Raw genomic sequence first — 56,588 nt, 5'->3', positions numbered from 1 at the left:
CGGCCGCGTGCCGGGCCGGCTCATCGACCAGCAAGCAAGTGATTCTTAGGCCAGTCGCCGTGGTGCGTTGACGCAATCGGCCGCCAAACAACTCTGCATGATTGTGCAGCCCATTCAGATCGAGGCCGTGGGCGCCAAGTTTGGAGGCCAGAAACTGGCGTTCGCCAATGTCGTAGACGGCGTCATTGATGGTGGCCGGTTCGATTGCGCCATCCACGCACAGCGCGATCCAGCGCGACTGCCCGGTCAGCCCGCCGCGCAAGCGCAACCTGACGCTTGAGCAGATCATGTGCGCGTTGATGTACGCGACCGCTTCGCACGCCAGCCGGTATATCGCGGTGTGGGTGTCGGGGCTTAGTCCGGATGCCGCAAAGTTTTCGATCTTGCAGCGATAGGGGATGCCTACTTCGTTCAAGGCTCCGGCAATGGTTTCGCGCAGTGCCGCCGGCAGGCCGCGTTCGCGCCACGCCAAGGGATGCATGCTTTCGGCCAGCCGGCTGACTTGATTTTGCGTGGCGCTGGCCTGGCGGAAATAGCGTTGTATTTCCCCGGGCGCAAGCAGGTGGCGAAATCGCGAGAGTATCTGGTGGTGCGCGAGCGTCATCGCGGCGCCGGCCAATTCCATCGCCTCGGCGGTCTTTTTCAGGCGCGATTCGCTGAGGTGGATATTCTGGCGGGCCAGTGCGATGGCCCGCTCCGCGGCGAGACGATCGAGCTCCTCCTGCTCGCGCCGTGCAGTGACGCGCGCACCCAGGATGAACAGGCACGTCATCACCAGTGCGATGAATGTCTCGCTGCCCAGCATATAGGCCGTGCCGACGCCTTGCCATTGCATCAACGAAAGGGTGCACAGGATGGCCGGTGTGCCACCTAGCGCGGTTGCGCGCCATCCCGGCTTGAGCGTGGCCCACGCGATGGGCAGGTACATGGCCAGATAGGAAAACTGCCTGGCGTCGTTGTCGTTGCGAAGATGAAACCACAGCAGGAACAGTGCGGCCGACAGCAAAAGCACCAGGGTGTCGGTGGCGAGGAGATCTTTGACGAGCGCCTGCACGCGCAGTTTCAGCGGTGTCGAGGAGATGATTTCGGCTCTCACCATCAACAGCCACGGCAGCACGCAGATGACGGCGATGTATTTCCCCATGAACAAAAGCGGAAAGATGATCCAGGTGATGGGGTACGGGTGGCCGGGGGAATAAAACGCGTGCGCTATGGCCGCCATGATCTTTGCGGCCGAAGTCAGGGCACTGAGCGCGGCGCACAGCAGCAGGACATGGAAATTGATCTGCTGCCGATTGGGAAAAAGACCCAGTTTCTCCCTGCACCACCAGATGACGGGCATCACCGTGGCACTGCTGGGAATCATCGAGATGATCATCCAGCTAAGGCCAAATTGCGAGTGGTGCAGCACGTTGCTGGCCATTCCCGCAATGTCGATGCATGGAAAGGTCAACCAGTAGCGATAAGGCAAAAACAGCAGGTAGGCGAACTGAAAGGCAAACAGAATCCCCCAGTTGGGCATCTGCAGTCGCCGTAGCGCCAGGTAAAACAGCAGATAGCCCGCGGTAACGGCCAGGTGCCGCACCCATTCGCGTTTCAACCAGGTTTTGCGCATGCCCGCCCCTTCGCAGTTGCACCGCTTGCGTGGCAGGCGTGCAAGGTGGATCGCCTCATCATCAGCGATCTATCAACGAGGTACCAGTAGCCGGCGCGGCACAAAAAAGCCGACGGCGGGGGAGCGCCGTCGGCAGGTTCACACGCACACTTTGGAATCGGTAATTACCAGGCGCGGGCTTCGACCACGCTCAGCGAATAGCTCTGCATGTCGCTCTGGTAATGCAGCATGCGGCCCATGTCGAAATCGACCGACTGGCCGGGGCTGATGTTGGTGGTGCCGGCGGGCCAGCCTTCCCTGGAGGCGAGCACGTTGCCCGAGCCGTCCTTCGCATCGACGCGCACCTGCGCGGCGGCGGCGGACGAGCAGTTGTTGACCAGCTTGCCCTTGACGCTCAGGCGCGTGGCGATACCGGTGCCGACGGCGCTTACTTTCACGTCCTGGATGGCGAAGTCGGAGGGCCCGCAGGCGTGGGCGGCGATGGGGGCGACCATCAGCACGGTCGCGGCGATCAGCGTTTTCATGGGGGTCAGTCCTCAGGTCAGATAGCTACGCCAAAGATCGGCTCGAAAGGGCTATCGGCAGGGACCCGGCCAAACTTTAGGCCTTGCCGGGCATCTGGCCCGGAAAAAAACAAACCCCCGGTCGCCCGGGGGTTTGCAAGGCACCTGGGGCGCCCGTGGGCGCCGCCGGGGCCGGGGCTTAGAAGCGGTATTCCACCGAGGCGGAGTACGCGGCGATGTTGGTGCGGGTGTGGCCCACGCCGACGTAGTCCGGGCTGGTGTCGTTGCCCGCCTGGATGCGGTAGTTGTCGTAGTTCAGGCCCACGCTCACGTTCTTGGTGACGTCGTAGCCAACGCCCAGGCCCGCATACAGGCCGTTGTTCCAGGTCTTGTAGCGGTTCTCGAAATCGCCGGAGGTCAGCGCCAGTTCGGTGCGCGAGCGCAGGTAGCCGGCATGGGCGGTGACGAACCAGCCCTGGTAGAAGTTGTACTTGGCATTCAGGCCAAGGGTGGCGGCCTGCGGCTTGGCCGAGAACGAACCCACGCCGTTACCGATGTCGGCCTTGGGGCGGCCCAGGTACACGTAGCCGATTTCCGGACCCACGATGCCGTTCCAGCGCCAGCCGAAGCGCACGTTCTGGAACACGCTGTTGTTGTGCGACAGGTCGGCCGTGCGCGCCTGGGTCTGGCCCAGGTTGCCGGCGGCGAAGAAGTTATCCTGCCAGTTCGGGTTGACGTTGGAACCGTAAGTGGCGGTGTTGGCGGCGGTGCTGTTGTCGTCCGCATGAGCGGCCGGGGTCAGCACGGGGGACAGGGCGAGGGCGGCCACAGCGGCCGAGAGGGCTAGCTTATTCATGGAGGACTCCATCTCTTTGTTATCGACCTGGGCGACGATGGGGAAGTCGTGGCGCAGGACCGCGCGGGGTTACGCGGTGTAACGAGATTGTAACATCCGGCCTGAACCGGACTTTTCTGGCTTGTTTGCCAGGCTTTTGCCGTTCAGTTTGGCAGGGATATCCGACAGCGTCTCATCTTTCCCTGACGCACAGGCGCGGCAAGGGCTGGCGCGTGACCTCTGGCAGGGGAGTGGGGCCATGCACGTGGCTAGGATCGTGCTCTTACGCCGCCTCCCCATTCATGTTGGCGGCCTTGTCGCACCCAGGAGACCTCCCTTGAACCGCCAACCGCTTGCCGCCGCCATCCTTGCCGCCGTGCTGGGATGCACCGCACTTGCAGTCAACGCCGACGACGTACCCGCTCCGCAGAACGTGCCCTACAGCGCAGGGGCGCTGAAGATCGACGTGGACGCCACGGACATCGCCCATCGCGTGTTCCGCGTGCACGAAGTCGTGCCGGTGGCCTCGGCAGGTGCCATGACCCTGCTGTATCCGCAGTGGATTCCGGGCAATCACTCGCCCACCGGCCCGATCGACAAATTCGCCGGCCTGGTGATAAAGGCCAACGGCCAGACGATTCCGTGGACGCGCGATCCGTACAACGTCTACGCCTTCCACATTGACGTGCCGCAGGGCGCAAGCGCGCTGGACGTGGACTTCCAATTTCTCTCCCCGCAGAGCACTTCCCAGGGCCGCGTGGTGATGACGCCGGAAATGCTCAACCTGCAGTGGAACACCGTCACGCTGTACCCCGCCGGCTACTACGCGCGCCAGATCCAGACCGACCCCAGCGTAAAGCTGCCCGCCGGCTGGCAATTTGGCACGGCGCTGGAAGTGGCCTCGCAGGACGGCGGCACCGTGCACTTCAAGCCGATCAACTACGACGACCTGGTCGATTCGCCGATCTACGCCGGCAAGTACTTCAAGCGCGTGGACCTCGATCCCGGCGCCAGCACGCCGGTGCACATGGACATCGTCGCGGACGATCCGAAATACCTGGCGATCACGCCCGAAGAGCTGAAGATCCACCAGGCGCTGGTCACGCAGATGTACAAGCTCTACGGCGCGCACCACTACAACCACTACGACTTCCTGCTCTCGCTCAGCGACAAGATGAGCGGCAACGGCCTGGAGCACCACCGCTCCAGCGAAGACGGCACCTCGCCCGAATACTTCACCGAGTGGGACAAGAGCTGGGGCATGCGCGACCTGCTCTCGCATGAATTCAACCATTCCTGGGACGGCAAATACCGCCGCGGCGCCGACCTTGCCACACCCAACTACAACGTGCCCATGGGCGACACGCTGCTGTGGGTCTACGAAGGCCAGACGCAGTTCTGGGGCCAGGTGATGGCTGCGCGCTCGGGCCTGTGGAGCGAGGACCAGTTCAAGGACGTCATTGCCCTGGTCTCGGCCATCTACGACAAGGGCCGTCCGGGCCTGGCCTCCTGGCGCAACGTGCAGGACACCACCAACGATCCGACCATCGCCATGCGCCGCCCGTTGCCCTATCGCAACTACCAGGGCAGCGAGGATTACTACTCGGCCGGCGAGCTGATCTGGCTCGATGTCGACGGCAAGCTGCGCCAGCTGACCGGCAACAAGAAGACCATCGACGATTTCGGCAAGGCATTCTTCGGCGTCAACCCCGGCGCGTGGGACGTGGACACCTACACCTTCGACGACGTGGTCAAGACACTCAACGACCTGGCCCCCTACGACTGGAAGAGCTATCTGCGTACACGCCTTGACGGCCATGGCCCACTCATCGGCGGGCTGGAATCGCACGGCTGGAAGCTGGTGTACAACGACAAGCCGTCCGCCGCGGTGAAAGCATTCGAAGCGCGCCGCCACACCGCCGACCTGACCTATTCGCTGGGTGTATCGATCGGCAAGGAAGGCGCCATCAGCGACGTGCTGTGGGACGGCCCGGCCTTCAACGCCGGCCTGTCGCCGGGCATGACCATCGTGGCGGTCAACGGCCAGAGCTACGATCCCGATACCCTCAAGGACGCCGTCACCGCGGCGAAGGGCGGCAGCCAGCCGATCGAGTTGCTGGTGAAGAACTTCGACGAATACAAAACCATCCGCATCGACTACCACGGCGGCCTGAAATACCCGCACCTGGAACGCGACAACAGCAAGCCCGATACGCTGACACAGCTGATCAAGGCCCGCTGACCCGGCGCCTCGCCCGCTCCGCCCCATCTTCGGACGAGGATGGGACGGAGGGCCGCCCGCACCAAAGCGCCGCCCATGCGAAAACCCTGCGCATGGGCGCGCCCCTCCAACTCCGCTATACTTCCCCTTCGCGCTGGCGCGCACTCGCTTGAGCCGCCCCTGCCAGCGCAGACATCCATGCGCCCGTAGCTCAGCCGGATAGAGTAGTGGCTTCCGAAGCCATTGGTCGGGGGTTCGAATCCCTCCGGGCGCGCCATCTTTGCGGCATGCTGCTGCGTGTGTGCGTTCAACCATAAATTGGCCAAAACGGTCACTTTATGGTTAAGCATCAACCATAAGTTGTCCGCCTCGCGTGTAAGTACGTGTTCTGGCGCGGATTCTTCCGGCCTTGCGCTAAAACATAAATTGTCCGCACTTTCCGAGCGGATGTTTCCCGCGCTGATCTATGCACAGCCACACATCTTCCGAATGCGATTATTCATGTTGCAGACGATCGCTTTGCCGCTCGGTGGGCCTTGACGCAGCAAAACCATAAAATAGTAGGACGCCTACGCCTTCAACCATGGGTTGGATGACAAGCTGTTTCGTCCGTTCATCGGCGTCGATTCTGAAACGGATCGGTTTCCTGTTGGTCAGGTTCGCGAGCGTTGGAGTGTTGAAGCACTCGCGGAGGTAGATGCCGAGAGGTTTGCCGCCGAGGAGCACTTTAGGGGGTGGATCATGGAGAGTGGAAATACGTTACTGGATGCTGTCGTTGCCGCATTAGTCACGTCCACGTTCACCGATCCGAATTCTAAATGATGTCCGTTTTCGATCCGGAGTAGGCAAGCTCATTGCATACCCGATCAATCGTTGATCGCTAGCGATCTGCTCGTTAGAGAGCATAAGGCGGACGCAGTCATTGTCGCGACGTGTTAAGTGCAGTAACGAAATACGCCGCAGAATGCCACGGTCACATTCGAGTTGACGCTCATTAGCCTTGAGAGCTAGCTGGCAGTTGCCCGATTGGGCGGCCAAAAGTTCTAGGCCCGCTTGCAAGGTAGGAAGCGCAGGTTGTGACTCCGCGGCTTCCTCCATTAGCGGGAGTGCCTCTTTGTGCAAGCCTATGCGCATAGCCCCCGCAAGTGATAACCAACGGCTTTTTCTCATCGCCGTCACATTTGGCATGCGAAAAGGATCGGACACAACGAACAGGGGAAATATCTATGATGCAGACAAGGCTAAGTCGTGTCCCGACTTTGGCGGTACTGACGTGCGCAATGCTTGGTTTGTGGTCGGCGAAATCCTTTGCGTCCGTCGCTATCGGCGGTACGACCCTGGAGGTCACCAACGCAAGCTCGCAACCAGTGCCGGTCATGGTGACACTCGGAATCGGCCACTTCGGCGTCACCAACATCGATCAATTGCACTGGCACATCATTCCGCAACCGAAGGGCTCGGCCACTCAGGGCATTTTCATGCTGCCGGCGCACAAGTCGGTTATCTTCGATTCCGGCTCGAAAAGCTTCAGCGGCAATATTGCTTTCGGCCCTACGTTTACTGCGCGAGGCCAGGGGAATAAGGACAGCAAAGCTTGTTACCCGGATGCCACCAACCTGGCTGAGTTCACCCTCAACCAGCAAGGTGAGACTGTAGACATCAGCCGGGTCAACGGCGCGAACGCAAAAATTGCCATCGACTTCAAGGGAGGATCGCCCTGGAATGACGGTGTGGACGAGCATAAGAACATCCTCCATATCGCGGACGAGCAGCCCATTTCGACATGGACGTCGCCTGTCGGCGTATATGGCTGGCAGGCCACCGATTGCGTCGACGTGAAGCTACCCGTGCCCAATGGTCCACCGAGCAATCTGGCGCCCGCACCGGTGAACGCGCCGAATGGCCCGCAGTTGCAAGCGACGAGGCAGTGCAATATTCAGCGTGCAGGCAACGCCCGAACGGGGGGGATTGTGCACGTTGTCTTCAACGGGTGGGACACCGGAGCGGCACCCATGTGCGACGAGCGGCGTGCCGTCGCAGACGCGAAGCCAGACTGACAAAGGCTTCTTGCTAATCGAATGGTGGCGCCTTGGCACTAGCGGCGCCACCGCTTTCGAAACGATGTATTCCGCGAAATTCGACGTCAACGTTGTAGTGGCATATCTTGCCCCTCGTTACGCGGGCAAGCAGGGGCATCAAATGCAACCATCCCTTGCCGGGATAGCGATTATGTCGAATCTGAAAGTGTAGTTTAGCGAACGGCGCGATAGGTGCGCTTGGTCGATTCGTGGTTTGATCGAGGCGGCCATTGAGGTCTGCTTTAGGCCCCAAACGGGAGTCACCGGTATTTCTGAAATAGTAAGGAGCACGGATGATCGAGACGTCGGTGAGTCTTGGTGTCGAGGAGTTGCATACTTACTGGGCTTGCCAATGCGCGCCAGGATCTGCTTCGCCGCTACCGCAGGATGTCGTGAAGACGTTGCTGGCTGGCTTGCGACTCAACGTGCTGGAAACCCTGCGTTACTTGCACCAACAGCAGCCCAGTTATGCGCAATTCGAAGGCTGGGTCTGGGAGCGCAATGATGGCCAACTGGAAGAAGCCTCGCTCAATCGCTTGCGCCGCGCACTCGCGGGTGAGACCGTTGGTGCCGAAGTCGGCAATCTCGACCGCGTCGAAGGCTTGAGTGCGAACGACCTCGCGCACTGGCACGAGCACGGCTACGTCATCCTGCGCAACGCGATCAGCCCGGAAGCGGCGGAAATTGCAGAGATGGCCATCTACGATTTCCTTGGGATGGACCGCGACGACCCGAAGTCCTGGTATCGCCAATCGCTGGGTCATTCCATCTGGGTGCCGCTGCTGCGACATCCGGCGCTGGTAGCCAGTCGCCGTGCGCCACGTATTCATAAAGCACACGCCCAACTGTGGGGGCGCGAAGATCTTTGGGTAACCATCGACCAAGGCGGATTTAATCCGCCAGAGCGCGACAACTGGCGGTTTCCCGGGCCGCATTTGCACTGGGACTCCACGCTCGCTGAGCCGCACTGCTTGGATTTGCAGGCCATCCTGTATCTTGCCGACGTTACTGAGGACCAGGGGGCATTCAGCTGCGTGCCGGGCTTTCATCGCACGCTGAAGCAGTGGTTGAAAAGCGTCCCCGAGGGCGTGAGTGCGAGTGATCATGCGCGACGCACTTTGACGATGAAGCCAGTTGCCGCAAAGCGCGGAGACATGATCATCTGGCATCATCTTCTGCCGCATGGCAGCAGTCCCAACCGCGCACAACGACCGCGTGTCGTGCAATATATGTCGCTGCGGCCCACGCGCTTTGCCTACACCGAGGAATGGACGTCTTGATGGCGACGGCTTGGCTTATTGCGCCATCTTTTGCCAAACTGCTGGAGTCGCTGGCTACATGTAATTAGATCAGTTATCGAACCGAGGCAGACCTCGGCCTGAATTTGTTGAGCTCGTGTATCGACGCGTCGCCTAGGCCATTTATGATGGTCGACGGTTAGGCTCCAATAATCAAGGTTGGGAAGGGGGAGGGGAACATGGACGCATTGGAAGGGAACGAACAGCTCAACGAGCTGCCGGCGCTGGCGATTGCTAATTTCTGGTCGCGCTTAGGCGCCATATTTATCGATCTGCTAATCGTTGGTGCGGTCGGTTACGTGTTGGGCATCTTTTTGTTCGATACGCTTGCCGGGCTTGGCGCGTACGCGCGTATTGTTGGTTTTGCTATCGCCGTCTCGTATTTCGGCATATTCAATAGCCGGATATGCAGCGGCCAGACCTTGGCCAAGCGTTGGCTGGGTTTGCGGGTTGTCGATGGCCATGGTTTGTGTATCTCGCTACCGCGCTCGATGCTTCGCTACACAATACTAGGCTTTCCATTCTTTTTAAATTTCCTGCCCGTGGATTTCGGGGTAACTGCATTATTTGTCGAGACGCTAATCTCGATAATTCTGTTCGGGGGCATGTTTAGCGTTTTCTATTTGTATCTGTTCAACCGGCGAACACGACAGTCTTTGCATGATCTGGTTGTGGGAACGTATGTTGTTAAAGTCAATCCGCCCGGTCTGCGCTTGCCGCCGGGTGCCTTGTGGAAAGGGCATCTGGTGGTTGTCGCACTGATCGCAATCTTCGCACTCGTCACCCCATCAGTGGCTAGTATTTTCGCGCGGCACGCAAACTTTCAGCCGATACTGGAGGTGCAGCGCCAACTCCAGCAACAACCGCACGTGCGAAACGCCGGCTTCGTGGAAGGTGAAACGTTCGTCTATTCAAGCACTGGAAATCGAACAGTCGGCTATCTTCAAGCTGAGCTGACGCTAGATGCCCCCATGACCTCGGATGAGGATATAGCTCAGGCTGCAGCCCGCGTCATTCAAGCTGAATATCCGGAAAAATCTAACCGAGTTCCCATCGTCGTGCGCTTGGTTTACGGCTACAACATGATCATTGCATCGCGATGGAATTACCACGCGTATAGGTATGAGCCGGGCGAATTGCCGTAGGTCTGAGTGGTTGGCTTCCAACTAACTTTGGCGCATATATTGCGGATGCATTCGTTGGTGGAGGAGCTGTCAACGGAATCTGAGCTGGTCCGGAAAATTGAACATCCGATAGGTGGATTTTCTGTTCAATGAGGCGGCGATAATCGCTATAGAAGAAGCGAATCGACGGCAAGACGCCCCCTTCGTAGTCGCTCACCGTCCTTCAAGGCCAAGGTGGCGTTTGGAGGTGGACAGTCCGCGAGCAAATAGTTGTGAGGCGCGCCGTCACGGTTTGACGCAATCTTACAAGGCATGCATGAATATGTTTGACCCCATAATTATGGAGACCAGGCGTCTTCGACTTCGCCCTCTCCGGGAAGAGGATGCGCCCGGGTTTTTTGAGATGTGGTCTGACGTCGAAACCGTTCGTTACTTTTCTTTTCCACCTATGAAGAGCATCGAGCAAGCCAGGTGGCGCATTGCCGACAAATTGCAGTCTTCGCGCAATGGCGAAAGCGTGAATTTTGTTGTCGAGTCGAAGGATGGCGGGAAGGTGCTTGGCGACTGTGGCATGCACAATGGCGAGTCGCGCTGCCGGCGGGCGGAGATCGGCTACTGCTTAGCACGCTCGCATTGGGGCAAGGGATACATGACAGAAGCGCTAGGTGCCTTGATCGAATACGGGTTCAACAAGGTAGGACTTCGCCGCATTGAGGCAGGTATTGATCCGCGCAACGTGCCGTCCATTCACCTCGCCGAACGCCTTGGGTTCATCAGGGAAGGATACCTTCGCCAGCATTGGGTGACTGGCGAAGGAGAGGTCGCGGACACGGTTCTCTATGGACTGATCCAAAGCGATCGCCGTAAATTGTAGCCGTGCTTGTTAAATCTTCTGCTTATTGCGATGAATAAGGTCTGCCTTCGAGCTGGAGCAGACGTGGAAAAGTTCATCGATGCTGATTTCATAGTTCTCAGGGGGACAACATGTATCGACGAGACTTGGTTTTTTGCGCCGTTTTTCCGCTGCTGACATCCTGCGCACAGACACCTCAAAAAGCTAACGGCAGCGCGACACAGGCGGCCGATGCTGCAAATAGTCAGCAACTTGTAATCAAGTACATGGCCCATCAGTCGCCGACGCATCCGGCGGCGCAAGACATCACCTACAACTCTCATTATCCGCCGCATTTTCCTGTCGAAGCGTTTAGGGCTGGCCACTACGGAATGGTCACACTATTGATCTACGTCAGTGCCAAAGGTGAAGTTGGCGATATCCGCGTAGAGACCAGTAGCGGTTATCCGGAGCTTGACGCAAGCGCGGTCGACGCTGCAAAGCATTGGGTCTTTATGCCTGCTGCGAAGGACGGAGTGCCCCAGCCCGGTTGGGTACGAACTCCGGTGAGTTTTAACCGCCCTGTTCCGCCGCCGAGATCCCCTGACGGTTTGCAAGTCGGTGTTGTCACGGAGTCGGATGCTCGGGCGCTCATGGGCGAGCCTAGTGGAACCATGCGGTATACCAATGGAATGACTCAGATGATTTGGGGTAGCAGAAATGTTGGCATGGTTGTTCTTATCTTCGATGCGACCGGTATGCTAACGAAGGTATACAAATCCATGCCCCCTTCCAAGTCGTGACCGGCTACTGATGTACTGTGCCGAAAAATCGCTATTTAGCTGAGTTAGAGGTTTGCGTCCGACCCGAACCGGATGCCGCAAGTCAGCTCACCTGCCCCGAGGTTGCCGCAAGTGCGTGGAGAGGTGCGCATTTGATCTGACGAGGCAGATAAGGGACTCTTTGCAGGCGTGAGGAGCCCCTTCGACTCCGTGCGGGGGCGTCCGGATAAATCGACAGCGGTGATAGCAGGGATGTATCGACCATGGTTTTAACAACTTCCGCAGGTCTATTGTTCTTCGTTGGTTCAATGCAATCCGCAATGCCGCAAGTGCTGCCGACTGTCTACGAAGCGGGGCATTTCTATGCCGTGCCGGAGACCCGCGATGGCCGGCGGCTGAAATTGCTGGTCGATAGCGGCGGCGGCGGTAGTGGCGGCATGTACTGGATAAGTAAGGCCGCCGCGCAACACCTGCATTTGAAACCCATCGCCTGCACAGCGGATGGTCAGCACCTACCGGTCGCTCACTTGCCAGAGTACCGGGTGGGGCTCGGCCTGCCTCCACCGGTCAAGACCCCTTGCGGGCAAGCGCTGCTAGTTTTCCCACAAGCCGGCAGCAACTATGACGGCCAGCTCGGAGCCGGCTATTTGCCCGGTCGCACTTGGACATTCGATTACCCCGCGCATCGGCTGACGCTCGAAGGTGACGCTTGGCGGCCGAGTCCTGCTGCACACCGGACTGCGTTGGGCTTTCCTCATGAAGCAAACGGTGCCTTAGCTTCGGGTTTTGCGCGCATCACTATTCGTGTCGATGGCCAACCATTGGATATGTTGCTCGACACCGGCGCGTCATCATATCCCACGCCGGCGGCGGCCCGCGCTAGTGGTACGCCGACCGTGCAAGGTGAAGGCGTCACAAGCTATATCACTACAAGTACGCTTGAACGCTGGCATAAGGTGCACCCAAATTGGCGCGTGTTGGAAAATGCCGATGAAAAAGTTGCCGCCAGGCCGTTGAGGCGCATCATCGAAGTGCCTGAGGTGGAAATCGCCAACTGGTCGGTGGGGCCGGTATGGTTCACGGAGCAGCCCGACCAGGCCTTTCACCAATACATGGCCCAGATGATGGATAAACCTACGGAAGGCGCGGTGGGCGGCAACGTGTTTGGTCACTTTGTGATGACCATCGATTATCCGCGCGAGGCGGCATACTTCTACTGCGTGAGTGGCTGCAAGCCGGTGGCTCCCGCCACATCAGCGCATTGAAAGGCTGAATCCTCGGCCCAAAGCGGGCATGGGCATATCAGAGGGGTGATGTTTCAAAAAGGGAAGTTTGACATGCGCAAATTTGCCGGCTCGTCATTGCGGCCTATTTTGAGCGCCATCGTCATGGCTTCGCTGCTTGGGTGTGCGGCGTACTCACCGCTGGCGTCGCAGGTGTCGGTGACTTGCGAGGCCAACTTTGAGGCGGGCGGTCAACCTTATGGCGTTGCCTCAACCAACCAATGTTTTCCGTCGTGGGATTTCGAACAAGGCGACATCGAACACCCCGGACGCCTAGACGGTGACGCGCGCGGTCATCTGCGGGATGGCTGGCCGTTTATTGCGAAGGCGCTAAGCATCGATCCAAGCACGGGGCGGGACACAAAGGAAGGTTCCTCCGAGATTTTCGTGCGGGTTTCCGTCAATGGTTTGATGGCTCTAAAAAGCTTCGACGCCAAACACGACCATTCGGCGCACCATCGCACACGGATCATCCGGTCGCTTCTCGCGTTCAAGGACAAAGCCAAGGGGTTGTCCATGGAGGTAAAGATTCCGCCGCCGCCTGCATTACAGGGCAGATATGCTCACCTATGGCCGGCCGACGGCCAGCCTCGCCGAGCGCTCGACGTGGGCGTGTCGATCGGGCAGCGACCCGTTCGTCGTCTTGCCAAACAGGGCAAGCCGTGCCACGCATGGTGAAATCGACCATCGGGGTCGTGGCTTGCGGATATGCGCTGCGCAATCACCATTCGCAGGAGGACAAAGATGACTATCACCATTACCGCGTTTGAACGCTCGCCGGACGGCGGCAAGGGGTTGGCGCGCGATACGCGCGTTCGCTGGGTACTTGAAGAGGCGGGCTTGCCCTACAACGTTCGCCCTGTTTCGTTTACCGCGATGAAGGAGCCTGCGCATCTGGCCATTCATCCCTTCGGCCAGATTCCAACGTATGAGGAAGGCGATCTTGTACTGTTCGAATCGGGCGCGATCATTTTCCATGTCGCCTCGCGTCATGCGGGCCTGTTGCCGGACGATGCCGATGCAAGGGCGCGCGCGATCATGTGGATGTTCGCCGGACTCAACACCGTGGAGCCGCCGATTCTGGAATTGGTAACCGTGAAGTTCACCGAAGGCGATAAACCGTGGGCCAAGGACCGCCTGCCCCTGGTCAGGGACCGCATCCGCCACCGGCTGGGCCAGCTCTCCGCGCGCCTGGGGGATGCCACATGGCTGGATGGTGCGTTCAGCGCGGGCGATCTGGTCATGGTCTCGGTGCTGCTGAGAACCCGGCCCTCGGGCATTCTGGATGAATTTCCCAGCCTGGCCGCCTACGTTGCGCGCGGCGAAGCGCGCCCCGCCTACCAGCGGGCTTTCGCCGCCCAATTGGCGTTCAACACGGGCGCGCCGGCGAACGGCTAGGCACCGTTTGCCGCATTGGCGAATGACGTGCCGGTGCGCGGTCGCCCGCCGCGGGCCCAGTGGTTACCCATGCCGCATGCTGTGCGCGCACGTGGTCCATGTCGCGTAATTGCCGCACTACTGCAACGCGGGCAACCTCGAGGAAACGGTCAAGATAGCGCGGTTACCTCTTGCGCTTGCCCGCTTTCGCCGGGGCGGCAGCCGGCGCCTTCGGTTTGGCCTTTGCATGGGACTTGCTTTGGTTGTGGTCGATGGCGGCGCGAATGAGATTTTTCAGCGCGCGCTTGTCCAGCTTGTCGCCTTCGAACCAGTCGATGGCGCGCCGTGCGTTGCCCGCGAGCCCGGCGTTGAAGAGCCGGTCGGGATCGGGCAGGCTGGCGCCGTAGGCGAAGGTGAGCTTTACCTTATCCTTGTGCGCGTTGGCGACCGCGATCAATCCGTCGCAATACCAGGTGGGGCTGCCCATCCACTTCCATTCCTCCACGATCTGCGCGTGGGCATCGAGGATGGCCTTGCGCACGCTTGCCAGCATGGGGCCGCGCCAGTCGGTGAGTCCGGCGATCAGTTGGTCGATGCGTTCGGAGGGCTCCATGGGATTCACGCTTCCAGTTCGGGTTCGTTTTCGGGTGACCGCGAAGGCATTGCCTGCGGCGGATGCTTGGCAAGCAGGCCATGCAGGCGCCGCAGTGCGGCGGTGGTGGATAGCTCGTTGGCACCGAGCGTCTTGCGCGACAGACGAATCGCCCGCACCAGCTCATCGCGCGGACCGGCGATGCCATCGGCATGGCCAACGCAATGCTGCAAGAGTTCCACCCAAATGGCCGGATGGTCGCGGTCGGCGCCTGGACGCGTCAGGCGCCGATGCCACTGGATCGGCACGGCGATGAGCGCGATGCGCGCCATGCGATCGTCGAGCACGCGCCGTTTGTGTGCGCGTTCGCCGGGCTGCACGTCGGCGGGGCAGGCGGCCAGTTCGTCGAAAGCGAGCAGCGCATCGGAAAGCCGCCGCCTGACGACCGCCTCGGTGCGAATCGGCAGCACCAGCCAGGCGGTTATCACCGCACAGGCCGCGCCAATCAGGATTTCTTCCAGGCGCAGGTCGAGCGTACCGGAAGCCGGTCGCGCGCCGCTTGCCTGCAACAGCGAGATGACCAGTGTGGCGCTGGCCGCCCACCAGGCGTAGTTGATGCTGCGCAGGCAGGTGCCTGCGAACAGCACGGCGAAGATCAGCACAGCGGCGGCTGCGCCATGCGGCACGAACACGTGCTGCACCAGCGCTGCCGCAATGGTGCCGCCCAGCGCGCCGCCAAGGCGCAGCAGGCCCTTGTAGAGCACGTCGCCCCGGCTGGAGGCACCGATGCAGACGATGTAGACAGTCAGCACGATCCAGCTCCAGTGCTGCGCGAAGGCGAAGCGGCCGATCACGAAGGCGGCAGCGAGCGCGATGGCCATCTGGATGGCCATGCGCGTGCTGGCGGGCATGCCTTGCGCTGTGCGTTGCGGTTCGGCTATCGGCGGATGAGCGGTGGGCTTGACGTTTGCGCGCAGGCCGATATGCGCGGCCCATTGCGTGAGCACGAACAGCCATCCAAACGCGGCCGCACCGGCGATGCACACCAGCAGCATGTCGATCGGCATGCCGCCGGGTGCGTCCGGCCGCGCGGGCACTACCAGCACAGCGATCAGCGGCAGCGCCAGCAGGCTGCCGATGCGACGGATCTTGCCACCGAACTTGCGTGTCCATACCGATAGCGATACGACCGCAACGAATACCGCCGCGCCCGCGGCAAAGGCATGATGCAGCAACCATCCCACCGCCGCCGCACCAAGCGCCACAAACAAAAAGACGGCCAATTCGGCCGCCAGCGATCGATCGTGCCCGGCCGCGCCGCGACGGCTCTGCGTCATCACTAGCACTGCCGACAGGATGCCCGCGTTGGCGCCCGCGTGAAAAAGTGCGGCGATGCGCCAGACCGTGCAGAACGCGGCTACCATCGCCACGATGGTGACGGCGGCGGCGGAGATATCCTCCGCGCGCAGTACGGTCAGTCGTCGTTGCGATCCGGCCATGGTCGGCTCATGTCGATCAGTGCCGCCAGGGTTCGGCGCATGGCAGCGACGTCGTGGTCGCCTACGCAGGCCACGAGTGCGGCGTCGATGTCTTCGCGCGCGGCGGTCTGCACGGCGGCGGCCGCGCGGCCGCGTTCGGTCAGGGTCACGGTCAGCTTGCGGCGGTCGTCGGGATCGACCGTGCGTTGCAGGTAGCCGCGCGTCACCAGGGTATCGACCAGCTGCCCGGCGGCCTGCTTGGAGATACGCAGCTCCCTGATCAGCTGGCCCAGCGGGACATCTCCCGCGCCCAGCGCCAGGCCGCCGATCACGTACAGGCCGTTCTTGGGCAGATCGTCGTAATCGGCGCGTTCCAGCGCTTGGCGCATGGCCATGCCGTAGGTATTGCGCGCATGCCGCAGCAGGGCGGGGATGGGGATCAGGTCAAACCATGGCTGGGGCGTGCTCATGGGGCGGAAGATATAGTCCCATACTTTTATTGTCAATAAAATTGACTATTTCGGCTAGCCGCCCCGCCACCCCGAGCTTCCGGCGCAGCCCGCATGCGGTGGCGCGCGTCGTGCTTCATCTTTCACGGCGACACGCGTGCACGGCGCCGGCGCATGGCAAGCGTCATGCGCGAACGGCGACACACAGCCGCGCGACAAAACGTCAAGCGCGCGTGAATGCCTTACACCACGTCTGTGCGGCGAAGCTTGTACGCGCGCAGCGCACCGGCCAATGCTGTGATGCAGGGATCATCGCAATCACCTCGTGCACCTTTCGTCGCACGAATGCAATCTTGCAAACCTATGGTTGCGCACACTCCGCGCAACGATGGATGACACGGCCATGACTTCGATGGAACGTCGCAGGTTTCTGCAATTGATGGCCAGCACGGCGGCCGCCGGCATGTTGCCGATGAGCATCGCGCGCGCGCTGGAAATTCCCGCCGACCGGCGCAGTGGCACGATCGAAGATATCGAGCACATCGTTATCCTGATGCAGGAAAACCGCTCCTTCGATCACTATTTTGGAACGCTGCGGGGCGTGCGCGGTTTCGGCGATCCGCGTCCGGTGAACCTGCCCTCGGGCAATGCGGTGTGGTACCAGCCGGACGGATCGAACTATGTGCTGCCTTTCCACCCCACCGCGCCGGATCTGGGGCTGCAGTTCCTGGAGGATCTCGCGCACGACTGGAGCACCACGCACGCGGCCTGGAACCAGGGCAACTACGACCAGTGGGTGCCGAGCAAGGGCACCACCACGATGGCGTATCTCACGCGCGAAGACATCCCGTTCCACTACGCGCTCGCCGACGCCTTCACCGTTTGCGATGCGTACCATTGCTCGCTGATGGGGCCGACCGATCCCAACCGTTACTACATGTGGACGGGCTGGGTCGGCAACGACGGTTCCGGCGGCGGCCCGGTCATCGACAACGCCGAAGCGGGCTACTCCTGGTCCACCTATCCGGAAGTGCTGCAGAAAGCGGGGATCACCTGGAAGATCTACCAGGACATCGGCACCGGCCTTGATGCCGCCGGTTACTGGGGCTGGACCGACGATGCCTACATCGGCAACTACGGCGACAACTCGCTGCTGTATTTTTTCCAGTACCGCAACGCGCAGCCGGGCAGTCCGCTGTACCAGGGCGCACGCACCGGCACCAACATTTCCGCGGGCGGCACGTTGTTCGACCAACTGCGCAGCGACGTGCTCGGCAACACCTTGCCGCAGGTATCGTGGATCGCCGCGCCCGAGGCGTACAGCGAACATCCCAACTGGCCGGCCAACTATGGCGCGTGGTACGTATCGCAGGTGCTCGATGCGCTGACCAGCAACCCGCAGGTGTTCAGCAAGACCGCGCTGTTCATCACCTTCGACGAGAACGACGGCTTCTTCGACCACATGGTGCCGCCGTGCGTGCCGCCGTCGAGTGCGCAAGGCCAGTCCACGGTATCAACCGCCAACGAGCTGTTTGCGGGCAATGCCGATTACGAAGCAGGGCCGTACGGCATGGGGCCGCGCGTGCCGATGATCGTGGTGTCGCCGTGGAGCAAGGGGGGCTGGGTGTGCTCGGAGGTGTTCGATCACACCTCGATCATCCGCTTCATCGAGCGGCGTTTCGAGCGCAGCCATCCGGATCTGCGCGAATCCAACATCACCGCATGGCGCCGCACGGTGGCGGGCGACCTGACCCGTGCCTTCGACTTTGCCAAACCCAATGGCGCGCAGCCGCCGCTGCCTGGCACACAGGCGTACGTACCGCCGGACAACCAGCGCCATCCCGATTATTCACCCACGCCGCCGGCCGAGCAGTCCTTGCCGCAGCAGGAACCGGGTGTGCGGCCTGCGCGCGCGCTGCCCTACGCGTTGCAGGCGCATGGCCACGCCGATGGCAGTGGCACGTTCGCGATCGACTTCATCAACGAAGGCAGCGCCGGTGCATGTCTGCAGGTGCGTTCGGCGAATCTGCCCCATGGTCCGTGGTACTACACCGTGGAAGCGGGCAAATCGCTTAGCGGCAGCTGGGCGGTGCAGGGCGCATACGACCTGGACGTGCACGGGCCGAACGGTTTCGTGCGCCATTTCAAAGGCGATTTGGCGTCGGCCAAGACCGCGCTACGGGTGGTCAGCCGCTACGATCGCAGCCAGGCGAGCGTGATACTGAGCCTCGCGAACGAGGGGCGCGAATTCTGCGACGCATCCGTGCAGAACCTGTACGACGGCCAATCCATCACCTACATGCTGCAACCTGGCCAGCGCATCGAACGCGCGTGGCGTCTGGGCGACAGCTACGGCTGGTACGACCTGGTGGTCCGCTCGGAGGCGGAAAGCGGCTACCTGCGGCGCCTGGCGGGGCATGTGGAAACCGGCGAGCCGGGCCTCAGCGACCCCGCCATCGGCGATCTGCGCTGGCGCAACGTCGGCCCGTTCTGAGCCGATCGCCGGCCTTCTAGACATCCGTTGTTTCGCGTCACCGGCACCGGCATCGGCGCCGGTGTCCCGGGCCGGCTTCCCGCTGCGCGACGGGAAAGGTAAGGTACGCGCGGGGCCTCGGGAGCAGAGGGATGAAACCACAACAGCCGGCGCATGCCACGGCGGGGGATTCAACCGCCGCCGATACGGCCGCATCGCTGACCATGCCGGACGGGCAGGCGTTGTTCCTGCGCGATTGGCCGAATCGTTCGGCGCACGCGGCCGTGTTGGTCGTGCATGGCCTGGGCGAGCACAGCGGACGCTACGAGCATCTGGCGCAGTGGTTTCTTGCGCGCGGCTATGCGGTGCGCAGCTATGACCAGCGCGGCCATGGCCGCACGCGCGGCCGGCGCGCGGCCCTGCGTCACCGCGACGACCTGCTGCGCGATCTCGCGCACGTCTACCGGGACTACGCGCAAGCGTTTGGACGTCCACCCTTGCTGCTTGGGCATAGCATGGGCGGCGCGGTGGCCTTGCGCGCGGTGCTCGATGGCCGCGTGGAGCCGCCGGCACTGATTCTTTCATCGCCGGCCTTGCGCACCTATGAAGCACCCTGGCTACGCAAGCTGGCCAGCGTGCTCAGCCGCGTCGTGCCGAACCTGCCTTTGCGCAACGGCTTGCCGCTGCAAGGGCTGTCGCACGACACGCAAGTGATCGAGGCGTACCGCAACGACCCGCTATGCAGCGGCTGGGTTACGCCGCGCATGGCCGATTTCATTTTCCGCGCCGGCGCCAGCAGCATCACCGACGCCTGGCGGCTGCGCGTACCCACGCTGTTGCTGGTTGCCGGCAGCGACCGGCTGGTCGATCCCTCCGGCAGCCGCGATTTTGCCGCCGGTGCATGGGCGACGAAGCAACTCACCAGCCGGTTTTTCGACACGCTGTACCACGAGCTTTTCAACGAAACCGAAACCGGCCGGCACCAGGTATTGGCCCAGCTGGGAGAATGGCTGCGGCGCCAGCCCTAGGGCCGGGTCTGCTTGCCCGCCATCCGGCGTCATCGCGCAGTCGTGTACGGACGTACACGATTGCGCTCTTCCTTGGCTGGCGAGCAAACAGCTCCCGGCGCGGACCACGCCCATAGGATGAACAGGCCCTGGTACAGCGGCGCTATTACAGCGGCGGACGTTACAAGGCTTTGCGGTACACCACGAAGCCCGATTTCTGCGCCAGCTGGTCGTACAGCTGCATCGCCGTCGCATTTGTTTCATGCGTATGCCAGTACACGCGCGCGCAGCCCGCCTGCGCGGCCTGTCGGTAAACCGCTTCGATCAGCGCCCGCCCGATGCCCATGCCGCGCGCGGTTTCGTCGGTAAACAGATCCTGCAGGTAGCAGCTCGGCTCGATCTGGATGGTGCTGCGATGAAACAGATAATGCGCCAGTCCCAGCAACCGGCCTTCGTGCTCGGCGACCAGCGCATGTACCGGTTCGTAGGCATCGAAGAAGCGCGACCACGTCATCCGCGTGATGTCCGCCGGCAACGCGGTGGCGCCGCTGCGCCCGTAAAACGCGTTGTAGCCATCCCAGAGCGGGAGCCACGCGCGAAAATCATCATGCGTTACGGATCGGATGGTGGCCCAATGATGCATGCGGGTTCCTGTGGCCGGTTGCCGGCGGCGTGCGCGCGGCGCATGCTGCGCGGATCGATGCGGCGGTTGGCAGGTAATGGCAACGGGGTTGGAAAAAATACTCGGCGAGCTTGAGCAGGATCGTCTGTTATGTGTGCCAGATCAACTGCGCCGTCGTGCCGAGGCGCTCGACCGGCTGGAAACCGGCCTCATCCACGCGCCGGATCCGGCCGGCAACGACGCCGTTGCGTTGCACGCCCGGGCCGAGGCGTTCGCCGATGCGCTTGAAGCGGTGAATAGTGCGTTTTATCAATCGCTGCGCGAAGACATCCGGCAAGGCCGTGGCGCCGAGGCGCTGTCGGCATGCTTGCGCGAGCTGCCCAGCGACCATGTGCGGGGCGAGGGTTACGATTATCTCGACGAGATGGTCAGTGGTGTACTCCAATTCGATGAGCCCCGTGCGCACGGGGGCGCGCCAGGCGCGGAAATGGTGCGCTACCAGCCCACGCCGGCGCGGCATATTTTCGACTTCATTCAGCGGGCGCAATTGGGTGAACGCGACGTGCTGATCGACATGGGCGCCGGTCTGGGGCATGTGTCCTTGCTGAGTGCCATCTGCACATCGGCACGCTGCGTGGGTGTCGAAGTGGAGCGGGCTTATATCGACTGCGCGAGGCACGCCGCGCGTGCGCTCAATCTGCGCCGTGTGCGTTTCGTGCATGCGGATGCGCGGTCGATCGATCTATCGTCCGGTACGGTGTTTTACCTGTTTACGCCGTTCACCGGATCGATTTTGCGCCAGGTGCTGGGCATGCTTGAACGCGAGGCGGTCACGCGCGCCATTCGCGTGTGCACGCTCGGGCCTTGCACGGCGGTGGTGGCTGCGCTGCCTTGGCTACGGGCCGATAATGCGGTGCGCATGGATGGTGTGGCGGTGTTTCGTTCGTATTAGGAACGGTTCGCTCGGCTTGCATGGAGCGACATGTCCTCTTCCTCTCCCCGCGTGCTTGAAAGGAGAGGGAGCCCATGCGTCGGCAGATACAAAAGCGCCGCGACTGTCCACGGCAATCGCGACGCAAGCTGCTACCTACGGTTTGTCATTATAAGCGTGGCCCGCCGCGTCGGAACGCACCGGAAATCAACGACAACAGGAACAGCACGATAAAAACGAAAAACAGGATCTTGGCGATACTGGCCGCGCCGGCGGCGATGCCGCCGAAACCGAACACCGCGGCGATGATGGCAATGACAAAGAATACGGCGGCCCAATAAAGCATGATGGTCTCCTTCGAGGGGACGGATCGGAAAATGGCGTCCAAGCAATGCCGATGTCAGGGGGCGGTGCGTTCCTTCGGCACGTCCGCGCCGCCCCGCTCAGTGCTTGAGATGAGAGGGCGAGCGCCGGCTCATCTGCAGGCTTTCTTCAAAGGCCCGTATTTCGCGCTCGGCTTCATCGCGGGCGATGCCGTAGCGTTCCTGCAGACGGCCGGCAAGCATTTGGACGTTGCCTTGGACGATTTTCATATCGTCGTCGGTCAACTTGCCCCATTGCTGCTTGATCTTGCCGCTCACTTGGTTCCACTGGCCCTTGATGGTGTGCGGGTTCATGGCAAACCTCCTGCTGATCTAGGCGACTTTGGCCGGACGCGAATGATTCGATCAATTGGCCTGTGAACGATTTGTCCAGGCGCCGTGGAACCGTTCAGCGAGTTGAACGATCAAGGAATTTCGAAGGCGCCCGTGCGATGGATTCACAGCAGGCTAAGGTTTGCCGAGGTCAGGGAAGCCTGGGTGCGGCGAAGAGGCCTGGGCGGCTCAGGCAGGCCTGTTGCCTCGCGCCATGCGCGCATGCACATGGAACGCGCTGCGAGCGAAGCGGCGGGGCGCGCATCGGTCACATTCGCGATGCACGGATGACGCCGTGGTGTCGCCGGATGCACGGACATGCCCGGCGCTCGCCCCAACCCCGCACCAGCCCGAATGCGCCTTGCGTGCGACGCATGCTGGTGCGGGGCGGCTCATGATGGTATGGCGACCGGTTAGTGCTTGGTGCCGCCGAGTTGGCTTATCTGGTGCTCGAATTCGCGCACCTGTTGCTGCGCTTGGCCGTGGGCCATGCCGTAGCGCTGCTCAAGTTTGCCGGTGAGATATTCGGCGCTTCCGTCAGCGACATTCAGGTCCTCGTCGGTGAGCTTTCCCCAATGCTGCTTGATGTTTCCGGAAAGCTGCTTCCACTGGTTGTGGATAACATCCTCATTTCGATTCATGACAGTACCTCATTTGAACGATCGCACGCGCCACGCACATGCGAGTGGGCGGATTCGCATCGACAGCATGTGCCCGATGCGGCGATGGATTTGATCACGTTCGATGTAAATCCTTCGTGCCAGTTTTGTGCACGCAAGGGCTATGCCCGCGTGCGCGGGCACGGAGCGCGCATACGCGCTGCGCCGCGGCTTGGCGGCCACGGTGTGATGTGCGTGTCGATTTGGTATTAGCGCGCCGTCTGCGTTGCGTTATGGCGTGGCGGGCGCCTGCGGTGGTGCATCCGAAGGCAGGTCGCCGATCATGCGCGTGGCCAGCCCGTCGTAGTTGTAGTCGAAGTGGTGATCGCCGGGCATTTCGTAAACCTTGACCCAGACGGGCAGCTTCGGATCGTCGCAGACGGTATCGTCGCTGTCGTCCTTGCCGTAATAGCACACCACCGGCGGCTTGTTCTGCAGCGCGTCCAGACGTGGCAGTGCGGGGTAGTGCTGCACGGGGTTCAGCCACTGCATGATGGCCTTGGTGTGCGTCTTGAGCCAGTTCTCGGTCATGTACCCTTCCAGCTCGACTTCGAAGTTCACGTCGTTGCTGGGAGAGAGCAGCACCAGTTGCGATATGCGCGCGCGGTTGGCGGGGCTGAGCTTCTGCACGATGGTCGGCAACACGTCCGCGCCGAACGAGAAGCCGATCAGCCACACTTTCTGCTTGTGCCAGGCGGTGGTGTAGCGATCGATCAGCGCATCAAGATCACGCGCGGATTCGTCCGGCGAACGATTGCGCCAGTAATACGCCAGGCAGCTCACGCCCAGCACCGGAATGCCGCGCGCGGCCAGGCGGCTGCCGACTTGCTTGTCCAGGTCGCGCCAGCCGCCGTCACCGGAGTAGAACACCGCCAGCACGTTGTCATGGCCGGCGGGTGCCGGCGCGGTGGCGGGCAGTTTGGTGGTGGCGTCTTCCAGGCTCGGGCGGGGCAACGGCTTTAACACGATCAGGGCGGCGGCGACCGCCACGCACAGGAGCACCACAACGATGGCACGCACTTTCATCGACGCACGACTCCGGTAAGTCCGCCGGCGATCAGGCTGGCGACATTGGTGAGCACCACCGGCAGCGCGATACCGCCGGGTACCGCCATGTAGCGCGGCTCCCATTCCGGATCGAACTTGTCTTTGTAGCGGTGCAGGCCCTGGAAATTATAGAAGCGTTCGCCACGGCCGAAGATCAGCGCACCGAAGCGGTTCCACAGCGGCGCCTGGCGCCGGCTCTGCAGGCCCGAGAGCGGCGCCATGCCGAGGTTGAACCAGCGGTAGCCGTGGTCTTTGGCCCACAGCATCAATTCCACGAACAGGTAATCCATCAGGCCCACGGGGCTGTCGGGCACGTGCCGCATCAGGTCCACCGACGCTTCGTCCATGCTTTCGGTCAGCAGCAGGTTGGCGAAGGCCACCGGCTTGTCCTCCTGCCACACCACCGCCATCGGCGTGCGGGCCAGATAGCGCTCGTCGAAGCCGCCGAGGGAGAACCCTTTCTCGCGCACGCGCTTGTCGCGCAGCCACGCATCGGAGATGGGCTTCAAGCGCGGCAGCAGCGCCGGCACGTGTTCGGTCGGCACGATTTCCAGGCGCAGGCCGTCGCGGTGCAATTTGTTGACGGTGTTGCGCAGGCTCTTCTTCGATTTGCCGTCGAGGTTGAAGTGTTCGAGCTTCACGCGCGCTTCCTCGCCGACCTTCAGCAGGCTCATGCCCACTTCCAGGTACAGGTCCAGGTCCGCGGGATTGACCTGGTAGAACACCGGCCAGCCGCCGGCGCGTTCGCAGTGCTCGCGGAAGGTCCACACCAGCTCCTGCCGGGCGCGATCGTCGCGCCCGATCGGATCGCCCATCGCCACCCAGCTGCGTCCTTCGATGCCATACATGATGAAGGCCTTGCCGGCGGGATCGAACAGCAGGCTCTTGTCGCCCATCAGCGCCAGATGCGCCTGCGCGGAGGAATAGTGCTTGATCAGCGGCAGCGCGCGCGCCAGCTCCGCCTCGTCGGGCAGCGTGGGACGCGGGCGCGCCGAGCGGATCAGCGTGGTCAGCGCAAACAGCAGCGCCACGCCCGTGGCGCCGACCAGCGCGCGCAGCGCACGCGGCGCATTGCCGTGATAGAAACTGAATTGCCACCACAAGTCGCGGCTGTATTCCACGTGCTGGTAGCTGAAGAACACCAGCCACAGCGTGCAGCCGAGCACGGTGGCGCAGGCCAGCAGCCAGCCGAAGGAGAACGTCACCTCAAATAGCGACGCGCGCCGGTAGAACAGGCGATGCGCGGGCGCCAGGGCCACGGCGAGCAACACCAGCAAGGTGGCTTCTTCGTAATCGATGCCCTTGAGCAGCTGCGCCACGGCGCCGGCGATCAGCAGCACCAGCGTCAGCCAGTACGCGGCATCCAGCCGGCGCTGCAGGCCGCGCGCCAGGATCAGCAGGGACATGCCGATCACGCTGCTGAGAAAATGCGACACCTCCAGCACCGGCAACGGCAGCAGGTCGCTGAGCAGTTCCATGCGTCCGGGCAGCGCGGCGGTGGCGCCGGAAAAAAGCAGCACGGCGCCGGAGACCAGCGTGAGCCCGGCAAAGAACGGCGGCAGCAAACCATTGAACCAGGGCGAAAGCAGCGTCGCCTGCCGCAGCCCGCGCGCCTCGCGGATCACCACGGCCACAGCGGCCGCGCACAGCGGCAGCAGATAGTAGACGCCGCGATACGCGGCCAGCGCGCCAAGAATCGGCGCCGACAGCGCCTGGTTGCCGGTGGCGCCGAAGCCGGCCAGCATCACCGCTTCGAACACGCCCAGGCCGCCGGGCACGTGGCTGATCAAGCCGGCGATCTGGCCCAGCGCGAAAATCGCCAGGAACGAACCGAAGTGCAGCACCAGCGCGTCGGGCATCAGCGCGTACAGCACCGCGGCGGCCAACCCCCAGTCCAGCGCGCCGACGAAAATCTGGCGCAGGCCCACGCTTACCGGCGGCAGGCGCACGTCCCAGCGCCACACGCGGATCGGCCGGCGCACCAGCGCGCCGCCCAGCAACCACAGCAGCGGTATCGCGCACAGCACGATACCCAGTGCCAGGCGCGCATGCGTCAGCGTCAGCCCGGGCGGCAACGGCACCAGCAGCAGGGTGACACCGGTGATGGTAAACAGGCCCAGCCAGAAACTGATCGTGCAGAACAGCACCACCTTGGCCACTTCCATCGTGGTCAGGCCGGCCTGGATATAGAAGCGGTAGCGGATCGAGCCCGACACCAGCATCGCCATGCCCAGCGTGTTGCTGAAGGCGTAGCTGATGAAGGAAATCAGCGCCACGCGCGGCTTGGGCAGCTTGCGCCCGATCGTGTCGAGCGCGAACAAATCGTAGAGCGGCATCACCGCGTAGCCGAGCGCGGTCAGCACGATCGCCTGGCCGATGCGTCCGCGCCGCAGCCGGTGCATGTACTGGCCCACCTGGTGATAGCTCACCTCGCCCGCCAGGCGGTACAGCGCCCACAGTGCCAGGCCCAGCATCAACACCGACAGCGCCGGGCCAACGAATCGACGCAACCAGTCCGGGCCGGGCCGGCTCAGTGCGTCTTCCTGGCTAAGGACTTCGGCCCCGCCTTGCTGCTCCACGCTAAAACTGCCTCTCGATTCCCCGGATCGCGATGGTGCCATACCGGACATTGCACGTAACGACTTGCGATGCCATGGGAGGCGTATTCATGCACGTCCTATCCCACAACAAAAGGGCGCCCAGCGGGGCGCCCCGGTGTACATCCATGTCGAGGAGGCTTAGCTCTTCTTGACCTGGAAGGTCTTGCTGGCGACCTGCTTGCCATCGAGCAGGATATCCACTTCGTACTTGCCTTCCGGCCACAGATCGGGATTGACCACGCGGAAGGTGGTGGTGGCCGGGCCGTCGGCGACGATCGACTGGCTGACGCTGTTGACCATCTTGCCGCCGCCTTCCAGGTAGCTCCACTTGGCATTGAGGGTGGCGCCGGCGGTGCTGCCGGTGGTGTCCACGCTGACGTAGAAGGTTTTCTGGCCGGGGGAGAAGGTGGTCACTTCCTTGCGCACCTTGTGGTCGGCGTTGACCGCATCGCCCAGCATCACCGTGCTCACCTGGAAGCTATCGGCATTGGCGGGCGCCGGGGCGGTCGCCGCGGCCGTGGTGCCGGCCGGTGCCGGGCTCGCCGGGGCGGCGGCGGTATGCGCCGGTGCCGGGGCCGTGCTGGCCGGTGCCGGCTTGGCCGGGGCGGTGCTGGCGGGGGCCGGCGCCGTGCTCGGGGCAGCCGGCGCGCTGGCCGGCTGCTGCTCGTTCTTGCCGCAGGCGCTGAGCGCCAGCAGGCCGGCAAACGTGACGCTGTAGAGGGCGGCGGAACGTGCGGAGAGTTTCATGGGCGGGATTCCGAAAATAAGGGTGCGAAAAAACCGTAGGCCATCGGCTGCGGGCAGCAGAGAAGGCTAGCGCCGCCGATATGAAGTGCCGATGACCGGGGGCGCAAGAGTGTACATTTTTGTGACGCTATTGCCTTGCCCCGCGGGTGTTGGCGGGCAATGCCTGGCCGGTACTGCGGAATGGATTGATGTCCAGGCCGCCACGGCGCGTGTAGCGTGCGTACACGCTCAGTTGCTGGGGCGCGCAGCGCGCCATCACGTCGACGAAGATGCGCTCCACGCACTGTTCGTGGAATTCGTTGTGGGTGCGGAAGGAGACCAGGTAACGCAGCAGGCCTTCGCGGTCGATCGGCGTGCCGCGGTAGGCGATCTGCACGCTACCCCAGTCCGGCTGGCCGGTGACCGGGCAGTTGGAGCGCAAGAGGTCCGAAACCAGGCTTTCTTCCACCACGCCGGCCTGCGCATCGGTGCGCAGGTAGTGGGCCTTGGGCGGGCCGTAGTCGTCGATGGCAAGCGGCAGGCCGTCGATCAATTGGCCGTCCAGATCGGCAAAAACGTGCTGCGCGGCGCGCGGCGCCTGGATATGCACCATCACCGGCGCGCCCGCCGCGCGCGACAGATCCTGCTGCAGCAGCGCGCTCAGCGCGGCGGCGCTGGCAAGCGGCTCCTGCGCGAAACCGTTGAGATACAGCTTGAACGATTTGGATTCGATGATGTTGGGCGAGTGCGCCGGCACCTGAAATTGGGCCACCGCCGCGACCGGCTTGCCGCGCATGTCCAGCCAGGACAGTTCATAGGCGTTCCAGATGTCCACGCCGTGGAACGGCAGCGGTTCGCTCACGCCTATGTCATCGCGTTTGGCCTGGCGCGGGATGGGAAACAACAGGCTGGGATCGTAGCGATCGGCGTAGACGGTGTGCTTGCCGAGCGGGGAGTGTTCGGGGGTGCTCATCCACCCATTTTATAAGCAAGCGCCGTCCCTGGCGCGGCGCGCGGCGCCTTTATGTCTCGATGTGCGCCATGGCGACCGGGGCGTAGCGCTCGCCGACCGCCGCATCGGGCGGGAAGATTTCGGCCAGCGAGGCCAGTTCCGCCTTGTTCAGTTCCACCTCGAGCGCGCCGAGGTTTTCATCCAGGCGCGAACGGCGCTTGGTGCCGGGAATCGGCACGATGTCCTGGCCCTGTGCCAGCACCCAGGCCAGCGCGAGCTGCGCGGGCGAGCAGCCTTTTTCCTCGGCCAGCCCCTGCACCTGCTTCACCAGCCGCAGGTTATGAGTGAAATTCTCGCCCTGGAAGCGCGGGTTGCTGCGGCGGTAATCGTCGGCCTCGAAATCCTCCGGGCGGGTGATCGCCCCGGTGAGAAACCCGCGCCCCAGCGGCGAATAGGCCACCAGCGCAATGCCCAGCTTGCGGCACAGCGCCAGCGTGCCGTGCTCTTCCGGATCGCGTGTCCACAGTGAGTATTCGCTTTGCAGCGCGGTGATCGGATGCACCTTGCTCGCGCGCTCGATCGTCCCGGCCGAAGCCTCGGACATGCCCAGGTAACGCACCTTGCCCGCCGTCACCAGGTCGGCCATCGCGCCGATGGTTTCCTCGATCGGCACGCTCCGGTCCACCCGATGCTGGTAATACACATCGATATGGTCCACGCCCAGGCGCATCAGGCTCGCGTCGCAGCTGGCGCGCACGTATTCGGGGCGGCCGCTGACGCCGCGCAGCTGCGGCTGGGCCGGATCGCGCAGCAGGCCAAACTTGGTCGCCAGCACCACCTGCTCGCGGCGTCCCTTGATGGCCTTGCCGACCAGCACCTCATTGGTGAACGGACCGTACATGTCGGCGGTATCGAGCAGCGTCACGCCGCGATCCAGCGCGTGATGGATGGTGGCGATCGATTCGGCATCGTCGCCGCTGCCGTAAAACTCGCTCATGCCCATGCAGCCCAGCCCGAGCGCGGAAACGGTAGGTCCATTCTTGCCGAGGGTGCGGGTTTGCATGATCGGTCTGCCCATGAGGGTGGAGAGCGGGGTGGGGTGCACGCATCATCGGCGCCCGCGGGGCTGGGATAAATGCTCAATAATGAGCATCACTATTCCATTGGGATCAACAATCCATGGACCGTCTCGATGCCATGCGGCTGTTCGCGCGAATCGTCGAATTGGGTAGCTTCACCGCCGCGGCGGATGACCTCAGCCTGCCGCGCGCCACCGTCACCCACGCCATCAAGGCACTGGAAGAACGCCTGCGGACACAGCTGCTGCGGCGAACCACGCGACGCGTGCAGGCCACCCGCGACGGCGAGGCGTACTACGAACATTGCCAGCGCCTGCTTGCCGACGTGGACGCGGTGGAAACCGATTTTCGCGAGGCCAACGTGCAGCCGCGCGGACGTCTGCGCATCGACCTGCCGGCGCACATGGCCAGGCTGTGGCTGATTCCCGCGCTGCCGGCTTTTTTCGCGCGCTATCCGCAGATGGAGCTGGACATCGGCACCGGGGACCGCTTCGTCGACCTGCGGCGCGAAGGCGTCGATTGCGTACTGCGCGTGGGCCAATTGCCCGATTCGGGGTTGGTCGGGCGGCGCGTGGGCATGCTTGAACAAGTGACCGTGGCCAGCGCGGCGTATCTGCGCAGGGAAGGCGTGCCGCGCATCCTGGCCGATCTGCACAGCGGCCACTATGCGGTGAACTGGGCCTCGCCGACCACGCATCGCTGCGAGCCGCTGGAGTTCATGGTCAAGCGCAAGCGGCGCGAGGTGACGCTGCCGGGACGGGTCACGGTGAGCGGCGTGGAGGCGTATCTGGGCTGTTGCGAGGCGGGTCTGGGGCTGGCGCAGTTTCCGCGTTATCGGGTGGCGGAGGGGGTGGCCGGCGGGCGGCTGAAGGTGATCTTGCCGCAGACGCCGCCGCCGTCGTTGCCGGTGACAGTGCTTTATTCGGGGCATCGGCAAATGCCGGCGAGGTTGCGGGTGTTTGTGGATTGGTTGGTGGAAGTGATGGCCAGGCAGCTCTGATGCGGCTTGCGCTTTGTCGCGCCACTCGAGCGCATGAGCGCCATTTCCTTCACGCTTGCGTGTTCGTCATCCCGCAGGTGTGACCCTGTCTCAGGCGCTAGGCAGCGCCGGAACGGGCGTGGGCGAGCCATTGGAGTCGAGCGCGATCATCACGAAGCGGCCGGTGGTGCAGACGCGGCGGTCGCCGGTGAGCGGATCTTCGGCGGTCATCTCCACTTCCACCTGCATCGAACTGCGCCCAGTGCCGACGATGCGCGCCACCAGTTCCACCAACTGGCCCTTGCGCACGGGTACGCGAAAGCTCACCTCTTCCGAGCGCGCGGTGACCACCGTGCGCCGGGCATGGCGCGAGGCGACGATAAAGGCGGCCTTGTCCATCCAGGCCAGCGCCTGGCCGCCGAACAGCGTGCCCAGGTGGTTGGTGTGATCGGGGAATACCATTTCCAGCAGGCGCGCTTCGGGCAGGCTGGGGTGGGTCGCGGTGGGGCTCATGGGGTCGATCGCACGGGGAAGGGAGCGCACACGATACGTTGCCGCGCGCCCACGCGCCATGGCGCCAGGTACCTTTGGCAGGGGTCGGGGTGGGCCGGGGGCATTACGATGAAGGGTGGTGACTGTCTCAGGTGGCCGCGTCCGTGGCCGTTGGTTTTTCAAGGGGAGTAAGCATGCATTCGAAAACAGGCATGTCGCGCCTTTATGGCGCCATGGTGTGCGCCATCGTGGCCGCTACCGCGTATGCGGGCAGCGCCGCGGCCCAGGGCCGCACGTTGACGGCACAGGATTATGCGCAGGCCGAGCGCTACATGGGTTACAACACCCAGCCTTTGGTGGATCACGCCGTAGGCATCGTGCATTGGCTGGACGGCACGCATTTCTGGTATCTGGACCACGACGCCAGCGGCGATCATTACAAGCAGATGGATGCCGCCAACGGCAACGTCTCGCCGTTGCTGGACCAGGCCAAGCTCGCCGCCGCGCTGAGCAAGCTCAGCGGCAAGCCGGTGAAGGCCGACAAGCTGGGCATCATGGAATTCCGCGTCGCTGCCGACGGGCGCGACGACATCGACGTGCACGGCACGCACTACCTGTGCGATCTGAAGGGTGCCGGTCAGTGCGTGGACAAGAGCACGCTGGTCAAAACCGGTCCGGAGCCGGGCGTGTTGTCGCCGGACCGCAAGCAGGAAGCCTTCATCCGCAACTGGAACCTGTGGGTGCGCGATGTCGCCACCGGCAAGGAAACCCAGCTCACCACCGATGGCGTGGAGAACTTCGGCTACGCCACCGACAACGCCGGCTGGAAGCACACCGACAACGCCATTCTGGAGTGGTCGCCCGATTCCAAGCAGATCGCCACCTTCCAGCAGGACCAGCGCAAGGACGGCGACATGTACCTGGTGACGACCAAGCTCGGCCACCCGGAGCTGCAGTCGTGGAAGTATCCGCTGGCCGGCGACAAGAACGTGACGATGATCGAACGCGTGATCATCGATGTGCCGGAGCACAAAGTGGTGCGCCTGAAGATGGAGCCCGATCAGCATCGCTCCTCGCTGTGCGACGACATCAGTTGCGGCGAGGATGGCGGCTGGGATGACGTGAAGTGGGCACCCGACAGCAAGACGCTGGCGTTCGTGTCGACCTCGCGCGACCACAAGCATGAAACCTTCCGCATCGCCGATGCGGCAACCGGCGACGTGCGCACGGTGTTCCATGAAGACGTGCCCACCTACTACGAAAGCGGCAACGGCGCGGTCAACTGGCGCTATCTGCCGGCCACCCATGAGGCGATCTGGTTCAGCGAGCGCAACAATTGGGGCAACCTGTATCTGTACGACCTCACCGACGGCAAGCTCAAGCGCGCCATCACCACCGGCGAAGGCAATGTCACCGAAGTGCTGAAGGTGGACGCGAAAACGCGCACCGTGTGGTTCCGCGGCGTGGGCCGCAGCGCGGGCGTGCAGCCGTACTACCAGCAGTTCTGGAAGGTGAGCCTGGACGGCGGCCAGCCGGTGCAGCTGTCGCCGGAGCCGGCCAATCACATCATTACGATGTCCGACGACGGCAAGTATTTCGTCGATAGCTACTCCACCACCGACAAGCCGCCGGTCACGGTGCTGCGCGATGCGAACGATGGCCACACCGTGGCGACCGTCGCCAAGGCCGACATCTCGCGCCTGCTCGCCACCGGCTGGCGGCCGCCGCAGCAGATCATCGTGAAAGCGCGCGACGGCAAGACCGATCTGTACGGGCTGATGTACAAGCCCACGCATTTCGATCCAAGCAAGAAATACCCGATCATCGACTACATCTACCCGGGTCCGCAGACCGGCTCGGTCTACACCTACGGCTTTGCGACGGCGCAGGCCGACCATCAGTCGCTGGCGGAGCTGGGCTTCATCGTCGTGGCCATCGACGGCATGGGTACGCCGTGGCGTTCGAAGTCCTTCCACGATACGTGGTACGGCAACATGGGCGACAACACGCTGCCCGACCAGGTCACCGCGATCAAACAGCTCGCGCAGCGTTATCCGTGGATCGACATCAACCGCGTGGGTATCTGGGGCCATTCCGGCGGCGGCAACGCTACGGCGGACGCGATGTTCAGCTATCCGGACTTCTTCAAGGTAGGCTGGTCCGAAAGCGGCAACCACGACAACCGCGAGTACGAGGACGACTGGGCCGAGAAATGGCAGGGCCTGTTGGTGACCCACAAGGATGGCACGACCAATTACGACAACCAGGCCAATGAGGACATGGTCAAGCACCTCAAGGGCAAGCTGATGCTGGTGCACGGTTCGATCGACGACAACGTGCCGCCTTACAACACCTTGCTGGTGGTCGATGCGCTGATCAAGGCCAACAAGGATTTCGACATGCTGTTCATCCCCAACGTGCATCACGGCTACGGCGCCGCGACGCCGTACGCGACGCGCCGCCGCTGGGATTACTTCGTGACGTACTTGGCCGGCAACACGCCGCCGCTGGAATACCAGCTCAAGCCGTGGCCGTGGCGTTGAGGTAAGGAGAGCGCGCAGCGGCATGCGTTGCCTGCCGCTGCGCGCCTGTTCCATCGCGGGTCCGCCGGACCCGCCGCACCCTCGCCGATCAACCCGAACGCACCGCCGCCACCGGCGGCACCGCGGCCGCGCGCAAGGCCGGCCCGAACACGGCGAGCTGCCCGAGCAGCCACAGCGCGATCGCGCCGATCACCGGATACAACACAGGCAGCCGCGGCTGTTCGTAATGCGCCATCAGCGCCATGTTCAGGGCATAGGCGAGGATCGATCCGAGCACGACACCGGTGCTGACGATCAGGAAATTTTCCGTCTGGAAGTAGCGCAAGATGTCGCGACGCGTGGCGCCCACCGCGCGGCGGATGCCGATGGAACGCTTGCGTTGCTGCACCCAGAAACTGGCCAGGCCCGCGATGCCCAGTGCCGTGACAAATAAAAGGCCCAGCGCCGCGGCGATCAGCAGCCCGATCATGGTGCGGTTGCGCCGGAAATAGTCGGCGCGCAGTTGCGTGAAGGTTTGCGCGTGGCGAACAATGCGCTCGCCGTCGAGGCGTAGAAGTGCGTCGGTGGCTTCTTTCAGCACGCGGTCGCGGTCTTGGGGCGAGGTGCGCAGCACATAGGTCACTTCGTTCGCATCGGGCAGCATCGGAAACAGCGTGACGTATTCGCTGTCGCTCTCATCGTGCAGGCGCGGGCGCAGCAAATGATCCACCACGCCCACGATACGTACCGGCTTTTCGTCGGGATAGATCGACTTGCCCAGCGCGTCCTGGCCGGGAAACAGCCGCTGGGCCAAGGCCCGCGTGACGATGACGGCCGGCACGCGGTCGATGCCTGCCCAGTCGTGGGCGGTGTCGATCGGCACGTATTCGTCGGGCCGGAAATCGCGCCCTTCGACCAGTTTCAAGCCCAGCGTGGCAAGCTCGCCGGGCGTGCCGTTGAACGCGGCGGCCACGGCGCGCGTGGGGCCATCCTGCACCAGCGTGATGCCGTTGGCCCACTCGCGCAGGTACAGCGGCAGGGTGTCGACCGCTGCCGCCGAGCTGACGCCGCCGATCGCGCGCAAGGCAGCCAGATCGGTGTCGTGACGCACCAGTGGCGGCGTGCGGCTGTCCAGGTCGGTGCTGTCGATCATCACCAGCTCGTTCTCGGCCACGCCACTGGCAAGGCCAAGCTGCGTCACGCGGTGAACGATCATGAAGGCGACGTTGCAGACGATGGCGCAGGTCAGGCTCACTTGCGCGATCAACAGCAGCGCGGTGAGCCGGTGGCGGGTGAGCGCGGCGGCGATGGGTGGGAGCGACATGATGGGCCTCATTGGGTTTTCAATTGCATCGCCGGCGCGATGCGGCAGGCTCGCCATGCGGGCAGCAACCCGGCGAGCAAGCTGGCGAGCACGGCCAACGCGAAGGTGGCGGACAACATGGCCAGATCCATTTGCGCGAGCTGCGCGTAACCGTCGGGGCGTTGCCGCACGCTCCACAGGCCAAGCTGCGCAATCGCCAGACCGAGCATGCCGCCGGCCAGCCCGATCACCGACGATTCGATACCCAGTTGCAGGAAAATGTCGCGCCGCCGCGCACCTAGCGCGCGGCGCACGCTGATTTCGCCGCTGCGCCGCAGAAACTTCGCCAGCAGCAGCCCGACGATGTTGACCATGCAAACGCCCAGGAAACCCAGCGCCAGCCATAGCTGCAGGCGCAGGTCGTCGGGAATCACGCGTTGCAGGGTCAGCCAGTCCATCAAGTCGTACAGCCGTGCGTCGACCGGGCGCTGGAAGCGGCCGTGCGCCTGCTGGTCGCGCCAGTAGTTGGCGAGAAAAACGCGATACGCGCGCGCCTTGGCCGCACTGTCCAACTGCACCCAAAACTGCAGCCAGGTGCAGTGATCGCTGTTGCGCGCATCGCCGCCATTACTCCAACAGCTCATGCGGCCGTCGAACGGCAACTTAAGTTCCTGCGCGGTAGCCAGCGGCAGGAAAAACTGATCGTCGTGGCCGAAAGAGCGATCGTCGATCTGCGCGTAGAACAGCGGCTGCGGGTGCCAGGGGCCGAGCACGCCGACGACGCGGAAATCGGTGTCTTTCAATCGCACCGTCCGGCCAATGCCCAATGCGTTGCCAAACAGCTTGCGGTCCAGTTCCGCACTGAGTACGGCCACGCGCGCATGCGCTTCATCGTCCTGCGCGGTCCAGCCACTGCCGGCGCGGAAGGGCGTGCCGAACATGGCGAAGAAATCGGCGCTGACGTAGTGGCCCGATTCGAAGAACGGTCGTTGCGTGTCCTGCATCGGCTGCACCGGTACGCTGCCGCCGGCCATCGCGGCTTGCCGGTCGGCCCGCGCGGCGTGCAGCAGGTACATGGCGTCGGGCCAGGTCATCGCGCCGTCGGGCGTGGTGTCCTTGGACGCGACCTTCGGTGCGTCCTTGCTTATCGGATATGGATCGATCGCCGGCACATACAACTGCGCGCTGCGGCCGGGCAGCGGATCGCCCGACATCACGTGCAGCACGGTGATCATGGTCATGCTGGCACCGATGCCGATCGCGATGGCCACGATCATCAGCGCCGTCATCACCCGGTTGCGTTTGAGGCTGTAGAGCGCAAGCACAAAGTAGTAGCCGAGCATGGATGACTCCGGAAAAAAGGGCGCGACTGACCTTCCGCCCACAGCGTGGGCGGTGCGGTACGTTGGTTTTGCCTACCTGCTGGTGGCGCGCGTCAGCGCGCCACGGGTTGTGCCAGGCCTTGGGACACTGCCTCGTCGATCAGCTTGTCCAGCTGCTGGTCCACTCGCGCGGATGCGGCCTTTTGCCTGGCCGACATGGCCGCTTCGCGCGCGGACATGTCGGCTTGCTGCGCGCTGAGCGCCTGCGCCTGCCTGGCGATGTCCTTGTGTTCGCGATCGATCTCGGCCTGCTCATCGCGGATGCCGCGCAGCTCGCCTTGCATTTCGCTTTCTTCTGATTGCGACGCCGCGGCCTGCACCGCAGCCTGCCGTTGGGCGGTTCTCGCTTCGATGAGTGCGCGACGGTTTGCCAGCGAGGCCAGGCGTTCGGCCAGCGCTGCCTCGCGGGCGGCGAGTCCTGCCTGCTGGCCGGCCAGCGAGCCTGCTTTGCCGGCGAGTTCGCCCTGTGCCTGCGCGAGTTGTTCGACCGGCTGCATCAGCTGCCGCGCCTGGCGAATCGCGTTCGCATCGTGGATCACGTAGGCCTTGTCGTCGCGGCGGAACCACATCATCGGCTGATCGGCTTTGTTCAACTGGCGGGCGTCCGCAAGATCCTTGTCGCTGCCTTTGAGCAAAAAGTTATCGCCATCGAAGATCGCTATGCCACGCGCTGCACTAGGCTGGGTGTCGATGTCGACGTGGTAGGCGAGGACGCCGAAATGCGCAGCCGGTGGCGTGGGTGGAGCGGGCGGCGCGGGCGCCGCAGGTGGGATCGGCGGTGGCGGCGGGAGCGGATGTTTGGCCCGCGTTGCAGGTGTCGGCAGGGTTGCTCGTGTTGCGGGCATTGGCGGTGTCGGCGGCGTGATAGGCGTCGCCGGCAGGGCGGCTAGCGCCGGTGCCGACGCCGACGCCTGCGGTGCGGCTTTCGCTGCGGGTGCGGGCTTGGACGCTTTCATCGCCGTGCGATGCATCGCGGACGCCGCGGGAGCAGGCGATGCTTGCGCTGCCGCCGTTTCTTGCGGCGAGGACAGTGCGATGTCTTCGTCCATCGCGGTGGCCGGCGTTTGCGCCGTTTCCTCGATGTGCTCGGAGCTGTTCGCCGTCACGCGGTAAGGCAGCACGCCAGCCAGCGCGATCACGGCGACCAGCACCCAGCCGCGCGTGCGCGGGGCCGTGTCGCCCATGCCCTGCTGCAACATCAGCAGCCTGCGCTTGAGGCTCTGGAAGGTCGAGGAAGCGCCGGCAAGGCTCGAATGCACCGGCGCGGCCACGCCAAGGCGCAGCAGCAGATGGCCATAGTCATGCGGCGCGGCGCGATGGCGCTGCAACACTTGCGCGTCGCAGGCGGCTTCGCGATAGATCGAGTATTCGCGCATCGCCCAGCGCACCAGCGGATGGAAAAAGAACAGGCGTTGCGCAATGGCGGGTACCCAGCCCAGCCACAGGTCGCCACGACGCAGGTGCGCCAGTTCGTGCGCCAGCGCCATCGCCAGTTCTTCGCAAGACAGGGTCTTTTCCGACGGAAGCAGCACCACAGGACGCAGCAGGCCGGTCACCTGCGGCGACACGATCGCATCGGAAGTGCGCAACCGCGGCACGCGGCGCAGGCCGAGCTTGCGCGCCTGTTCGGCGAACATCGCCTGCAAGGCCGCATCGTGCGCGGGCTCGGCGCTTTGCAGCAGAATGCGGCTCTCGCGCCAATGACGGGCGACCCACAGACTTTGCAGCAAGACGCCGAGCAGCCATGCCGCAACGATCGCCTCGGGCCACGACCACGTCGAGGGCGCAGGTTCGGCGACCGCGGATGCGCTCGGTTTGCGCAACAGGACAGGTGCGGTGGAAGGCGAATCCTGCGTGATGGCCGGCGCGCGCACTATCGCCATGGGCGCAACGGCTTCGAAGACGGGCGCCGGCGCTTTCAGCCAATGCAATTGCACCGGCGTGCTGATGGCGACACCCAGCACCAGCTGCAGGCCGACCAGCCACCACAGCATGCAGCGCATGGCGGGCGACAGTCGCGGCAGGTAGCGCGTCAACAGCCACAGCGCGCCGATCAACAGGGTACCCTGCGCGGCGGTCCAGGCCAGCCGCACGAACAGGACATCGACCAGGTGCGTGAGCATATCCATCTCAAGTCTCCTTGCGCCGCGACTGCAGTTGCGCCACCAGTGCTTGGAGTTCGGCCAGTTCGTTGTCGCTGACCTCGGCTTTCTCCGACATCCATGCGACGAAGGGCGAGAGCGATCCGGACAGCGTTTTTTCCACGAACTGGCCGATCGCGTTGTTCATCACTTCGCCCGGTCCGGTAGCGGTGCTGTAGCGATACACGCCATCCACGTGGCGCCGCCGCAGGTACGACTTGGCGCGCAGGCGCTCCATCATGGTCAGGACGGTGGAGCGCGCCAGGCCGCGCGCCTCGCCGAAATCGGCGGCCACCTCGCCCACCGAGGCGTGTTCGTGGCCGGCCAGGTAATGCAGGAGCGCCAGCTCCTGATCGCCGATGGATGGCTTGCTCATGGGACGGCTCGCTTGACTACAGATGTAGTCAAGCTACGCCATGCCTACACCTGTAGTCAATAGGCCGCAGGGCATCCAAAGATGAACGCCCGCACCGGGGCAAAGCGATGGGACTAGCACGAAGGTCACCCCTTGAGGTCATACAAGCCGTGCATACTTTTTCCGGTGCCCGCATGGTGCCGGCACCCTTAAGCAGTCCAACGGATACTTCCATGACTCCCCAGGAACAACTTCTTCTCGACGATTTCCTCCAGCGCCTGGCCGCCGTCAACGGCGTGGCCAAGGACGCGCAGGCCGATGCGCTGATCCATCAGCGTCTGGCGGGTCAGCCCGACGCGCTTTACCTCCTGGTGCAGCGCAGCCTCCTGCAGCAGCACGCACTGGATGCCGCCAAGGCGCAGATCGCGCAGTTGCAGGCGCAACAGGGCCAGCAGCAGGGCGGCGGCAGTTTCCTTGGCGGCCAATCGCAGCCGGCGTGGAACAACACGCCCCCGCCGGTGCCGCAGCAGGCGGCTCCGACCTGGCGCGAGCGCCTGTTCGGTGGCGCCACCGCCGCACCGCAGAGTGCCGCGCCCAGCTTCCTGCAGAGCGCTGCGACCACCGCCGCGGGCGTTGCGGGCGGCATGTTCCTGTTCGATGGCATTGAAAGCCTGCTCGGCGGCCATCACGGCGGCGGTTTCTTCGGCGGCTTCGGCGGACAGCCCGAAGTGATCGAAAACGTTACCGAGAACAATTTCTTCGACGACGGCAACCGTGGCGGCTTCGATGGCGGCAACCAGGATTTCTCGTCGTCGGATTTCAACGACGACAACTTCAGCGGCACCGACGACGACAGCAGCTGGACTTGATGCCGGTGCGGCGCCGTCACGCGCGTGTTTGCGCGTGACGGCGAGCCGCGGACATCACCGTTTGTGCGCCACGATCACCTGGCTCTTGGGTATGAAACGGTCCAGTGCACGCTTGATCGTCAGGCCGTTGGGCGTGTCCAGCAGGCTGTTCCAGGCGCGCGCCAGGTGATCAAGTGCGGGGTGTCGCGCAGCCAGGCTGTCCTGCTGCTCGCACCACCATAGCCACCAATACATCGACCAATACGCGCCGTAGCTGGAGGTGGCATCGACCACCAGTCCCGCGTCGGTCACCATGCGGCGAAACTCCTCCGGCTCGATGATGCGGATGTGATTGGGTGGCTCGAAATAGGAAGGATGCGCGATGTGTTCCAGCACGCGTTCGCTGAAGGGCGCCGGCACGCAGATCAGGTAGCGCGCGCCGGGTGCGCCCACGCGCACCAGTTCGGCCAGGAAAGTAGCGGTATCCTCCACGTGTTCGAGCACTTCGTTGCAGACGATGCGCGTGCAGCGGCCATCCGTGATGGGCAGCGGGTTGGACTGGGTGAGATGGGCTTCCACGCGCGGATCGTCCGGCGCCCAGCGCGCACGCGCCACGTTCAGCTTGGCCTGGTTCGCCTCCACCATGATCACGTGCGCGCCGCGATCGCCGCAGAAGCGCGCGTGGATGCCCGTGCCGCAGCCGATATCGGCCACCACGTCGTCCGGTCCGATGGCAAAGCCGGTGTAAAGCTCGCCCTGTTCCTCGTTGAACCAGCCGGAAAGCTTGTTATCGCGCATCGGCACCGACATGGGCTCGAAACCGTCGTCGGCAACCACCGCTTGAGCGGGCGCCGTTTGCGTTACGACCGAAGGAGCGGGATCGAACAGCGAATGGTCGATCATGTAGGCGATGCGGCGGAAAACCTTGGCGAGAAATCGGCGCGGTGTCATCAAAGGCGGGCTTCCGGCGATGGATGCCCGAAGCATACCCAATGGCGCGCTGCTCGTGCGGGCGATGCGCCGGTGCGTCGCCGGGGGCCTCAGTGGTCCGGTCCCAGTTCCTTGGTGAAGATGACTCGGCAGTTGCCGGCCGGCCCCGAAGGGATCGAGGCGATTTCGCGCCAGCCGTTGCGGCGATAGAACTCCGGCGCCTGGAACGTGTTGGTATGCAGCAGCGCGGCCTGGCAGCCACGGCGCCAGCCTTCCTGCTCGGCCATTTTCAGCGCCTGGCTGCCGATGCCGTTGCCGCGCAGGCTTTCGGGCAGAAAAAACACTTCAAGGAAAAACATGCCGCGCGAGGTGCGGCCGGTGATGCCACCCAGCACCTGCTGCGTATCGGGATCTTTCACCAGCACGGCCAGCGGACGTTGATCATCCACGCCGCTGGCCGCGGCGTTGTATTGGCTCAGCCCCGCGCGAATGGCGGCGATATCCGCGGGGTCCGGTGCGTCGGTGAGTTCGATCAGCGGTGTGCGCATGACCGGATGGTAGTCAGAACGACATGTCGAAGGCCACCTCGCCGCCCACGCCAACCTGGTAGGCCGACACGCGGCGTTCGAAGAAGTTGGTCACTTCCTGCACGTCCTGCAGATCCATGAAGTCGAACGGATTTTTCGCGCCGTATTTCTTGGGCAGGTCCAGCTGGGTCAGGCGCTGGTCGGCGCAGTACTCCAGGTACTGGCGCATGTCCTTCACCGAGAGGCCGGCAACGCCGCCGGAAAGCACATCTTGGGCAAATTGTGTTTCGCAGGCGATGGCTTCCTCAAGCATCGCTTCCACTTGTACGCGCATGTCCTCGTCGAACAGGTCCGGCTCCTGCGCGCGCACCGTGCGCACCACTTCGAAAGCGAAACCCATGTGGCCCGATTCGTCGCGGAACACCCAGTTGGTGCCCGAAGCCAGCCCGTGCAGCAGGCCGCGCGAGCGCAGGAAATACACGTAGGCGAATGCGGCGAAGAAAAACAGGCCTTCGATGCACGCCGCAAAGCAGATCAGGTTGAGCAGAAATTGCCGGCGATGCTCGCGCGTTTCCAGCTTTTGCAGGTTCTGGATCGAGTCGATCCACTTGAAACAGAACGCGCCTTTCTGCTTGATCGAGGGAATGTTCTCGATTGCCGCGAACGCTTTGTTGCGCTCGTTCGGGTCGGGAATATAGGTGTCCAGCAGCGTAAGGTAGAACTGCACATGCAGCGCTTCTTCGTACAGCTGCCGCGAGAGGTACATGCGCGCTTCGGGCGCGTTGATGTGCTGGTACAGGTTGAGCACCAGGTTGTTCGCCACGATGGTGTCGCCGGTGGCGAAGAACGCGACAAGGCGATGGATCAGGTGACGGTCCGCATCGGTCATCTTCGACTTGAGGTCGGTGACGTCCAGCGAAAAGTCCACTTCCTCCACCGTCCAGGTGTTCTTGATCGCGTTGCGGTACATCTCGTAGAACTCCGGATAGCGCATCGGACGCAGCGTGAGTTCGAAGCCCGGGTCGAGGATGTGCGACATGGTGATGATCCTTAGGTTGTGCGTCTTTCTTTAACTCCCTCTCCTGCGTGCAGCAGGGAAGGGCCGAGCTGGGGTGGAGCGCTGCACTCAGAGCAAGAGCGCCACCCCCTCCCAACCTCCCCCGCAAAGCTAGGGGAGGCGCGTTTGTTATTGGCAGGCTTCGCAGTACTCGGGGTTTTCCAGCGAGCAGAACACGGCGGCGGTGGCTTCTTGCTGCGCGTCGGTCACCGGTTTGGCGACAGCGGTTGCCGTCACCGTGGTCTTGGCGATCTTGGTCGCCGGACGCGAGCGCAGGTAGTAGGTGGTCTTGATGCCCGACTTCCATGCGTACATGTACATGGAGCTGAGCTGGCCGATGTTCGGGTTTTCCATAAACAGGTTCAGCGACTGGCTCTGGTCGATGTATGCACCGCGCGCGGCGCCCAGGTCGATCAGCGCCTTCTGCGGCAGCTCCCACACGGTGCGGTAGATTTCGCGCAGGCGCTCGGGAATCGCCGCGATGCCCTGAATCGAGCCTTCCGCCAGTTTGATCGCGTCGCGGATCTCCGAGGTCCACAAGCCCAGCGACTTCAGCTCTTCGACCAGGTAGCGGTTCACCACCAGGAAATCGCCCGACAGCGTTTCGCGCTTGAACAGGTTGCTGACCTGCGGCTCGATGCACTCGTAGCAGCCGGCGATGGAGGCGATGGTGGCGGTGGGCGCGATCGCGATCAGCAGCGAGTTGCGCAGGCCCTTGGCCTTGATCGCTTCGCGCAGCGCATCCCAGCGGGCCTGGTCGTGCGGCTTGGCGTTGGGCCAGTAGTCGAACTGCAGCTCGCCGCTGGCGGCGCGGCTTTCGGCAAAACCCGGATGCGCGCCGTACTGTTCGGCCAGTGCGTTGGATTGCGACAGCGCGTTGAAGTAGATCTCCTCGGCGATGCGCGTGGACAGCTCCAGCGCCTGGGCCGAATCGAACGGCAGGCGCAGCTTGAAGAACACGTCTTGCAGGCCCATCACGCCCAAGCCCACCGGGCGCCACTTGCGGTTGGCGGTAGCGGCGGTGTCGATCGGGTAGAAGTTCAGGTCGATCACGCGATCGAGCTGGCGCACCGCCGTGCGCACCGTGGCGGCGAGCTTGGCGAAATCGAACGCGCCGTCCACCACATGGCGGGCGAGGTTGACCGAGCCCAGGTTGCACACCGCCGTCTCTCCGGCGTTGGTAACTTCCAGGATCTCCGTGCACAGGTTGGACAGATGGATGACGTTCTCAGGTTTGGCCGTCTGGTTGCTGGTGGCGTTACTGCGGTCCTTGAAGGTCATCCAGCCGTTGCCGGTCTGTGCCAGCGTGCGCAGCATGCGCGCGTAAAGCTCGCGCGCCTTCACCGTCTTCACCGCCAGGCCTTCCGCTTCGGCCTTGTGGTACGCCTGGTCGAACGCCTCGCCCCAGCTGTCCACGAAATGCGGCACGATCTTCGGATCGAACAGCGACCAGTTGCCGTCGTGCTCCACCCGGCGCATGAATTCGTCGGGAATCCAGTTGGCGAGGTTCAAGTTGTGCGTGCGGCGCGCTTCGTCGCCGGTGTTGTCGCGCAGTTCGAGGAATTCCTCGATGTCCGCGTGCCACGGCTCCAGGTAGACGCAGGCCGCGCCCTTGCGCTTGCCGCCCTGGTTCACCGCCGCGACCGAGGCGTCCAGCGTTTTCAGCCAGGGCACCAGGCCGTTGGAATGGCCATTGGTGCCCTTGATCAGCGAGCCGCGCGAACGCACGCGCGAGTACGCAAGGCCAATGCCCCCGGCGAATTTGCTCAGCTTGGCGACGTCGCCGTATTTTTCGTAGATCGATTCCAGCGAATCGAGCGGCGAATCGAGCAGAAAACACGAGCTCAGCTGCTCGTGCGCGGTGCCCGCGTTGAACAGCGTCGGCGAGCTGGCGATGTATTCCAGCGAAGAAAGCAGGCGGTACAACTCCAGCGTCTCGCCGATGTCATTGCCGCCGAGCGAGCAGGCAATGCGCATGAAGAAATGCTGCGGCGTCTCGATCACCTTGCGCAGCTGGGGGTGGCGCAGCAGGTAGCGGTCGTACACCGTGCGAAGGCCGAAGTATTCGAAGCGGCGCGCGCCGTGCGGATCGATCGCGTCGTTGAGCTTGCGTGCGTTGGCCGACACAAAATCGCGCAGGCGCGCATTGAGGACGCCCAGCTCCGCGCCGCGTGCGACGGATTGCGAGAAGCTCTGGATTTCCTGCCCGCTCACTTCCTTGTCGATGAACGCGCCGAGCAGGCGCGCGGCAAGCTGGCCGTATTCGGGCTCTTCGGCGGTGAGCGCGGCGGCGGTGCGGATGGACAGCTGGTCCAGTTCCTGCGTGGTGGCGCCGTCGTACAGGCCGCCGATGGTCTTCAACGCCACGCGCAGCGGATCGACCGCGTGCAGGCCTTCGGCGCTGCGGGTAACCGCGCGCACGATCTTGTTGACGTCCACCACTTCCTGGCCGCCGTTGCGCTTGGTTACGCGCATCTGGCCGGGGTTGTGCGGAGGAATGAGGGCGAAAGGTGCTTCAGCGGTAACGGACATGGTGGCGTGCTGGGTGGCGGCCGAGATGGACTCGGCAGGGAAAGCGGACGTGTCCGCGCGAACGTCGGAGCGTTCGCGCGATTCGGTATCGATAGGTTGCATGTCGGACGCTCCGGGCAGCGGAACCTTCCCTTGACCGGGCCCCAGCCCGGGTAAGCGGGGAAAGCTCCAGAACTCAACCACCTGCTCCCGCGCGCAGGGCTGACGTGGCGGATGCCGCGGAGGTCGTGCGACACGGCGACTTCCGCGTCACACGACGCACCTCCCCGCGGAGGCCGTCACGTTCGGCGCAACGCTCCGGTCGCACCGTGTCGGCAGGTCTTCGGACTCGCGGACGTGGACCTTGCGGCCCTCCCTACTGGCCCAGCTTCCCGGCCGAGGGGGCCAGTGCTGGATGGGCGTTCGTTTCCGCTTACCGCTGCGGGGCAGTTCCGGATTTCCACCGGATTCCCTATTAAGCCAGCCCGGCAATCCCGGGCGTGGCACCGACGAGGCACAACATATCGGGGTCTGGGTGTGCGGTCAACCCAATAGTTTGTGGATAAGGCCGTGGATAAAACGTGGATAAGCCGCCCGGGGGCAGGTGGGGCGCGGGCTGGCGGGCTTTCCTGCGTTTGGCACACATTCGCCGTGACTGCGCGGTCGCTGGCGAAGAAATCACCAGGGAACGATGGCGACAATGACCGCCGACCACATCATCAGCAATCCGGCGGCGAAGGCGCGCCGCGCCGGCCCGATCCGCTCGCTTCCGTCCGCGGTTGGCGAGGTGATGATCAGGATGGTGGCACCCAGTGCCAGGAAGCCCAGAAACACCAGGCACACCACCACGATGTCGCCCGCGCGCCAGGGCACCGGCTCGTGCACGCCCCAATAGCCCAGGAACGCCATGCCCATCGCGGACATGGTGGCCGATGCCGAGCAAAGTCCTACCACCGAACCTGTGGGTGCGCGCATGCCGGCGATTCCGCTCGCGATGGACGATGGGGGTAAGCGTACTGCACGTTACGCAGGCAGATCCGTGCGAAGCAGTTGCCCGACCGCTTGGCGCAGCAACGCAGGGCCTACGTGCCGGTGATGAACCTGGTCGACCAGCGCCATGTAGAGGTGCCCGAATCGGTTCCTGCAGCGCACGCGTGTGCCCAGCGTGATATCGATGCGGTCCCCGGCGATGGCGACGCCGACGCAGGAGCGAAACAACAAGTGCTTGTCGTTTGCGCCCAGTACCACCTGGCAACGTTGGTCGATGCCATCGCGTTGCTGATCACGGACCGGAAAGCGGCCCGCAAACAGGTTCTCCTGTTGTGGAGAAAGCAATGACGACACCGGACAGCCCAGCGGCGACGTGCGCAAGCCGAGGGGTTTCACGGCGAGATTGCGCAACGCCATCAGGCAAGTGACGCTTTCGGGCGGATGGTGCAGGAAGGCTTCAAGCAATCCGGTCAACAGCGCCCGTGAACCCATCTGCGCTAACCTGCAATCGACGACACTGACCTGGAACGTATCCTGGTAATGCACGGCACCATCATTCAAATGCCGCCAAAGCAGGGAGTCGGCAGGTGGCTTTTGCAGCGCAGTGGCAATCAGCCCGGTATCCCATCGATAACCGATGCTGTGACGCCAGCGCATTGCGTAACTGCGCATGTAACCAGCCACGTAGCGTGCCGCGCCACATAGCGCACTTTGCAAACTGCCAACTGGCGCGTCCAAAGCCAGGGCGACAGTGGGTACGCGGTTGCGGTCGAGCGGCGTGCGGCCGATCAGGTCGGTGACTTCCGGGGGTAGCAACTCCGTCAGCGCCGGGATCGAGGCGTCATCGGCCAGTACTTGCCGCCTCAATGCTTCGGGCAGCGGTCCGCCAAGTTCGTTGGTGTGGCAGGAAATCGCAAACAACGCCGGATGATTGGCGCGTTCGCGCAGCGGCGTGAACTGGTGCCAGGTATTGCCGCCAAAGCGCACTGTGAACAGGCAATCCGGGGGTATTTCCACGCACTGCATGGCGGCGATGAAGCTGCTCGCATCGCGTGCCATCTCGCTGTCGGCAACGGTGGAAAATCGCAGCCGTGTGCCACCGCTGCCGGAAATGGCCGTGAAAACGCGATGGCCTGCGTGCCGATGAAACGGATGGCCGTTCGAGCCCACGGTAAACAGATAAAGCGACGTCGCATCACCCTTGGAAAAGTCCGTGTCGCCGATGCGCGCGGAGGGTTCGTCCAACTCGTCATGGAAATGATCGTGCGCACTTAATCGCGCCAGCACACCCGCAAATAACCGATTGCCGGCGCCATGACCCAACTGCGCAATCAGCGACACTTCCACCGGCAGGCCACCGTGCGATGAACGCAATCGCGCGGAAGGAAAGCTCCGCACCGCGTGCCTGGCAGATGAAAAGGTCAGTCCCATGGTGGCTTGTGCGCTCGACATGGATGTTCCTTGGCTGGCTAGTTGAAGGTCAGGTACTTGGCTTTCTGGCCGCGCGTAACTTGCGCGACTCGCGCTTGAGCGGGCCGCCCTTGGGGCACACCTCCAAAGCGAATCCGGTAAGCGTGTTGACCAGGTTGTCGCTGATGAGCCGGTAGTAGACGAATTGCCCGCGCCGCTCGCTGCTCACCAGTCCAGCCGATTCCAATACCGACAAATGGCGCGATACGGCGGGGGCGCTCATGTCGAAACGGCTGGCGATCTCACCGGCCGTCAGTTCCTGCGCGGAAAGATAGGCAAGCATCTCCCGGCGCGGGCGCGAGGCGAGGGCTTCGAAAATGCGATCAACGGCCATATATAATTAAGCAATTAACACATTAGTTAAATGATTACTCGCGCCTTGGCGAGCCGTCAAGTGCCCCGCGAAAAGATGCCCTAAATAAGGCGATGCATGCGCCGGGTCGAATCGCGAAAGGTGATCAACGCGGCGACCGGGCCGCAGAGCGCCACGAACGACAGCCACGGTCCAGGCGCGGCCCTATTGCGGTTGAGCTGGATCAGCCACTGCAATATCGCCAAGCTTAAGCCGCCCGCCGTGGTTGCCACGTTGTGGGTCAGCGAAAAGCCGGTGGGGTGCACAGGGGGACGACCACTGCTCCATACCCAGCAACTTGCGATGGACCCTACGCACGATGGCTTGGAAGCTGCCACGGCGCGAGCGCGTGGGCCGGCGCTATGCAGGAAGCATCGCGGCGAATTCGCGCGCGAAGCGATGCACGTCGCCGGGCCATCGCGCGGAAAGATAATGGCCGTCGCGTACGATGAAAGCGGGGGTGTCGTCGGCATCGCTATCGCGCACCAGCCCCGACGCCTTGCGGCCATACTGCGGGGCGCCTTTGGGTACGTCGAGAAAGTCGGCCGGATCGGCCAGCACGCGCGACACTTCCTGCTGCACTGACATATAACCCGCCGGCTGATCGGATGTTTCGCGATAGGTGCGGTAATAATCCGGGTCCCAGAAGCGCGTGATGCGCGTGAGCGACCAGGCGGATTTCTCCAGCGCCCAGGTGAGCCCGGTGGTGCGCCGGCCGTAAAGCACCGAGCGGCCGTCACTGCGTTGGCTGCGTGCCGCCAATAGCACGCCATGGCAGATCGCTGCGACCGGTTTGTCGGCGGCAAAAAACTCCGCAACCAGGTTCTTCAGCAGTTTGCTTTCTAGATAGCTGCGCATGCCGCGTGCGCAATGGCCCCCCGGTAATAGCAGTCCATCGAATGCGCCGGCGTGCAACGCATCCCAGCGCAATGGTGCGCCAAACGCGGCATCGGTCACCAGCGCGGCATGATCGCGCCGCGCATCATGGTTGGCACGCAGCAGCAAGCCAATCAGCGGAATTTTGCGCAGCCCGGGTATCCATCCCCACAGATCGAGACCTTCGCCGCTGAGCATGATCGGATCGGCCATTGCCATGCCGCCGTCGGGCGTGGCAAACACTACCCGGTGCCTGGCCTGCGTCAGCACCCGCCACGGCACCGCGACCTCGCTGGGGTCGTAGTCGCGATGCGGAAGCGGGATCAGCACTGTTGCCATGTGCGGCTTACTTGACGCTTATATCGATAACGATGGGATAGTTGGCCGACCCCGGAAACTTCGGCGGCGCCGGAAACGTCCACGTCGAAAATTTTGCCGCCACGCAGCGTGCCACCGCAATCGGGGCGCGTACGTCCACATTGAGTGGATGCCCATCCGGCGAGATATCGGCCACCAGCGTAAACGGCGTCTTGTCGCCGGCATGGGTGGCGATGCAGCCGCGATACGCATCGGTCAGCGCCTGGGCGGTCTTGTTCCAAAACTGCTTTTGATACCCCGGCCCGCTGGCCGCGCCCTCGGCCATGTGCGCGCGCTGCTCGCGATCCACGAAGGTATCCGGCGCCGCTGCGGCTTGCGGGGCGCTCATCAACACGGCAACAGCGATGACATTGAACATGGAAACTCCCTGTGCAAGGCGCCAAAGGTAGCAGCTTGGCGAGCCCGGAGAAATGACGCGGAGCCGGATGGTCGGGGTTCAAACGGGCAGGTAGAGCGCGAAGGCTGTTTGCTGTAATAAGGTCAGGCGGAATTCAAATCGAAGATGCCTGATCGCTTTGCCTGCAATCGTCGCATTACCCTGGACTGCTTACGCCCGGGCAAGCTGGCCGACAGCCCATTTATCGAATTTTTCAATGGCTCGCCGCGCGACAAATGCCTAAATACCCGCCGGCTTCAGCCGCTTGAAGACGCCGGTAAAAAGACCGAATCGTGCAGATATGATTAAAATCATTTGCGTCGGCACCCATCGTTGGAAAACAGCCCATCGGCGCTGTTGACCTGGATGATGCAGGTGACTCCCCGATGGCCGATGGCTCTGCCTAAGAGCCGCCTCAGACACGGGGATAAATTCAAGAATCTGAAGAGCAGTCCAGCAGGTTGCGGCAGTCAAATACGTCGCAAATTGGAAGGCGGGGTTCCCGCAACAAAGGGGCAGCATGTTTCCTACCGCACATAAAAACGTTCGCCGTTTGATCTGGTTTCGGAATGTGCTTTACGTAATTCTGGCAATTGTCGGTTTCGCGGCGCTCGGCATCAAAACCTTGCTGGAGCACTAGAGCCGCAAGAAGCCGGTCATGCATTTGCCCGTTGATTGAAGCGGGTGCGCATTTCTGCGCCATGGAAAAGCGGCTCAGGTTGGTTAGGGTCGCTTCGCCTCTACCGCCCTGCTTGGACGATTCCGGGTTGCCGATGATTCATACATCGCGTTTCGCCAAAGGGACGTCACTGCTGGCGCTTTTCGTGCTTCTGGCGCTTTGCGGTGTCTGGCTCGCCGGCTCGATGCTTATCGCGCCTACGCAGCATTCAGTCGGACTGCCGCCTGCCGACCTTCCCGCTCAAGCCGTGGTGTTTGCTGATGCGGCGGGCCAGCCGGTTCACGGCTGGTTTGTCGATGGTGCCAAAGGACAGGGAGCGGTGTTGCTGCTGCACGGGGTACGGGCGGACCGGCGGGCGATGGTGCATCGCGCGCGGTTTCTGCATGCGGCCGGTTATGCGGTGTTGCTGATCGATTTCCAGGCGGCGGGCGAGAGCCCCGGCGAAGCGGTGACGTTTGGTTATCGCGAGGCGGGCGATGTGAAGGCGTCGTTGCGCTATCTGCATCGGCGGTTGCCGGGCGAGCGGGTGGGCATCATCGGTACATCGATGGGCGGGGCGGCGACGATCCTGGCCGAGCCGGACATGGATGCCGATGCGGTGGTGCTGGAGCAGGTTTATCCGACCATCAGGCAGGCGACGGAGGACCGCTTGGCCATCCATCTCGGGCCTTTAGGGCCGTCGTTGGCGCCGCTGTTGCTGTGGACTTTGCATCCGCATGTGGGAGTGGATGCCGATCAGTTGCGGCCGATCGATCATATCGGTCATCTTGCCATGCCTAAGCTGTTGATCGTGGGCGATGATGACAGGGATACGACGATCGCCGAATCGCACGCGATGTTCGACGCGGCGACGGCGCCGAAGTCCTTGTGGGTGGTGCATGGCGCCAGGCACGTCGATCTTTATGGTTATGTCGGCGACCCGTACAGGGTTCGGGTGCTCGATTTTTTTGATACGTGGTTGCGCATGGATCCGCCGCTCGCAAAAAAGCCGCAGTGAGCGAGTGGCACGTTTACAAATGATTTGATGTCAGCCGGCCTGCCCCAGGTACGGCAATGCCAGGTATTCCTCGCTTTGCATCTCGATCAGCCGCGACTCGGTGCGGCCGAATTCGGCGCGCAGGCGTTCGCCGTCGTAAAGTTCGGTGATCGGTGCGCCGGCCGACAGGATCAGCTTGACGTGACGGTCGTAGAATTCATCCACCAATTGCACGAAGCGCTTGGCCGGGTCTTCGCTGTAGACGGTAAATTGCGGCACGTTGGAGATGATGACGGCGGGGGCGCTCTTGGCCAGCGCGATGTAGTCCGCGACGGCGCGCGGGCCGTCGCATAGCGCCTCGAACTCGAACCACAGGATGTTGGCGGCGCGCTTGCGTACGGGGATGGGGCGGTCGTTGACGATCAGTTCGCCGCCTTCGACCACATCGCCTTGCGCCTGGGTGGCGAAGATCTGCGCCAGCGCGCGTTCGGCTTCGGCGCTGGGCGGGGTGTGATACACCGACGCATGAGTAAGTGCGCGCAGCCGCCAGTCGTGCGCGGAAATCATTTCCACCACATGGCAATGCTTTTCGATCGCGGCGATGGCGGGTAAAAAGCGTGCGCGCTGCAGGCCGTCTTTGTAGAGATTCGACGGCGCGGTGTTGGAGGTGGTCACCAAGGTGACGCCGCGCGCGAACAGCGATTCGAACAGGTTGGCCAGGATCATCGCGTCGCCGATGTCGTTGACCAGGAATTCGTCCAGGCACAGCACGCGGCAGCGCGCGGCGATGCCGGCGGCGACTTTGATCAGCGGATCCTGTTGATCGCCCAGCGAACGCAGGCTTTCGTGCACTTCGCCCATGAAGCGATGGAAGTGCCGGCGCAGCACCACGCCGCGCGGCAGGCTGGCGGCGAACATATCCATCAGGAAGGTTTTGCCGCGCCCGACGCTGCCCCACAGGTACAGGCCGGGCACGGCCACGCGGTCTTCCGCGCCGAGCAGGGATTTGAGGCGGCTGAGCAGGCCGCCGTTGTTGTCGTGGCTGGCGCACAGTGCCGCGTGCATGCGGTCCAACTCGGGCAGCACGGCTTGCTGCGCGGGATCGGCGGTCCAGCGATGCGCGGCGACGCCATCCTGGTAACGCGCGCTGGGCGCGCCGGGTGTCATGTCAGGCATAAAACGTGTGCTTCAGTCGCGCGGGGGCGGCAGCCAATCGTGGATGGCGTGCTTGACCGCGCCGCGCAGGTCCATCAGGCGGCGGTGGAAGAAGTGGCCGGTTTCCGGCATGCGGATCAGTTCGGGCGGCTGCGGGAGGCTGTCGATCCAGTCGAACACCGCCTGCGGTTCGACGATTTCGTCTTCCTCGCCCATCACCACCAGCCAGGGGCAGGTGGGCAGCGCCAGGGTTTCATGGGCCCAGCGGCCCACCGGCGGGGCGATGCTGATCAGCGCCTGGGCTTTCAAGGCGACCGCGTTGCGCAGGGTGACGTAGCTGCCGAAGGAAAAGCCGGCCAGCCACAGCGCATCGTCGGGGCGTACGCGGCGTACCCACTTCACCACGGCGGCAAGGTCGTCGCTTTCGCCGACGCCGTTGTCGTAGGTTCCCGCCGATTCGCCGGCACTGCGGAAGTTGAAGCGCAGCGTGTCCAGGCCCGATTCGCGCAGGCTGCGCTCGAGCATGGTCACCACTTTATTGCGCATGGTGCCGCCGTCCTTGGAGTTGGGATGGCAGATCACCGCCACGCCGCGGCGCGCGCAGCCGGGTTCGGCCTTGTCGCTGATCGCCTCAAGCGGGCCGACCGGGCCTTGCAGGGTGAATTCGGAGAGCTCGTCGGGGAAGGCGGACGGATCGGGGGCGGGGGAGGTCATGCCGCCCATGATAGCTGGGTGATAGGGTCGTGACTTCCTCTGCCCTTCCCGCAGGACAGAGGGAGCAAAAAGATTACTTGGCCTGATCGACAATCCAGGTCACGGCCGCCTTCACCTGCGCATCGGTGAGCGCGGGGTTGCCGCCCTTGGGCGGCATGAAGTTGCCGTCGGGGCCGTGGTAGCCGTCGGTGGCGTGCTTGATGAGGGTGTCCAGGCCCTCGGCGATGCGCGGGCCCCACATGGTCTTGTTGCCCAGCACCGGCGCGCCGGCCACGCCCGCGGTGTGGCAGGCGTGGCAGAGGTTGTCGTAGATGGTCTTGCCGTCGGTGGTGCCGCCGTAGGCAACCTGTGCGGCGGCGGCCTTGGCCGCGGCGGCCTGAGCCGCTTCCATCGCGGCGCGGCCGGTGTTACCGGCGTACACGGAACCGTTCGGGGCAAGGCTGGCGGAGAGCTGCTTGGCGGCGTTCGGATCGGTTTCCTTCGGCTCGTGCTCGTAGATCGTCCAGGCGGTGAAGATCAGCACCAGGGTCAGTACGCCAAGGCCGGCGATAAGCAACGAGAACTGACGCAGGAAACTCTGGTCGGACTTGCTCATGGAACCGCTCACGCAATACTCCAGTCATCGAATGATTAATCTGGAACGCCGCCACGCCCGCCGTGGCGCCCCTTGCCGCCCCCCGGCGACCCCGTGCCCCCGTGCCCCCGGCATTTCCGGCGCCGCCGAACCCGCCACGGACAGTATCCATCCGAGTATAGACGAAGCCATCGGCAACTTTGAAAGCCCTCGGCGAAGGCGCGCGGTGCCTGCCGCATTCGACAGCTGTGTAAAGAATGGTCAAGAACCGCGCGCGCAGACCTTGCCGCCGCGCCGTCACGGTAGGCTAGTAAGCTTTGGCATGGCAGACCCTGCCATCGGTCATAAGGCACCTATGTCAACTGGCATTGTCCAACGTTGACAAGCAGCCCCTATGCTTGTTTCCAAGGCCTAGGGCGTGTGCCCGCGCCAATGGGGTCAGGCGGCCTAGACGTTCAATCCAGGAGTTTCACATGTCGCGTTTTTGGAAGATCGCGTTGATCGTGATCGCCGTGCTCGTGGTGGGTGGGGTTGCATTCCGCTTGCTGCATAAGCCGCAGGAAGGGGCCGGTGCGGCGCATCGTCGCGGGGGCGGCCGGGAGACCGCGCAAGGCGCGGCAGGCGGTCCCGGCCAGGACAACACGCCCGTGCCGGTAACGGTCGAACCCACCGTCAAGCAGGCCGTGCCGGTGTATCTGACCGCACTGGGCACGGTGACGGCGCTGAACAACGTCACGATCAATCCGGAAATCGGCGGCCAGCTGTGGACGATCAATTTCAAGGAAGGCCAGGCGGTGAAGAAGGGCGACGTGATCGCGCAGATCGACCCGCGCACCTACCAGGCCGCCTATGACCAGGCCGTGGCCAAGGAGAAGCAGGACGAAGCCTCGCTGGCCACCGCCAACAGCACGCTGGAGCGCAACCAGAAATTGGTCGCCAACGGCTACGTCGCCGCGCTGGACATGGATACCTACCGCAACAACGTGGCGCAGTTGCGCGCCACGGTGATCGCCGACCAGGCGGCCGCGCGCTCGGCCAAGGTGCAGCTGGATTTCACCAAGATCGTCTCGCCGATCGACGGCGTGGCCGGCATCCGCAATGTGGACCCGGGCAACGTGGTGACCACGACCACCTCGATCGTCACGCTGACCCAGATCCAGCCGATCTATGTGATCTTCAGCCTGCCCGAGCAGGATCTTGAAACCGTGCGCGATTCGTTCAAGAACGGCGCCAACAAGCTGGAAGTGATCGCGCTGGACCGCACCGATTCGCATCCGCTGGACACCACCGGCTTCCTGCAGGTGGTCGACAACCAGATCGACACCTCCACCGGCACCTTCAAGCTGCGCGCGCAGTTCAACAACCCCGACGCCAAGCTGTGGCAGGGCCAGTTCGTCAACGTGCAGTTGCGCGTGAAGACGGTGGCGGGCGGCCTGGTGATTCCCGCGCAGGCGGTGCAGCGCGGCCCCGACGGCGATTTCGTCTACAAGTTGCAGCCCGACCAGACGGTGGCGATGCAGCCGGTGAAGGTGGCCAGCGAAGTGGGCGACAGTCATGTGATGATCAGCAAGGGCCTGAACGAAGGCGACCAGGTGGTCACCGAAGGCCAGTTCCGCTTGAAGCCCGGCAGCAAGGTCAATGCGCTCAAGCCCGGCGAAGTGCCGCAGGCGCAGGTCACTTCGGGCGCGGACAAGAAAAAATGGAAGAAGGGCAGTGGCCACCGTAATGGCTCCTCGTCCGGTTCCTGATCGAGGCGGTAGCCTGACAGTGCGCCCGCTCAAGGCGGTCGCATTGCCAGGCGCCGGTTACAAGGGTTTGCCACATTGTGTTCACCGCCGGTCACCCGCGACCGCGACCAACTGACGGTTCCTTTCGACCCATGGGATTTTCATCGCTCTTTATCCGCCGGCCGATCGCTACAGCACTGCTGATGGTGGCGGTGCTGCTGCTGGGCATACTCGGTTACCGCGAGCTGCCGGTGTCGGCGCTGCCCGAGATCGAGGCGCCTAGCCTGGTCGTCACCACGCAGTATCCCGGTGCCAGCGCCTCGACCATGGCCTCGCTGGTCACCACGCCGCTGGAGCGCAATCTCGGCCAGATCTCCGGCCTGGACATGATGACCTCCGACTCGTCGGCGGGCCTGTCCACGATCGTGCTGCAGTTCAACATGGACCGCGACATCGACATCGCGGCGCAGGATGTGCAGGCGGCGATCAACCAGGCGCGCGGCACGCTGCCGAGCACGCTGCCGTATCCGCCGGTGTACAACCGGGTCAATCCGGCCGATGCGCCGATCATGACGCTGATTCTCACGTCCAACAGCCGCCAGCTGCGCGACGTGAACGACCTGGCCGACTCGATCCTGGCGCAGAAACTCTCGCAGGTGCAGGGCGTGGGCCTGGTGTCCATCGCCGGCAACGTGCGCCCGGCGGTGCGCATCCAGGTCAATCCCGCGCAGCTGGCCAACCTGGGCCTGACGATGGAAGACGTGCGCAATGCGCTCACCGAAGCCAACGTCAACGCGCCCAAGGGCACGCTCAACGGCGCCACGCAGTCCTACACCATTTCCACCAACGACCAGCTGGCGACGGCGGCCCAATACAAAAACACCATCATCTCCTACAACAGCACCACGCAGGCGCCGGTGCGCCTGTCGGATGTGGCCAAGGTGGTCGATGGGGTGGAGAACGACCAGCTGGCCGCGTGGGCGAACGGCCGGCCGGCGGTGCTGCTGGACATCCGCCGCCAGCCGGGCGCGAACATCGTGCAGACGGTGGCGCAGATCCGCCAGATCCTGCCGCAGCTGCGCAGCGTGCTACCGGCCGACGTGCACCTTGATGTCTTTGCCGACCGCACCATCACCATCCGCGCCTCGGTGGAGGACGTGCAGTTCACGCTGCTGCTGACCATCGCGCTGGTGGTAGCGGTGATCTTCGTGTTCCTGCGCCGCCTGTGGGCGACGATCATTCCGTCGGTGGCGGTGCCGCTGTCGCTGCTGGGCACGTTTGGCGTGATGTCCTTCGCCAATATGTCGCTGGACAACCTCTCGCTGATGGCACTGACTGTTGCCACCGGTTTCGTGGTGGACGATGCGATCGTGATGATCGAGAACATCGTGCGCTACATCGAGCAGGGCAAGAGCGGGCCGGAAGCCGCCGAGATCGGCGCGAAGGAAATCGGCTTCACCGTACTGTCGCTGACCGTGTCGCTGATCGCGGTATTCCTGCCGCTGCTGCTGATGCCCGGCGTCACCGGCCGCCTGTTCCACGAATTCGCCTGGGTGCTGGCCACCGCCGTCGTGATCTCGATGCTGGTGTCGCTGACCTTGACGCCCATGATGTGCGCCTACCTGCTCAGCCCCGACCAGTTGCCCGAAGGCGACGATGCGCACGAGCGCCATGCCGCCGCCGGCAAGCGCACGGTGTGGGCGCGCACGGTCTCGGTGTACGAGAAAACCCTGGACTGGGTGCTGGACCATCAGCGCCTGATGATCGTGGTCGCGTTCGCCGCGATCGGTGTGACGGTGTTCCTCTATATCGTGATCCCCAAGGGCCTTTTGCCCGAGCAGGACACCGGCATGATCACCGGCGTGGTGGAGGCCGACCAGAACGTCGCCTTCCCGCAGATGGAACAGCGCACCAAGGCGGTGGCCGATGCGCTGCAGAAAGATCCCAACGTGGCGGGCGTGGCGGCATTCATCGGCGCGGGCTCCATCAACCCCACGCTCAACCAGGGCCAGCTCA

General features: G+C 63.5%; 52 protein-coding genes, 1 tRNA gene and 1 riboswitch (2 of these 54 cut by a window edge). Of the genes, 20 read left to right on the top strand and 33 right to left on the bottom strand.

From position 1 onward, the window contains the following. From VME63_RS08275 to VME63_RS08265, 3 genes are all read right to left on the bottom strand, one after another. A protein-coding gene (locus VME63_RS08275) for a hypothetical protein (RefSeq protein ID WP_325432149.1) crosses the window boundary here: on the bottom strand, positions 1-1,615 show its 5' portion. 32 nt of this gene lie to the left of the window's left edge; the window shows 1,615 of its 1,647 coding nt (coding positions 1-1,615); its start codon is at positions 1,613-1,615; the stop codon falls past the left edge of the window. 164 nt (positions 1,616-1,779) lie between these two features. Continuing rightward, entirely contained in the window at positions 1,780-2,139 is a 360-nt protein-coding gene (locus tag VME63_RS08270; protein ID WP_325432147.1) for a hypothetical protein, read from the bottom strand. 178 nt (positions 2,140-2,317) lie between these two features. Then, on the bottom strand, positions 2,318-2,974 hold the full coding sequence (locus tag VME63_RS08265; RefSeq protein WP_325432145.1) for an outer membrane protein: 657 nt from the start codon (positions 2,972-2,974) through the stop codon (positions 2,318-2,320). 316 nt (positions 2,975-3,290) lie between these two features. On the opposite strand from VME63_RS08265, the gene VME63_RS08260 reads away from it, so the two are divergent. The 11 genes from VME63_RS08260 to VME63_RS08210 all read left to right on the top strand — a co-directional run bounded on the left by VME63_RS08260 (position 3,291) and on the right by VME63_RS08210 (position 13,969). Next, a complete protein-coding gene (locus tag VME63_RS08260) occupies positions 3,291-5,195 on the top strand; it encodes a M61 family metallopeptidase (protein ID WP_414648223.1) in 1,905 nt (634 codons plus the stop codon). Between the two features lie 179 nt (positions 5,196-5,374). Beyond that, positions 5,375-5,451, top strand: a tRNA-Arg gene (locus VME63_RS08255). 311 nt (positions 5,452-5,762) lie between these two features. Further along, positions 5,763-5,996 (top strand): hypothetical protein, encoded by a 234-nt coding sequence (locus VME63_RS08250; protein ID WP_325432143.1) that lies wholly within the window; start codon positions 5,763-5,765, stop codon positions 5,994-5,996. A gap of 404 nt (positions 5,997-6,400) precedes the next feature. Then, positions 6,401-7,231, top strand: a complete 831-nt coding sequence (locus VME63_RS08245) for a hypothetical protein (protein ID WP_325432140.1) — start codon at positions 6,401-6,403, stop codon at positions 7,229-7,231. Between the two features lie 314 nt (positions 7,232-7,545). Next, the gene (locus VME63_RS08240) at positions 7,546-8,532 is read left to right on the top strand and encodes a phytanoyl-CoA dioxygenase family protein (RefSeq protein WP_325432138.1); all 987 of its coding nucleotides are present in this window, start codon (positions 7,546-7,548) and stop codon (positions 8,530-8,532) included. Positions 8,533-8,729: 197 nt separating this feature from the next. Next, positions 8,730-9,695 carry an RDD family protein gene (locus tag VME63_RS08235; protein ID WP_325432136.1) on the top strand — a complete coding sequence of 322 codons (966 nt, stop codon included), beginning with the start codon at positions 8,730-8,732 and terminating at the stop codon, positions 9,693-9,695. A 295-nt stretch (positions 9,696-9,990) separates the two neighbouring features. Further along, complete coding sequence (locus tag VME63_RS08230; RefSeq protein WP_325432134.1) at positions 9,991-10,548, top strand: GNAT family N-acetyltransferase; 558 nt, start codon at positions 9,991-9,993, stop codon at positions 10,546-10,548. A gap of 110 nt (positions 10,549-10,658) precedes the next feature. Further along, positions 10,659-11,309, top strand: coding sequence for an energy transducer TonB (locus VME63_RS08225; RefSeq protein WP_325432132.1), 651 nt, complete (start codon positions 10,659-10,661; stop codon positions 11,307-11,309). A gap of 242 nt (positions 11,310-11,551) precedes the next feature. Next, on the top strand, positions 11,552-12,553 hold the full coding sequence (locus VME63_RS08220; protein ID WP_325432130.1) for a hypothetical protein: 1,002 nt from the start codon (positions 11,552-11,554) through the stop codon (positions 12,551-12,553). Positions 12,554-12,625: 72 nt separating this feature from the next. Then, positions 12,626-13,249 carry a hypothetical protein gene (locus VME63_RS08215; RefSeq protein WP_325432128.1) on the top strand — a complete coding sequence of 208 codons (624 nt, stop codon included), beginning with the start codon at positions 12,626-12,628 and terminating at the stop codon, positions 13,247-13,249. Between the two features lie 66 nt (positions 13,250-13,315). Continuing rightward, positions 13,316-13,969 (top strand): glutathione S-transferase family protein, encoded by a 654-nt coding sequence (locus tag VME63_RS08210; RefSeq protein WP_325432126.1) that lies wholly within the window; start codon positions 13,316-13,318, stop codon positions 13,967-13,969. A 163-nt stretch (positions 13,970-14,132) separates the two neighbouring features. Here the strand turns inward: VME63_RS08210 and VME63_RS08205 are convergent, their stop codons facing one another. Genes VME63_RS08205 through VME63_RS08195 form a run of 3 tightly spaced genes read right to left on the bottom strand, consistent with a single transcriptional unit; the run spans position 14,133 to position 16,488 of the window. Next, on the bottom strand, positions 14,133-14,561 hold the full coding sequence (locus VME63_RS08205) for a DUF1801 domain-containing protein (RefSeq protein WP_325432124.1): 429 nt from the start codon (positions 14,559-14,561) through the stop codon (positions 14,133-14,135). 5 nt (positions 14,562-14,566) lie between these two features. Beyond that, positions 14,567-16,039, bottom strand: a complete 1,473-nt coding sequence (locus VME63_RS08200) for an FUSC family protein (RefSeq protein WP_325432122.1) — start codon at positions 16,037-16,039, stop codon at positions 14,567-14,569. Next, positions 16,015-16,488 carry a MarR family transcriptional regulator gene (locus VME63_RS08195; protein WP_325432120.1) on the bottom strand — a complete coding sequence of 158 codons (474 nt, stop codon included), beginning with the start codon at positions 16,486-16,488 and terminating at the stop codon, positions 16,015-16,017. The genes VME63_RS08200 and VME63_RS08195 overlap by 25 nt, the downstream gene beginning before the upstream one ends. Before the next feature lie 382 nt (positions 16,489-16,870). Between VME63_RS08195 and VME63_RS08190 the strand changes: the two genes are divergently transcribed. Next, entirely contained in the window at positions 16,871-18,961 is a 2,091-nt protein-coding gene (locus VME63_RS08190) for a phosphocholine-specific phospholipase C (RefSeq protein ID WP_325432118.1), read from the top strand. A 131-nt stretch (positions 18,962-19,092) separates the two neighbouring features. Further along, on the top strand, positions 19,093-19,968 hold the full coding sequence (locus tag VME63_RS08185; RefSeq protein WP_325432116.1) for a lysophospholipase: 876 nt from the start codon (positions 19,093-19,095) through the stop codon (positions 19,966-19,968). Between the two features lie 160 nt (positions 19,969-20,128). On the opposite strand, the gene VME63_RS08180 is transcribed toward VME63_RS08185, so the two are convergent. Continuing rightward, the gene (locus tag VME63_RS08180; RefSeq protein ID WP_325432114.1) at positions 20,129-20,590 is read right to left on the bottom strand and encodes a GNAT family N-acetyltransferase; all 462 of its coding nucleotides are present in this window, start codon (positions 20,588-20,590) and stop codon (positions 20,129-20,131) included. Between the two features lie 76 nt (positions 20,591-20,666). On the opposite strand from VME63_RS08180, the gene VME63_RS08175 reads away from it, so the two are divergent. Further along, complete coding sequence (locus VME63_RS08175) at positions 20,667-21,521, top strand: class I SAM-dependent methyltransferase (protein WP_325432112.1); 855 nt, start codon at positions 20,667-20,669, stop codon at positions 21,519-21,521. Positions 21,522-21,669: 148 nt separating this feature from the next. Here the strand turns inward: VME63_RS08175 and VME63_RS08170 are convergent, their stop codons facing one another. The 8 genes from VME63_RS08170 to VME63_RS08135 all read right to left on the bottom strand — a co-directional run bounded on the left by VME63_RS08170 (position 21,670) and on the right by VME63_RS08135 (position 29,242). Beyond that, entirely contained in the window at positions 21,670-21,846 is a 177-nt protein-coding gene (locus tag VME63_RS08170) for a DUF1328 domain-containing protein (protein WP_325432110.1), read from the bottom strand. Between the two features lie 97 nt (positions 21,847-21,943). After that, on the bottom strand, positions 21,944-22,177 hold the full coding sequence (locus tag VME63_RS08165) for a CsbD family protein (protein WP_325432108.1): 234 nt from the start codon (positions 22,175-22,177) through the stop codon (positions 21,944-21,946). Positions 22,178-22,608: 431 nt separating this feature from the next. Further along, positions 22,609-22,836: a CsbD family protein gene (locus VME63_RS08160; protein WP_325432106.1), complete on the bottom strand. Its 228-nt coding sequence runs from the start codon at positions 22,834-22,836 to the stop codon at positions 22,609-22,611. Positions 22,837-23,085: 249 nt separating this feature from the next. Further along, complete coding sequence (locus VME63_RS08155; RefSeq protein WP_325432104.1) at positions 23,086-23,880, bottom strand: AcvB/VirJ family lysyl-phosphatidylglycerol hydrolase; 795 nt, start codon at positions 23,878-23,880, stop codon at positions 23,086-23,088. Further along, complete coding sequence (gene mprF, locus VME63_RS08150) at positions 23,877-26,480, bottom strand: bifunctional lysylphosphatidylglycerol flippase/synthetase MprF (RefSeq protein ID WP_325432102.1); 2,604 nt, start codon at positions 26,478-26,480, stop codon at positions 23,877-23,879. Before mprF ends, VME63_RS08155 begins: the two co-directional genes overlap by 4 nt. A gap of 159 nt (positions 26,481-26,639) precedes the next feature. Continuing rightward, entirely contained in the window at positions 26,640-27,248 is a 609-nt protein-coding gene (locus VME63_RS08145; protein WP_325432100.1) for a hypothetical protein, read from the bottom strand. Between the two features lie 127 nt (positions 27,249-27,375). After that, entirely contained in the window at positions 27,376-28,200 is an 825-nt protein-coding gene (queF, locus tag VME63_RS08140) for an NADPH-dependent 7-cyano-7-deazaguanine reductase QueF (protein ID WP_325432098.1), read from the bottom strand. A gap of 49 nt (positions 28,201-28,249) precedes the next feature. Next, a complete protein-coding gene (locus VME63_RS08135; RefSeq protein ID WP_325432097.1) occupies positions 28,250-29,242 on the bottom strand; it encodes an aldo/keto reductase in 993 nt (330 codons plus the stop codon). A gap of 116 nt (positions 29,243-29,358) precedes the next feature. On the opposite strand from VME63_RS08135, the gene VME63_RS08130 reads away from it, so the two are divergent. Beyond that, the gene (locus VME63_RS08130; protein WP_325432096.1) at positions 29,359-30,258 is read left to right on the top strand and encodes a LysR family transcriptional regulator; all 900 of its coding nucleotides are present in this window, start codon (positions 29,359-29,361) and stop codon (positions 30,256-30,258) included. Between the two features lie 90 nt (positions 30,259-30,348). On the opposite strand, the gene VME63_RS08125 is transcribed toward VME63_RS08130, so the two are convergent. Next, the gene (locus VME63_RS08125) at positions 30,349-30,750 is read right to left on the bottom strand and encodes an acyl-CoA thioesterase (RefSeq protein ID WP_325432094.1); all 402 of its coding nucleotides are present in this window, start codon (positions 30,748-30,750) and stop codon (positions 30,349-30,351) included. Positions 30,751-30,923: 173 nt separating this feature from the next. On the opposite strand from VME63_RS08125, the gene VME63_RS08120 reads away from it, so the two are divergent. Next, a complete protein-coding gene (locus VME63_RS08120; protein WP_325432092.1) occupies positions 30,924-33,272 on the top strand; it encodes a S9 family peptidase in 2,349 nt (782 codons plus the stop codon). 88 nt (positions 33,273-33,360) lie between these two features. On the opposite strand, the gene VME63_RS08115 is transcribed toward VME63_RS08120, so the two are convergent. The 4 genes from VME63_RS08115 to VME63_RS08100 all read right to left on the bottom strand — a co-directional run bounded on the left by VME63_RS08115 (position 33,361) and on the right by VME63_RS08100 (position 38,453). Beyond that, positions 33,361-34,575 (bottom strand): ABC transporter permease, encoded by a 1,215-nt coding sequence (locus VME63_RS08115; protein ID WP_325432090.1) that lies wholly within the window; start codon positions 34,573-34,575, stop codon positions 33,361-33,363. An 8-nt stretch (positions 34,576-34,583) separates the two neighbouring features. Next, positions 34,584-35,897: an ABC transporter permease gene (locus tag VME63_RS08110; protein ID WP_325432088.1), complete on the bottom strand. Its 1,314-nt coding sequence runs from the start codon at positions 35,895-35,897 to the stop codon at positions 34,584-34,586. A 92-nt stretch (positions 35,898-35,989) separates the two neighbouring features. Continuing rightward, entirely contained in the window at positions 35,990-38,065 is a 2,076-nt protein-coding gene (locus tag VME63_RS08105; protein WP_325432086.1) for a M56 family metallopeptidase, read from the bottom strand. A gap of 1 nt (position 38,066) precedes the next feature. Continuing rightward, a complete protein-coding gene (locus VME63_RS08100; RefSeq protein WP_325432084.1) occupies positions 38,067-38,453 on the bottom strand; it encodes a BlaI/MecI/CopY family transcriptional regulator in 387 nt (128 codons plus the stop codon). 212 nt (positions 38,454-38,665) lie between these two features. Here VME63_RS08100 and VME63_RS08095 point away from each other — a divergent pair, with 212 nt between their 5' ends. Beyond that, positions 38,666-39,301, top strand: coding sequence for a DUF2076 domain-containing protein (locus VME63_RS08095; RefSeq protein WP_325432082.1), 636 nt, complete (start codon positions 38,666-38,668; stop codon positions 39,299-39,301). A 54-nt stretch (positions 39,302-39,355) separates the two neighbouring features. On the opposite strand, the gene VME63_RS08090 is transcribed toward VME63_RS08095, so the two are convergent. The 10 genes from VME63_RS08090 to VME63_RS08045 all read right to left on the bottom strand — a co-directional run bounded on the left by VME63_RS08090 (position 39,356) and on the right by VME63_RS08045 (position 48,729). Next, complete coding sequence (locus VME63_RS08090) at positions 39,356-40,231, bottom strand: class I SAM-dependent methyltransferase (RefSeq protein ID WP_325432080.1); 876 nt, start codon at positions 40,229-40,231, stop codon at positions 39,356-39,358. Between the two features lie 89 nt (positions 40,232-40,320). Then, positions 40,321-40,758 carry a GNAT family N-acetyltransferase gene (locus tag VME63_RS08085; RefSeq protein ID WP_325432078.1) on the bottom strand — a complete coding sequence of 146 codons (438 nt, stop codon included), beginning with the start codon at positions 40,756-40,758 and terminating at the stop codon, positions 40,321-40,323. Between the two features lie 13 nt (positions 40,759-40,771). Continuing rightward, a complete protein-coding gene (locus VME63_RS08080; RefSeq protein WP_325432076.1) occupies positions 40,772-41,776 on the bottom strand; it encodes a ribonucleotide-diphosphate reductase subunit beta in 1,005 nt (334 codons plus the stop codon). 147 nt (positions 41,777-41,923) lie between these two features. After that, the gene (locus tag VME63_RS08075) at positions 41,924-44,326 is read right to left on the bottom strand and encodes a ribonucleoside-diphosphate reductase subunit alpha (protein WP_414648224.1); all 2,403 of its coding nucleotides are present in this window, start codon (positions 44,324-44,326) and stop codon (positions 41,924-41,926) included. Positions 44,327-44,622: 296 nt separating this feature from the next. Beyond that, a riboswitch (cobalamin riboswitch) is annotated at positions 44,623-44,831 on the bottom strand. Positions 44,832-44,983: 152 nt separating this feature from the next. Further along, entirely contained in the window at positions 44,984-45,280 is a 297-nt protein-coding gene (locus VME63_RS08070; RefSeq protein ID WP_325432072.1) for a hypothetical protein, read from the bottom strand. A gap of 48 nt (positions 45,281-45,328) precedes the next feature. Then, complete coding sequence (locus tag VME63_RS08065; protein WP_325432070.1) at positions 45,329-46,747, bottom strand: DUF2867 domain-containing protein; 1,419 nt, start codon at positions 46,745-46,747, stop codon at positions 45,329-45,331. Positions 46,748-46,775: 28 nt separating this feature from the next. Beyond that, complete coding sequence (locus VME63_RS08060) at positions 46,776-47,099, bottom strand: metalloregulator ArsR/SmtB family transcription factor (protein ID WP_325432068.1); 324 nt, start codon at positions 47,097-47,099, stop codon at positions 46,776-46,778. 80 nt (positions 47,100-47,179) lie between these two features. Continuing rightward, complete coding sequence (locus tag VME63_RS08055; RefSeq protein ID WP_325432066.1) at positions 47,180-47,383, bottom strand: hypothetical protein; 204 nt, start codon at positions 47,381-47,383, stop codon at positions 47,180-47,182. 94 nt (positions 47,384-47,477) lie between these two features. Beyond that, positions 47,478-48,332, bottom strand: a complete 855-nt coding sequence (locus tag VME63_RS08050) for a type 1 glutamine amidotransferase domain-containing protein (protein WP_325432064.1) — start codon at positions 48,330-48,332, stop codon at positions 47,478-47,480. A gap of 7 nt (positions 48,333-48,339) precedes the next feature. Beyond that, complete coding sequence (locus VME63_RS08045; RefSeq protein WP_325432062.1) at positions 48,340-48,729, bottom strand: peptidase C13; 390 nt, start codon at positions 48,727-48,729, stop codon at positions 48,340-48,342. A 689-nt stretch (positions 48,730-49,418) separates the two neighbouring features. On the opposite strand from VME63_RS08045, the gene VME63_RS08040 reads away from it, so the two are divergent. After that, a complete protein-coding gene (locus VME63_RS08040; protein ID WP_325432060.1) occupies positions 49,419-50,423 on the top strand; it encodes an alpha/beta hydrolase in 1,005 nt (334 codons plus the stop codon). Positions 50,424-50,453: 30 nt separating this feature from the next. Here the strand turns inward: VME63_RS08040 and zapE are convergent, their stop codons facing one another. The 3 genes from zapE to VME63_RS08025 all read right to left on the bottom strand — a co-directional run bounded on the left by zapE (position 50,454) and on the right by VME63_RS08025 (position 52,866). Then, positions 50,454-51,578 (bottom strand): cell division protein ZapE, encoded by a 1,125-nt coding sequence (gene zapE / locus VME63_RS08035; RefSeq protein WP_325432058.1) that lies wholly within the window; start codon positions 51,576-51,578, stop codon positions 50,454-50,456. 12 nt (positions 51,579-51,590) lie between these two features. Then, positions 51,591-52,271: an alpha/beta family hydrolase gene (locus VME63_RS08030; RefSeq protein ID WP_325432056.1), complete on the bottom strand. Its 681-nt coding sequence runs from the start codon at positions 52,269-52,271 to the stop codon at positions 51,591-51,593. 73 nt (positions 52,272-52,344) lie between these two features. Further along, positions 52,345-52,866 carry a c-type cytochrome gene (locus VME63_RS08025; protein WP_325432192.1) on the bottom strand — a complete coding sequence of 174 codons (522 nt, stop codon included), beginning with the start codon at positions 52,864-52,866 and terminating at the stop codon, positions 52,345-52,347. A 452-nt stretch (positions 52,867-53,318) separates the two neighbouring features. Between VME63_RS08025 and VME63_RS08020 the strand changes: the two genes are divergently transcribed. Beyond that, positions 53,319-54,593 (top strand): efflux RND transporter periplasmic adaptor subunit, encoded by a 1,275-nt coding sequence (locus VME63_RS08020; RefSeq protein ID WP_325432054.1) that lies wholly within the window; start codon positions 53,319-53,321, stop codon positions 54,591-54,593. Between the two features lie 131 nt (positions 54,594-54,724). Beyond that, positions 54,725-56,588: the 5' portion of an efflux RND transporter permease subunit gene (locus tag VME63_RS08015; RefSeq protein ID WP_325432052.1), read on the top strand. It continues 1,376 nt past the right edge of the window; the window shows 1,864 of its 3,240 coding nt (coding positions 1-1,864); the start codon lies at positions 54,725-54,727; its stop codon lies off the right edge, out of view.

The organism is Dyella sp. (assembly GCF_035503745.1).
Classification (GTDB): Bacteria; Pseudomonadota; Gammaproteobacteria; order Xanthomonadales; family Rhodanobacteraceae; genus Dyella_B.
Note: the sequence above shows the minus strand (reverse complement) of the source record. Positions and strands in the feature narration are given on the sequence as shown.

Bases quoted from the DNA above. Each gene is read 5' to 3' on its own strand.
- VME63_RS08195 (WP_325432120.1), bottom strand. From the start codon at position 16,488: ATGAGCACGCCCCAGCCATGGTTTGACCTGATCCCCATCCCCGCCCTG.
- VME63_RS08265 (WP_325432145.1), bottom strand. From the start codon at position 2,974: ATGAATAAGCTAGCCCTCTCGGCCGCTGTGGCCGCCCTCGCCCTGTCC.
- VME63_RS08160 (WP_325432106.1), bottom strand. From the start codon at position 22,836: ATGAATCGAAATGAGGATGTTATCCACAACCAGTGGAAGCAGCTTTCC.
- VME63_RS08105 (WP_325432086.1), bottom strand. From the start codon at position 38,065: ATGGATATGCTCACGCACCTGGTCGATGTCCTGTTCGTGCGGCTGGCC.
- VME63_RS08080 (WP_325432076.1), bottom strand. From the start codon at position 41,776: ATGTCGCACATCCTCGACCCGGGCTTCGAACTCACGCTGCGTCCGATG.
- VME63_RS08130 (WP_325432096.1), top strand. From the start codon at position 29,359: ATGGACCGTCTCGATGCCATGCGGCTGTTCGCGCGAATCGTCGAATTG.
- VME63_RS08095 (WP_325432082.1), top strand. From the start codon at position 38,666: ATGACTCCCCAGGAACAACTTCTTCTCGACGATTTCCTCCAGCGCCTG.
- VME63_RS08025 (WP_325432192.1), bottom strand. From the start codon at position 52,866: ATGAGCAAGTCCGACCAGAGTTTCCTGCGTCAGTTCTCGTTGCTTATC.
- VME63_RS08180 (WP_325432114.1), bottom strand. From the start codon at position 20,590: ATGCATCATTGGGCCACCATCCGATCCGTAACGCATGATGATTTTCGC.
- VME63_RS08110 (WP_325432088.1), bottom strand. From the start codon at position 35,897: ATGCTCGGCTACTACTTTGTGCTTGCGCTCTACAGCCTCAAACGCAAC.
- VME63_RS08065 (WP_325432070.1), bottom strand. From the start codon at position 46,747: ATGTCGAGCGCACAAGCCACCATGGGACTGACCTTTTCATCTGCCAGG.
- VME63_RS08185 (WP_325432116.1), top strand. From the start codon at position 19,093: ATGAAACCACAACAGCCGGCGCATGCCACGGCGGGGGATTCAACCGCC.
- VME63_RS08125 (WP_325432094.1), bottom strand. From the start codon at position 30,750: ATGAGCCCCACCGCGACCCACCCCAGCCTGCCCGAAGCGCGCCTGCTG.
- zapE (WP_325432058.1), bottom strand. From the start codon at position 51,578: ATGCCTGACATGACACCCGGCGCGCCCAGCGCGCGTTACCAGGATGGC.
- VME63_RS08170 (WP_325432110.1), bottom strand. From the start codon at position 21,846: ATGCTTTATTGGGCCGCCGTATTCTTTGTCATTGCCATCATCGCCGCG.
- VME63_RS08100 (WP_325432084.1), bottom strand. From the start codon at position 38,453: ATGAGCAAGCCATCCATCGGCGATCAGGAGCTGGCGCTCCTGCATTAC.
- VME63_RS08240 (WP_325432138.1), top strand. From the start codon at position 7,546: ATGATCGAGACGTCGGTGAGTCTTGGTGTCGAGGAGTTGCATACTTAC.
- VME63_RS08085 (WP_325432078.1), bottom strand. From the start codon at position 40,758: ATGCGCACACCGCTGATCGAACTCACCGACGCACCGGACCCCGCGGAT.
- VME63_RS08115 (WP_325432090.1), bottom strand. From the start codon at position 34,575: ATGTCGCTCCCACCCATCGCCGCCGCGCTCACCCGCCACCGGCTCACC.
- VME63_RS08245 (WP_325432140.1), top strand. From the start codon at position 6,401: ATGATGCAGACAAGGCTAAGTCGTGTCCCGACTTTGGCGGTACTGACG.
- VME63_RS08215 (WP_325432128.1), top strand. From the start codon at position 12,626: ATGCGCAAATTTGCCGGCTCGTCATTGCGGCCTATTTTGAGCGCCATC.
- VME63_RS08050 (WP_325432064.1), bottom strand. From the start codon at position 48,332: ATGGCAACAGTGCTGATCCCGCTTCCGCATCGCGACTACGACCCCAGC.
- VME63_RS08200 (WP_325432122.1), bottom strand. From the start codon at position 16,039: ATGGCCGGATCGCAACGACGACTGACCGTACTGCGCGCGGAGGATATC.
- VME63_RS08190 (WP_325432118.1), top strand. From the start codon at position 16,871: ATGACTTCGATGGAACGTCGCAGGTTTCTGCAATTGATGGCCAGCACG.
- queF (WP_325432098.1), bottom strand. From the start codon at position 28,200: ATGAGCACCCCCGAACACTCCCCGCTCGGCAAGCACACCGTCTACGCC.
- VME63_RS08045 (WP_325432062.1), bottom strand. From the start codon at position 48,729: ATGTTCAATGTCATCGCTGTTGCCGTGTTGATGAGCGCCCCGCAAGCC.
- VME63_RS08270 (WP_325432147.1), bottom strand. From the start codon at position 2,139: ATGAAAACGCTGATCGCCGCGACCGTGCTGATGGTCGCCCCCATCGCC.
- VME63_RS08235 (WP_325432136.1), top strand. From the start codon at position 8,730: ATGGACGCATTGGAAGGGAACGAACAGCTCAACGAGCTGCCGGCGCTG.
- VME63_RS08060 (WP_325432068.1), bottom strand. From the start codon at position 47,099: ATGGCCGTTGATCGCATTTTCGAAGCCCTCGCCTCGCGCCCGCGCCGG.
- VME63_RS08030 (WP_325432056.1), bottom strand. From the start codon at position 52,271: ATGACCTCCCCCGCCCCCGATCCGTCCGCCTTCCCCGACGAGCTCTCC.
- VME63_RS08145 (WP_325432100.1), bottom strand. From the start codon at position 27,248: ATGAAACTCTCCGCACGTTCCGCCGCCCTCTACAGCGTCACGTTTGCC.
- VME63_RS08165 (WP_325432108.1), bottom strand. From the start codon at position 22,177: ATGAACCCGCACACCATCAAGGGCCAGTGGAACCAAGTGAGCGGCAAG.
- VME63_RS08225 (WP_325432132.1), top strand. From the start codon at position 10,659: ATGTATCGACGAGACTTGGTTTTTTGCGCCGTTTTTCCGCTGCTGACA.
- VME63_RS08205 (WP_325432124.1), bottom strand. From the start codon at position 14,561: ATGGAGCCCTCCGAACGCATCGACCAACTGATCGCCGGACTCACCGAC.
- VME63_RS08120 (WP_325432092.1), top strand. From the start codon at position 30,924: ATGCATTCGAAAACAGGCATGTCGCGCCTTTATGGCGCCATGGTGTGC.
- VME63_RS08175 (WP_325432112.1), top strand. From the start codon at position 20,667: ATGGCAACGGGGTTGGAAAAAATACTCGGCGAGCTTGAGCAGGATCGT.
- VME63_RS08210 (WP_325432126.1), top strand. From the start codon at position 13,316: ATGACTATCACCATTACCGCGTTTGAACGCTCGCCGGACGGCGGCAAG.
- VME63_RS08230 (WP_325432134.1), top strand. From the start codon at position 9,991: ATGAATATGTTTGACCCCATAATTATGGAGACCAGGCGTCTTCGACTT.
- VME63_RS08020 (WP_325432054.1), top strand. From the start codon at position 53,319: ATGTCGCGTTTTTGGAAGATCGCGTTGATCGTGATCGCCGTGCTCGTG.
- VME63_RS08220 (WP_325432130.1), top strand. From the start codon at position 11,552: ATGGTTTTAACAACTTCCGCAGGTCTATTGTTCTTCGTTGGTTCAATG.
- VME63_RS08075 (WP_414648224.1), bottom strand. From the start codon at position 44,326: ATGTCCGTTACCGCTGAAGCACCTTTCGCCCTCATTCCTCCGCACAAC.
- VME63_RS08135 (WP_325432097.1), bottom strand. From the start codon at position 29,242: ATGCAAACCCGCACCCTCGGCAAGAATGGACCTACCGTTTCCGCGCTC.
- VME63_RS08070 (WP_325432072.1), bottom strand. From the start codon at position 45,280: ATGCGCGCACCCACAGGTTCGGTGGTAGGACTTTGCTCGGCATCGGCC.
- VME63_RS08155 (WP_325432104.1), bottom strand. From the start codon at position 23,880: ATGAAAGTGCGTGCCATCGTTGTGGTGCTCCTGTGCGTGGCGGTCGCC.
- VME63_RS08090 (WP_325432080.1), bottom strand. From the start codon at position 40,231: ATGACACCGCGCCGATTTCTCGCCAAGGTTTTCCGCCGCATCGCCTAC.